Source organism: Erythrobacter insulae (genome assembly GCF_007004095.1).
In the GTDB taxonomy this organism is placed as follows: domain Bacteria; phylum Pseudomonadota; class Alphaproteobacteria; order Sphingomonadales; family Sphingomonadaceae; genus Erythrobacter; species Erythrobacter insulae.
The window spans coordinates 2,400,746-2,458,065 of record NZ_VHJK01000001.1 but is presented as its reverse complement, the minus strand read 5'-3'; the positions used below and the strand labels follow the sequence as shown (position 1 = coordinate 2,458,065).

The 57,320-nt window shown below is 55.5% G+C and carries 55 protein-coding genes and 2 tRNA genes (2 of these 57 running past the window's edge); 27 read left to right on the top strand and 30 right to left on the bottom strand.

Annotated features, from left to right (window positions below; translation table 11 throughout):
* The 4 genes in view from FGU71_RS11515 to FGU71_RS11500 are tightly spaced (at most 34 nt apart) and all read right to left on the bottom strand, a layout consistent with a single transcriptional unit that may run on beyond the window.
* Positions 1–300, bottom strand: partial view of a GFA family protein gene (locus tag FGU71_RS11515; RefSeq protein WP_142788699.1) — the 5' portion only. It extends 183 nt beyond the left edge of the window; the window shows 300 of its 483 coding nt (coding positions 1–300); the start codon lies at positions 298–300; its stop codon lies beyond the left edge, outside the window.
* Entirely contained in the window at positions 264–914 is a 651-nt protein-coding gene (locus FGU71_RS11510) for a 2-hydroxychromene-2-carboxylate isomerase (protein WP_142788698.1), read from the bottom strand. Before FGU71_RS11510 ends, FGU71_RS11515 begins: the two co-directional genes overlap by 37 nt.
* A 34-nt stretch (positions 915–948) precedes the next feature.
* On the bottom strand, positions 949–1,491 hold the full coding sequence (locus FGU71_RS11505; protein WP_142788697.1) for an aspartate-semialdehyde dehydrogenase: 543 nt from the start codon (positions 1,489–1,491) through the stop codon (positions 949–951).
* 5 nt (positions 1,492–1,496) lie between these two features.
* Complete coding sequence (locus tag FGU71_RS11500) at positions 1,497–2,522, bottom strand: aspartate-semialdehyde dehydrogenase (protein ID WP_142788696.1); 1,026 nt, start codon at positions 2,520–2,522, stop codon at positions 1,497–1,499.
* 71 nt (positions 2,523–2,593) lie between these two features.
* Between FGU71_RS11500 and FGU71_RS11495 the strand changes: the two genes are divergently transcribed.
* Positions 2,594–3,460 (top strand): alpha/beta fold hydrolase, encoded by an 867-nt coding sequence (locus FGU71_RS11495; protein ID WP_142788695.1) that lies wholly within the window; start codon positions 2,594–2,596, stop codon positions 3,458–3,460.
* On the opposite strand, the gene FGU71_RS11490 is transcribed toward FGU71_RS11495, so the two are convergent.
* The 11 genes from FGU71_RS11490 to FGU71_RS11440 all read right to left on the bottom strand — a co-directional run bounded on the left by FGU71_RS11490 (position 3,461) and on the right by FGU71_RS11440 (position 11,780).
* Entirely contained in the window at positions 3,461–5,695 is a 2,235-nt protein-coding gene (locus FGU71_RS11490; RefSeq protein WP_142788694.1) for a S9 family peptidase, read from the bottom strand.
* A 147-nt stretch (positions 5,696–5,842) separates the two neighbouring features.
* The gene (rplS, locus tag FGU71_RS11485) at positions 5,843–6,211 is read right to left on the bottom strand and encodes a 50S ribosomal protein L19 (protein WP_142788693.1); all 369 of its coding nucleotides are present in this window, start codon (positions 6,209–6,211) and stop codon (positions 5,843–5,845) included.
* A complete protein-coding gene (gene trmD / locus FGU71_RS11480; RefSeq protein ID WP_142789114.1) occupies positions 6,208–6,957 on the bottom strand; it encodes a tRNA (guanosine(37)-N1)-methyltransferase TrmD in 750 nt (249 codons plus the stop codon). The genes rplS and trmD overlap by 4 nt, the downstream gene beginning before the upstream one ends.
* Positions 6,954–7,181, bottom strand: coding sequence for a hypothetical protein (locus tag FGU71_RS11475; protein WP_142788692.1), 228 nt, complete (start codon positions 7,179–7,181; stop codon positions 6,954–6,956). Before FGU71_RS11475 ends, trmD begins: the two co-directional genes overlap by 4 nt.
* An 86-nt stretch (positions 7,182–7,267) precedes the next feature.
* Complete coding sequence (locus tag FGU71_RS11470; RefSeq protein ID WP_142788691.1) at positions 7,268–8,233, bottom strand: carbon-nitrogen hydrolase family protein; 966 nt, start codon at positions 8,231–8,233, stop codon at positions 7,268–7,270.
* Positions 8,230–8,562, bottom strand: coding sequence for a hypothetical protein (locus FGU71_RS11465; protein WP_142788690.1), 333 nt, complete (start codon positions 8,560–8,562; stop codon positions 8,230–8,232). Before FGU71_RS11465 ends, FGU71_RS11470 begins: the two co-directional genes overlap by 4 nt.
* A gap of 3 nt (positions 8,563–8,565) precedes the next feature.
* Entirely contained in the window at positions 8,566–9,096 is a 531-nt protein-coding gene (rimM, locus tag FGU71_RS11460; RefSeq protein WP_142788689.1) for a ribosome maturation factor RimM, read from the bottom strand.
* A 9-nt stretch (positions 9,097–9,105) separates the two neighbouring features.
* Entirely contained in the window at positions 9,106–9,642 is a 537-nt protein-coding gene (rpsP, locus tag FGU71_RS11455; RefSeq protein ID WP_142788688.1) for a 30S ribosomal protein S16, read from the bottom strand.
* Positions 9,643–9,693: 51 nt separating this feature from the next.
* Positions 9,694–11,151, bottom strand: coding sequence for a signal recognition particle protein (ffh, locus tag FGU71_RS11450; protein WP_142788687.1), 1,458 nt, complete (start codon positions 11,149–11,151; stop codon positions 9,694–9,696).
* A 124-nt stretch (positions 11,152–11,275) separates the two neighbouring features.
* Positions 11,276–11,351 (bottom strand) — tRNA-Ala (locus tag FGU71_RS11445).
* 87 nt (positions 11,352–11,438) lie between these two features.
* The gene (locus FGU71_RS11440; RefSeq protein WP_142788686.1) at positions 11,439–11,780 is read right to left on the bottom strand and encodes a TIGR02300 family protein; all 342 of its coding nucleotides are present in this window, start codon (positions 11,778–11,780) and stop codon (positions 11,439–11,441) included.
* Positions 11,781–11,948: 168 nt separating this feature from the next.
* Between FGU71_RS11440 and aroA the strand changes: the two genes are divergently transcribed.
* From aroA to FGU71_RS11410, 6 genes are all read left to right on the top strand, one after another.
* Positions 11,949–13,268 (top strand): 3-phosphoshikimate 1-carboxyvinyltransferase, encoded by a 1,320-nt coding sequence (gene aroA / locus FGU71_RS11435; protein WP_142788685.1) that lies wholly within the window; start codon positions 11,949–11,951, stop codon positions 13,266–13,268.
* Positions 13,268–13,537: a CBU_0592 family membrane protein gene (locus FGU71_RS11430; RefSeq protein WP_142788684.1), complete on the top strand. Its 270-nt coding sequence runs from the start codon at positions 13,268–13,270 to the stop codon at positions 13,535–13,537. Before aroA ends, FGU71_RS11430 begins: the two co-directional genes overlap by 1 nt.
* A 235-nt stretch (positions 13,538–13,772) precedes the next feature.
* A complete protein-coding gene (locus FGU71_RS11425) occupies positions 13,773–14,393 on the top strand; it encodes a (d)CMP kinase (RefSeq protein ID WP_142788683.1) in 621 nt (206 codons plus the stop codon).
* A gap of 227 nt (positions 14,394–14,620) precedes the next feature.
* A complete protein-coding gene (gene rpsA, locus FGU71_RS11420) occupies positions 14,621–16,330 on the top strand; it encodes a 30S ribosomal protein S1 (protein ID WP_142788682.1) in 1,710 nt (569 codons plus the stop codon).
* A gap of 91 nt (positions 16,331–16,421) precedes the next feature.
* On the top strand, positions 16,422–17,177 hold the full coding sequence (gloB, locus tag FGU71_RS11415) for a hydroxyacylglutathione hydrolase (RefSeq protein WP_142788681.1): 756 nt from the start codon (positions 16,422–16,424) through the stop codon (positions 17,175–17,177).
* Positions 17,178–17,180: 3 nt separating this feature from the next.
* Positions 17,181–18,161, top strand: a complete 981-nt coding sequence (locus FGU71_RS11410; protein WP_142788680.1) for an NADPH:quinone oxidoreductase family protein — start codon at positions 17,181–17,183, stop codon at positions 18,159–18,161.
* 72 nt (positions 18,162–18,233) lie between these two features.
* On the opposite strand, the gene FGU71_RS11405 is transcribed toward FGU71_RS11410, so the two are convergent.
* From FGU71_RS11405 to FGU71_RS11370, 8 genes are all read right to left on the bottom strand, one after another.
* Positions 18,234–18,764, bottom strand: a complete 531-nt coding sequence (locus FGU71_RS11405; RefSeq protein WP_142788679.1) for a F0F1 ATP synthase subunit B family protein — start codon at positions 18,762–18,764, stop codon at positions 18,234–18,236.
* Positions 18,757–19,251: a F0F1 ATP synthase subunit B family protein gene (locus tag FGU71_RS11400; protein WP_142788678.1), complete on the bottom strand. Its 495-nt coding sequence runs from the start codon at positions 19,249–19,251 to the stop codon at positions 18,757–18,759. Before FGU71_RS11400 ends, FGU71_RS11405 begins: the two co-directional genes overlap by 8 nt.
* Positions 19,252–19,339: 88 nt before the next feature.
* Positions 19,340–19,567, bottom strand: a complete 228-nt coding sequence (locus FGU71_RS11395; RefSeq protein ID WP_027442220.1) for a F0F1 ATP synthase subunit C — start codon at positions 19,565–19,567, stop codon at positions 19,340–19,342.
* 49 nt (positions 19,568–19,616) lie between these two features.
* Positions 19,617–20,408 (bottom strand): F0F1 ATP synthase subunit A, encoded by a 792-nt coding sequence (locus tag FGU71_RS11390; protein WP_185960282.1) that lies wholly within the window; start codon positions 20,406–20,408, stop codon positions 19,617–19,619.
* 45 nt (positions 20,409–20,453) lie between these two features.
* Positions 20,454–20,789, bottom strand: coding sequence for an AtpZ/AtpI family protein (locus FGU71_RS11385; RefSeq protein WP_142788677.1), 336 nt, complete (start codon positions 20,787–20,789; stop codon positions 20,454–20,456).
* A 150-nt stretch (positions 20,790–20,939) separates the two neighbouring features.
* Positions 20,940–21,326, bottom strand: coding sequence for a YdbL family protein (locus FGU71_RS11380; RefSeq protein WP_142788676.1), 387 nt, complete (start codon positions 21,324–21,326; stop codon positions 20,940–20,942).
* Between the two features lie 39 nt (positions 21,327–21,365).
* Positions 21,366–21,626, bottom strand: a complete 261-nt coding sequence (locus FGU71_RS14235) for a YnbE family lipoprotein (RefSeq protein ID WP_234035730.1) — start codon at positions 21,624–21,626, stop codon at positions 21,366–21,368.
* The gene (locus tag FGU71_RS11370; protein ID WP_185960281.1) at positions 21,623–24,772 is read right to left on the bottom strand and encodes an intermembrane phospholipid transport protein YdbH family protein; all 3,150 of its coding nucleotides are present in this window, start codon (positions 24,770–24,772) and stop codon (positions 21,623–21,625) included. Before FGU71_RS11370 ends, FGU71_RS14235 begins: the two co-directional genes overlap by 4 nt.
* Before the next feature lie 169 nt (positions 24,773–24,941).
* On the opposite strand from FGU71_RS11370, the gene radC reads away from it, so the two are divergent.
* A complete protein-coding gene (gene radC, locus FGU71_RS11365; RefSeq protein ID WP_142788674.1) occupies positions 24,942–25,688 on the top strand; it encodes a RadC family protein in 747 nt (248 codons plus the stop codon).
* 64 nt (positions 25,689–25,752) lie between these two features.
* On the opposite strand, the gene FGU71_RS11360 is transcribed toward radC, so the two are convergent.
* Complete coding sequence (locus FGU71_RS11360; RefSeq protein ID WP_142788673.1) at positions 25,753–27,963, bottom strand: FAD-dependent oxidoreductase; 2,211 nt, start codon at positions 27,961–27,963, stop codon at positions 25,753–25,755.
* A gap of 140 nt (positions 27,964–28,103) precedes the next feature.
* Here FGU71_RS11360 and purB point away from each other — a divergent pair, with 140 nt between their 5' ends.
* The 8 genes from purB (at position 28,104) to FGU71_RS11320 (ending at position 35,634) form a co-directional block, all read left to right on the top strand.
* On the top strand, positions 28,104–29,414 hold the full coding sequence (purB, locus tag FGU71_RS11355; RefSeq protein WP_142788672.1) for an adenylosuccinate lyase: 1,311 nt from the start codon (positions 28,104–28,106) through the stop codon (positions 29,412–29,414).
* Between the two features lie 72 nt (positions 29,415–29,486).
* Positions 29,487–29,864 carry a LapA family protein gene (locus FGU71_RS11350; RefSeq protein WP_142788671.1) on the top strand — a complete coding sequence of 126 codons (378 nt, stop codon included), beginning with the start codon at positions 29,487–29,489 and terminating at the stop codon, positions 29,862–29,864.
* Positions 29,864–30,538, top strand: coding sequence for an orotidine-5'-phosphate decarboxylase (gene pyrF, locus FGU71_RS11345; protein WP_142788670.1), 675 nt, complete (start codon positions 29,864–29,866; stop codon positions 30,536–30,538). The genes FGU71_RS11350 and pyrF overlap by 1 nt, the downstream gene beginning before the upstream one ends.
* 56 nt (positions 30,539–30,594) lie before the next feature.
* Positions 30,595–31,233: a phosphoribosylanthranilate isomerase gene (locus tag FGU71_RS11340; RefSeq protein ID WP_142788669.1), complete on the top strand. Its 639-nt coding sequence runs from the start codon at positions 30,595–30,597 to the stop codon at positions 31,231–31,233.
* Between the two features lie 21 nt (positions 31,234–31,254).
* Entirely contained in the window at positions 31,255–32,466 is a 1,212-nt protein-coding gene (gene trpB / locus FGU71_RS11335; RefSeq protein ID WP_142788668.1) for a tryptophan synthase subunit beta, read from the top strand.
* Between the two features lie 241 nt (positions 32,467–32,707).
* Entirely contained in the window at positions 32,708–33,490 is a 783-nt protein-coding gene (gene trpA / locus FGU71_RS11330; protein ID WP_142788667.1) for a tryptophan synthase subunit alpha, read from the top strand.
* 13 nt (positions 33,491–33,503) lie between these two features.
* Positions 33,504–34,355, top strand: coding sequence for an acetyl-CoA carboxylase, carboxyltransferase subunit beta (gene accD / locus FGU71_RS11325; RefSeq protein WP_142788666.1), 852 nt, complete (start codon positions 33,504–33,506; stop codon positions 34,353–34,355).
* Between the two features lie 19 nt (positions 34,356–34,374).
* Entirely contained in the window at positions 34,375–35,634 is a 1,260-nt protein-coding gene (locus FGU71_RS11320) for a bifunctional folylpolyglutamate synthase/dihydrofolate synthase (protein ID WP_142788665.1), read from the top strand.
* Here FGU71_RS11320 and FGU71_RS11315 read toward each other — a convergent pair whose 3' ends face one another.
* On the bottom strand, positions 35,635–37,365 hold the full coding sequence (locus FGU71_RS11315; RefSeq protein ID WP_142788664.1) for an AmpG family muropeptide MFS transporter: 1,731 nt from the start codon (positions 37,363–37,365) through the stop codon (positions 35,635–35,637). It abuts the gene before it with no gap.
* Between the two features lie 86 nt (positions 37,366–37,451).
* Between FGU71_RS11315 and FGU71_RS11310 the strand changes: the two genes are divergently transcribed.
* The 4 genes from FGU71_RS11310 to FGU71_RS11295 all read left to right on the top strand — a co-directional run bounded on the left by FGU71_RS11310 (position 37,452) and on the right by FGU71_RS11295 (position 42,523).
* Positions 37,452–38,642, top strand: coding sequence for an aromatic ring-hydroxylating oxygenase subunit alpha (locus FGU71_RS11310; RefSeq protein ID WP_142788663.1), 1,191 nt, complete (start codon positions 37,452–37,454; stop codon positions 38,640–38,642).
* 140 nt (positions 38,643–38,782) lie between these two features.
* Positions 38,783–39,562 carry a pseudouridine synthase gene (locus tag FGU71_RS11305; protein WP_142788662.1) on the top strand — a complete coding sequence of 260 codons (780 nt, stop codon included), beginning with the start codon at positions 38,783–38,785 and terminating at the stop codon, positions 39,560–39,562.
* Positions 39,559–40,098, top strand: a complete 540-nt coding sequence (gene rsmD / locus FGU71_RS11300) for a 16S rRNA (guanine(966)-N(2))-methyltransferase RsmD (RefSeq protein ID WP_142788661.1) — start codon at positions 39,559–39,561, stop codon at positions 40,096–40,098. Before FGU71_RS11305 ends, rsmD begins: the two co-directional genes overlap by 4 nt.
* 118 nt (positions 40,099–40,216) lie before the next feature.
* The gene (locus FGU71_RS11295; RefSeq protein WP_142788660.1) at positions 40,217–42,523 is read left to right on the top strand and encodes an ATP-dependent helicase; all 2,307 of its coding nucleotides are present in this window, start codon (positions 40,217–40,219) and stop codon (positions 42,521–42,523) included.
* Between the two features lie 15 nt (positions 42,524–42,538).
* On the opposite strand, the gene FGU71_RS11290 is transcribed toward FGU71_RS11295, so the two are convergent.
* The 3 genes from FGU71_RS11290 to FGU71_RS11280 form a co-directional block, all read right to left on the bottom strand.
* Entirely contained in the window at positions 42,539–44,377 is a 1,839-nt protein-coding gene (locus tag FGU71_RS11290; RefSeq protein ID WP_185960280.1) for a putative bifunctional diguanylate cyclase/phosphodiesterase, read from the bottom strand.
* A 260-nt stretch (positions 44,378–44,637) separates the two neighbouring features.
* On the bottom strand, positions 44,638–46,053 hold the full coding sequence (locus tag FGU71_RS11285; protein ID WP_142788658.1) for a DEAD/DEAH box helicase: 1,416 nt from the start codon (positions 46,051–46,053) through the stop codon (positions 44,638–44,640).
* Between the two features lie 161 nt (positions 46,054–46,214).
* A complete protein-coding gene (locus FGU71_RS11280) occupies positions 46,215–46,832 on the bottom strand; it encodes a hypothetical protein (RefSeq protein ID WP_142788657.1) in 618 nt (205 codons plus the stop codon).
* Between the two features lie 162 nt (positions 46,833–46,994).
* Between FGU71_RS11280 and FGU71_RS11275 the strand changes: the two genes are divergently transcribed.
* Positions 46,995–48,452 carry an FAD-binding oxidoreductase gene (locus FGU71_RS11275; RefSeq protein ID WP_142788656.1) on the top strand — a complete coding sequence of 486 codons (1,458 nt, stop codon included), beginning with the start codon at positions 46,995–46,997 and terminating at the stop codon, positions 48,450–48,452.
* A gap of 116 nt (positions 48,453–48,568) precedes the next feature.
* Positions 48,569–49,363: a SapC family protein gene (locus tag FGU71_RS11270; protein WP_142788655.1), complete on the top strand. Its 795-nt coding sequence runs from the start codon at positions 48,569–48,571 to the stop codon at positions 49,361–49,363.
* A 120-nt stretch (positions 49,364–49,483) separates the two neighbouring features.
* Here the strand turns inward: FGU71_RS11270 and FGU71_RS11265 are convergent, their stop codons facing one another.
* Positions 49,484–50,482, bottom strand: coding sequence for an N-formylglutamate amidohydrolase (locus tag FGU71_RS11265; RefSeq protein ID WP_142788654.1), 999 nt, complete (start codon positions 50,480–50,482; stop codon positions 49,484–49,486).
* 137 nt (positions 50,483–50,619) lie between these two features.
* Between FGU71_RS11265 and cpdR the strand changes: the two genes are divergently transcribed.
* The 5 genes from cpdR to FGU71_RS11240 all read left to right on the top strand — a co-directional run bounded on the left by cpdR (position 50,620) and on the right by FGU71_RS11240 (position 56,127).
* Positions 50,620–51,009: a cell cycle two-component system response regulator CpdR gene (gene cpdR, locus FGU71_RS11260; protein ID WP_142788653.1), complete on the top strand. Its 390-nt coding sequence runs from the start codon at positions 50,620–50,622 to the stop codon at positions 51,007–51,009.
* A 103-nt stretch (positions 51,010–51,112) separates the two neighbouring features.
* Positions 51,113–51,187, top strand: a tRNA-Val gene (locus FGU71_RS11255).
* Positions 51,188–51,360: 173 nt separating this feature from the next.
* Complete coding sequence (locus FGU71_RS11250; protein ID WP_142788652.1) at positions 51,361–52,581, top strand: NADP-dependent isocitrate dehydrogenase; 1,221 nt, start codon at positions 51,361–51,363, stop codon at positions 52,579–52,581.
* Positions 52,582–52,677: 96 nt separating this feature from the next.
* Positions 52,678–54,327: a GNAT family N-acetyltransferase gene (locus FGU71_RS11245; protein ID WP_142788651.1), complete on the top strand. Its 1,650-nt coding sequence runs from the start codon at positions 52,678–52,680 to the stop codon at positions 54,325–54,327.
* 30 nt (positions 54,328–54,357) lie between these two features.
* Positions 54,358–56,127, top strand: a complete 1,770-nt coding sequence (locus FGU71_RS11240; RefSeq protein WP_142788650.1) for a cation:proton antiporter domain-containing protein — start codon at positions 54,358–54,360, stop codon at positions 56,125–56,127.
* Positions 56,128–56,134: 7 nt separating this feature from the next.
* On the opposite strand, the gene alaS is transcribed toward FGU71_RS11240, so the two are convergent.
* A protein-coding gene (gene alaS / locus FGU71_RS11235) for an alanine--tRNA ligase (protein WP_142788649.1) crosses the window boundary here: on the bottom strand, positions 56,135–57,320 show its 3' portion. The gene runs 1,472 nt beyond the window's last position; the window shows 1,186 of its 2,658 coding nt (coding positions 1,473–2,658); the start codon falls outside the window, past its right edge; its stop codon occupies positions 56,135–56,137.

Genomic DNA, 57,320 nt, shown 5'->3' with positions numbered 1-57,320 from the left:
GGCGTTCACGGCATAGATCCGCGCTTTGCATTTCGCACAGCCGTAAATCGTGGAATGCCCACCGCTTGGCATATCATACTCGCCAGCATCCAGCTCACCCGAGATATTCATATCTGAGATCGCAAAAAGCATGTGTTCGCTAAAGGCTGATCCGGTGCGGCTCTGGCAGTTACCGCAGTGGCAGGCATATGGTTTAAGCCGAAATCCTTCGCGCAAAGTATAACGCACTGCACCGCAAAGGCATTGGCCAGAGAGTTCGCCTTTCACCTCTTGACCAGACCTTTTTGCTCCATGCGCCATTTCGCCATTTCGATGCGGTCCTGCCCGAAAAACGGCTCACCATCGAACACAAGTGTTGGCACGCCCCAATGGCCCGCCGCCTCCAGCGCAGCCTGATTAGCGGCGATTTCATCATCGAGTGCCTTGGTGTCGGCCGCGACAACCGCCTCAAGGTCGGTCATTTTCAATCCCGCCCGCTCGGCAGCGTCAGCAAGGTGATCGCCTTCATCCCAGCCATCGACTTCGCCGGAAAAGATGACGCGGGATACTTCGTCGGCGAATTCAACGCCTTTGCCTGCTCGCTCTGCCGCCTGCCCCAACCTGCCCAATCGATAAATATACGGCTGATCCGCAGCGATCTCGCGCGTCGCGAGGTTCTGCACAATCGGATCCGGCCTTGGCCAGCGGAACGGGATACCCAACATTTGTGCGGATCGCATCGAATCCATCAGGATGTACCGCGGCACATTGGGATTGCCGGAAAACAAAAGCGCGGGATCACGAATGGCGATGGGCCAAACTGTCCGAAGCGCTATTTCCAGATCATAGTCAGCAATCATCGCGCGATAACGCCCAATCGCGAGATAGGAATATGGGGAACGGAAGCTGAAAAAGAGATCGGCTTTAAGTGTCATGGCAGCAGCCTAGCGCGCTCTTTTGGAAAAAGCGCTATCTAAAAAAGCACTGCGTTCCGGCATAAAACATCGATACGGCATCACCCTCAAAGAAACCGCCGATCCGGTCACCGAGCGCAAATTCCTCTCCCAGCGTGCTGTCTTCGATCATCACAAACCCATCAAGGGCTTCGATCTCAGTACGCAGAGTGCCAATGCGATAATCACCGTTCAGCGAGATATTGTCCGCGTCGCTGTCCCAGTTCCACCCGACAAGGCTGCCACCTTGAAAATTGACAGTCAGACCGCCGGGATAGCTGGCAAAGGCCATGGCGCCTGCGCCGCATTCGCCATTCTCACCCTTATCGCCGGGATCGCCCAGGGCTTGCTCAAGCGCGCCCTCGACTTCGTTCTGACCGGCGGCAAAATAAAACGATTCCGTGCCGGCAGTTATGCCGTCGCCTCGCAGAGCCACCTCATCAACCTCGACATAAGGCGTACTGGCCCGCAATTCTGATTGCGAGCTGGGCGGCGGGACATTGCCACTGTCGCAGGCAGCAACCGCCAGCATTGCAATTGAAAGAGCCCATATCCGCATCGCACTTATCCCTTTTTAAGGTGTCGCCGCCCAAGCAGCTCAGCAATTTGAACCGCGTTCAACGCCGCACCTTTACGAAGGTTATCGCTAACGCACCAAAGCGTGATACCGTTTTCGACCGTCGGATCTTCACGTACGCGGCTGACATAGGTGGCGCTGTCACCGGCGCATTCGACCGGCGTCACATAGCCCTCGTCCTCGCGCTTATCGACCAACATAATGCCGGGGGCCTCACGCAATATTTCCTGAGCTTTCTCAGCGGAAAGCTCATTTTCGAACTCTATATTGATCGCCTCGGCATGGCCGACAAAAACGGGCACACGGACGCAGGTAGCGTTCAGTTTGATTTTCGGATCAAGAATTTTCTTGGTCTCGACAACCATCTTCCATTCTTCCTTGGTCGAGCCATCATCGAGGAAGACATCGATATGCGGAATAACGTTAAACGCGATCTGCTTGGTAAAAGTGGAGGGTTCAACCGGATCGCCGACAAAGATTGCACGGCTTTGCTCAAACAGCTCGTCCATGCCTGATTTTCCCGCCCCTGAAACCGATTGATAGGTCGAGACAACAACGCGCTTGATTGTAGCAGCATCATGCAATGGCTTGAGCGCCACGACCAATTGAGCCGTCGAACAATTTGGATTGGCGATTATGTTGCGCTGTGCATATCCGTCAATCGCGTCAGGGTTCACCTCTGGCACGATCAGTGGCACGTCAGGGTCCATGCGGTAAAGCGACGAATTGTCGATGACTACACAGCCAGCTGCTGCGGCTTTGGGCGCATATTCCTTAGCCGGACCGCTACCTGCCGCGAACAAAGCGATATCCCAGCCAGCCCAGTCGAAATGCTCGATATTCTTACATTTCAGCATTTTGCCTGTGTCGCCGAACTCGACCTCACTGCCATGAGAACGGCCGCTGGCGACGGCTGCAATTTCCTCAATCGGAAATTCCCGCTCTGCAAGGATCATCATCATTTCGCGTCCGACATTGCCTGTCGCGCCGACGACTGCCACCCGATAACCCAATTCACATACTCCGTTTGAAACTATTGCAGGCCTCGCTGACGCCACTAGCGTGGATTGGCAAGGGGAAAGAGATGAAATTGGATACACAAAGATGGCGGTCGAATGCCAAGTATTTTGACTTTCAAGGCCATCAGATCGCCTATTGGACAGGCGGAAATCCGAATGCGCGGCCACTTTTGCTGGTCCATGGATTTCCGACATGCTCCTGGGATTGGGCTTTGGTTTGGAATTCGCTCAGCAGCGATCGCAATCTGATCGCATGCGACATGCTGGGCTTTGGTCTGTCTGACAAACCGCGCTCTGGGTACACGATCCACCGCCAGACGGATTTGCAGGAGGCACTGTTGGCTCATCTGGGCATCGACGAATTCGATGCGCTGGTGCACGATTACGGCGTATCTGTCGGCCAAGAATTACTGGCAAGGCAACACGATGGATCAGGAGCGCAAGGTTTTTCACGCGCAATCTTCCTCAATGGCGGAATTTTCCCTGATCAGCACCGCGCCCGGCCAATCCAGAAACTCGGTGTTTCGCGATTAGGTTTTTTGGTCGGCCTGCTTATGAGCCGTAAGAGTTTTGGAAGCAGCTTTTCCGAAGTGTTCGGTCCAGATACACGCCCGAGCGAAGCCGAGCTTGATGAATTTTGGGAATTTATCAGTCACAAGCGCGGCAACCGGATTACGCATAAGCTGCTGCACTATATCGCGGACCGTGTGACGCATAAGGCCCGCTGGGAAACGGCTTTGGTCAACGCACAAAGCAGAATCGGACTGATCAACGGCGCACTAGACCCGGTTTCGGGCAAGCATGCGTATGATAGGTGGTGCGCGACATTGCCAAATGCACGGCACCACCTGATCAAGAACGTCGGCCATTACCCGCAAGTTGAAGCACCTGATGAAGTGGCTGCCAAAGTGCTTGAGTGGCTCGCTGATTGATTATTCCGGAGGGGTAATGCCGTGACTTTCGAGGAAGCGAAAGATTGTATTCCAAAGATGCGGCGAGATATTCTCTCCAGCGACGCGGTGCGTGTAGCCGGGATAGAGCATCATTTCGAAGGGAACATTGCCCTCTTGTAGTACACTGATCAATTCCGATGAGTTTTCGAACACCACATTATCATCGGCCATGCCATGAATCAGCAGCATTGGATCGCTGATCTTGGTCGCATCGGGAATGGCGCTCGCTTTGTCATAGGCTTCCGGCACTTTGCGCGGATCGCCCATAAATCGCTCGGTGTAGTGGGTGTCATACAGCTCCCATTTGGTGACCGGTGCGCCAGAGATGCCCGCTGCATAAAGGCCTGGATCGGCCTGAAGCTGTTTCAGCGTCATATATCCGCCATAGGACCAGCCATACAGCGCGATCTTGTCTCCATCGACGTAATCGAGCGTCTTGAGGAATTCCGCACCGACTTTCTGGTCGCGTACTTCAACACCGCCCATCGCGCGATAAATCGGCTGCTCGAAATCGACTCCGCGATTGGCGGTGCCGCGATTGTCGAGAGCAAAGTAGATGTAGCCTTTGTCGACCACAGCCTGCGCCAGCGCCCCGCCCCAGCCCTTGTCCACAACCTGCGGACCGGGACCGGAATAATGGTAATAGAACACGGGATACTGCTTGCCCGCCGCCATTTCCGGTTTGAGCATCATGTAATGCAAGTCCGTCCCGTCTTCAGCCTTGACCGTGCCATACTCTGGCGCGGTGTGGCCGGCGAGATACGGGGTGTAGGGATGGTCGGCATCAAGAGCGTTTTCCTCAACCCAGGTGAGCCGCTTACCGTCTGTATCGGCAAGATAACTTTGCGCCGGCTGATCGGTCTTCGATCGCGTGACGTAAAGCGTACGGCCCTTGCTATCCATGCTGGCAGAATTCGTGAAGGTCGCGTCTGTCAGCAAAGTCGGGCGCGTTTCCCCGTCAAGGTAAGTGCGGTAAATTTGCTGTGTCAGCACGTCATCCGTGCGCTGGAAAAACAGCTCACGCTTTTCCTCGTTCACACCAACTAGCGAGGTCGCCGGAGAAGACCCACTGGTCAGCTGCGTCCAGTCACTCCCGTTAAATCGGTAGAAATGTCCAAATCCGTCGCGCTCTGACCACCACAGCAGGCTGCCATCTTTCAGGAAACGATAATTATCGCTGAGGTTGATCCAGTAATCCTCGCGTGCGGATTTCTCTGTAAACCAGATCTCGCTTTCGCCCGTAGCCGGATCGACCTTTAGCATATCGAGAACAGTTTGCTCGCGGTTCTGGCGCTGAACATACAAATAATCGTCCGGCCCCCAATTCACGCGCGCAACATAGATGTCTGGGTCAGAGCCCAGATCAACTTTCACGCGGTTCTGACCGTCGGGATCCATCAAGAACAAGTCGACAATCGCATTGTCGCTGCCCGCAACCGGATAGCGTTGATCGAACACCTTTGTGCCTTTCGCTCCGATGGCTGCACGTGTGACGATACCTACCGGGCTTTCATCGGTTCGCTGAACCGCCAAGCGGGTGTCATTGCGATCCCACCAATACCCAGTCAGACGGCCCATTTCTTCCTGAGCAACAAATTCGGCCTCACCCCAGCGGATAGTGTCCGCTTCCTTGGGTGTGATCGGTGCCGCTTCAGAACCGATTTCGCCAACCCAAAGCTGACGATCACGGACAAAAGATACAAATCCGCCACGCGGAGACAATTTCGGATTAAGTTCGCTTTCCTCGGTATCGGTCAAACGCCGAACGTTAGCTTCATTCTGGCCGTCGAGCTTTGCAAAATACAGATCGCCGTCCAACGGCACGAGGACGCCAGATCCGTCGCTTGCCCATTGGTAGCTGATGATGCCTTTAAGGTTTCCGACCCGCGCGCGCTCGCGCTGCATCTTTTCATCTTCGGACAGCTCTCTGCCCGATCCCAACGCCTCGCTATCGACAAGCATAGTCCACTCGCCCGTCGAGACATCAAAGCCCCAGAGATCGTATCGTTCAAGATCATCGCTGCGGTTCCGCAGCAGAGTGAGATACCGGCCATCAGGCGAAAGTTTCGCCTGGCGCGGCGATGTTCCGTTGAGTGAGGGTGAGGCAAAAACCCGTTCAAACGAAAGCTCCTGTGCCTTCGTCATCGCGTGATCATCCGCGAGAGCGGGTGCAGAAACGAGCACAGCGGCAGCAGCAAGCAACGATAAACGCATTTCAAGGATAGCCCCTTTTTGAATTGTTTCATTGCCACACCCCCTCGCAACGCAGCCGGAAATTTGCAAGCCTTGAGCTGGAGTGCCCGAAACGAGAAAGGGCGGCCCGCAATGGACCGCCCTTGGAAATTTACTATGTGTTGAGCCTTACGCTTTTGGAGCGTTATCCCGACGTTCGGCGATACGCGCACGCTTACCGGTGCGGCCACGCAGGTAATACAGTTTCGCACGGCGCACGACACCGCGGCGCACAACTGTAATGCTGTCAACGATCGGAGCATAGATTGGGAAAACGCGCTCTACGCCTTCGCCAAAGCTCATTTTACGGACGGTGAAGTTGCTGTTGATGCTCCGGTTGGAACGGGCGATGCATACGCCTTCGAACATCTGGACACGCTCACGCGTGCCTTCCTTCACCTTCACGCCAACGCGAACAGTGTCGCCGGCGCGGAATTCTGGAATATCTTTGCCAGCTTTGGCAATTTCTTCAGCTTCGATTTGCTGGATCAGGTTCACTGGTCCGTATCCTTATTTTTTCGCCGCGCGCCAGAGGCAGACTGAACCCGAGCGCCCTCATAGCGCTCCCAAAGATCCGGCCTGCGTAACCTAGTGTCGGTTTCAGACTGTAGCTTTCGCCAAGCGTCAACCTTCGCATGATCCCCAGATCGCAGCACTTCGGGGATCGTGCGCCCTTCCCATTCTTGAGGTCGGGTATATTGCGGATATTCGAGAAGCCCGTCTTCGAAGCTTTCCTCGGTCCCGCTAGAAGTCGCGCCCATTACGCCGGGAAGCAGCCGAATGCAAGCATCAAGTATGGCAATCGCCGCCGTTTCACCGCCGGAAAGCACGATGTCGGCGAGGCTGACCTGCTCGATCTGAGGGCGGGCTTCGAACAGGCGTTCGTCGAAGCCTTCAAACCGTCCGCAAAGCAGCGTTAATCCAGGGCCGGCAGCGATTTCTCGAATGCGTTCCTGAGTGATCGGTTTGCCGCGCGGTGTCATGGCAAGAATGGGGGCGTTCGGTTGGCGCTCAATTGCATGATCGACCGCGCGCCCCAGAACATCGCACTTAAGCACCATCCCTGCCCCGCCGCCCGACGGAGGGGAATCGACGTTCTTGTGCTTGTCTAAGGCAAAATCGCGCATCTGGATCGTGTCGCAAGACCAATCACCGCGCGCGAGCGCCTTACCCGCGAGCGATTGGCCAAGCTGGCCGGGGAACATCTCAGGGTAGAGGGTGAGGATTTGCGCGGCGAAGGTCATTTCGCGCGCCAGACCGCAAAGCCAGCCATCGCAAAGCACAAAAGCCATGTTATGATGAACAAGGGATACCCGTAGACTAGCATAACCATCGGCCCCATGTAATCGCTCGTATCCCCGCGTGAGTCACGCAAAGCGACTTCGATAGCCTCCCAAATCCAGAGATAGCCAACCGAAGCGATGACACCGGCAAGACCGGCCAAAAATACCCTTAAGGCACTTGGCATTGCCGTAGCGCGGCTTGCAAGGAGGTGCCCTGCGAAGAAAGCTGTGAGCAAAGCGATTGGGAAAGGTGAAAGAAACAGGACAAGGCTCATGCCTCGTGCCCCGCATTCCAATTCACCCCATCCTTCGCCCGGATATCGACATTAAGCTCAAACACATCGGGCCGCGAATAATGACCGTCGGTGTCGAGGCTCGCCAGTCCCTGTCCTATCATTGACAGATCCAACTCAGCGTGAAGGATTTCCTCGCCCCCACCGGCTTGCGCGATCACCCCCGCATCTGGCGCGATAATCATGGAGCCGCCTCGGTTCAGTTGCTCGCCTCCAATAGCGTTGAACAGAGCGAGCGCATCGTCATTTCCGCCAACCCGCTCAAGCCCGTCGAACAGATCATCGTGGTGCTGCACCAATCCTGCGGCGAGCACAAAGCACCGACCCTCCATCGCGTAGTGCCGCGAAGCCAGCGCATATTCCTCGCGCACGGTCGGCCATGCGGCCACATGCAGCGTCTCGCCCAGATTGTGCATCGCCGCACGCGCCAAGGGCATCCAGTGCTCCCAACAGATGAGATTGCCCGCATTGCCCCATTCGGCCTGATGCACGCCCAGCGTCGAGCCATCACCGCGCATCCAGATCAGGCGCTCGCCATGGGTCGGCACCAGCTTGCGGTGGTCGAGCGGTGCCCCTCCGGGGCGGAACAGCAGTTGGTTGTTGTAAAGGCTCTGCCGCACCCGCTCATGCGCGCCGATGGAGATGCAAGCGCCGCTTTCGTCGGACAGTTCTTGCAAGGGTAGCAGCCGCTCGTCATTCGGCACAATCGCCTGTTCCAGCATGATCGCGTGGAGCGCCTTGGTCCCCGGATGATCCCACAATCCTGCACCCGGCGCTTCGTCAAGCCAGAGCGGATAACCACCCAGAAACGTCTCGCCAAAGGCCACAAACTGCGCGCCGCCCTCGATAGCCTCGCGCGCAAGCCGCGTCGCTTTTTCGATACCGCCAGCAAAATCGAGCGGAATAGGTGCAGCCTGACAAATGGCGACTTGCAGTGAAGTCATTCGAAGTCTTTCGCGGGATCTAGATTTCCACGCGCAGCTTCCCGCCGTTTGCAGAACCAGTAGGTAACTGGGAAACCGACAATGCCAGCAAGCATTAGGCTTCCGATGATGAGAGCCATCAGTAAAATAAATGTCTCGGCTTGCCAATCGCCTTCGATCAGCAAAACAGCAATCGGCAGCAGCATCGGAATGAATGCGCCGCCCAGTGAAGCGATCAGCGCTCGCCTTTGCCACATCATCTTTGGTGCTTGAGTATCGAGGATGAGAGCTAGTCCGAGGGAAAATCCCGCGATTAGCAACAAGCCAAAAATTAGCGATCCAGAAATCATGATTTAATCGTTGGCGAAATCTGCGTTGATCACAAGCTTTGTGTCGTCCCACTCGAGAACCGCATCTCTGGTCATAGGCACCATAAAGGTCTTGGTGCCTTTGGCAGGCGGCGGCTCTTTGCGAATTTCGACAATATCGGTCGCGCCGAAATTTTCGACGGCAATTACCTCGCCCAATGCATCACCTGCATCGGTGACAGCGGCGAGGCCGATCAGATCGGCGTGGTAATACTCGCCGTCTTCCAGCGCAGGCAAAGCGTCTTGCGACACGGTGATCACCGTCCCTCGCATCTTTTCCGCATCGTTGCGTGTCGAGCATTCGGCGAACCGCGCCACCGCGCCGCCTTTATTGTCCGAGCGCACTTTCTTGAGCGTCAGGACCGCGCCTGTATCGCGGACGATGAATGATTTGTGCGCGGACAGCGCCTCGACGCCCTCCCCAAACAATTTGAGGCGAACCTCACCCGAAATACCATGCGCGCCGGAGATCGCGGCAAGTTCCACGGTCCGGCGCGCATCGTCTTTATCGGTCATAAGAAAGGCTTACTCGGCCTTGTCTTCAGCAGCCGCTTCAGCGGGTGCATCTTCGGTTGGTGCTTCGTCAGCGGCACCTTCAACAGCGGCTTCTTCTGCTGGGGTCGCTTCTTCAGTTGCCGGAGCTTCTTCAGCAGGAGTTTCTTCCGCTGGAGCGGCGGCCGCTGCCTTGGCTTCTTCCTCGGCGGCCTTCTTGGCTTCTTCAGCTTCTTTCAGCTTTTCAGCTTTTTCTTCGGCGCGCTCAACCGCCTTTTCACCAGGCTTGCCCTTGTTCGGGTTGTTGCGTGCTTCACGCTCCAAGATGCCCGCTGCGTCCAGAAAGCGCAGAACACGGTCAGATGGCTTTGCCCCAACACCAAGCCAGTATTTCGCACGATCTTCATTCAGCTTGACGCGGTTCTCATCATCCTTCGCGAGCAGCGGGTTGTAGGTGCCGATCTGCTCAAGATACTTGCCGTCACGTGGGGCACGCTCGTCTGACACGACGATGCGATAGTAAGGACGCTTTTTTGCGCCACCGCGCGAAAGCCGGATTGCTACTGCCATTTGAAATTACCTTTCGAGTTTAAATCACTGTATTTGAATTGTTTGTTAGAATTATTTCTTAGTACCGGGACCGCCGAGCCCGGGTAGTCCGCCGGGCATTCCGCCTGGGCCACCAAGGCCGCCCATACCGCCCATACCTCCGCCGGGGCCGCCCATTCCGGGCATACCGCCACCGCCAAACATCGCCGCGAGACCTTTCAGACCGCCCATTTTCTTGATTTGCTTCATCGCACGGCCCATTTCCTGATGCATTTTCAGCAGCTTGTTAACCGTCTGAACATCGGTCCCGCTACCGGCCGCCACGCGTTTTTTACGCTTTGCATTCATCACGCCGGGATGCGCGCGTTCTTTGGCAGTCATCGAACCGATGATCGCATCCATGTGGACCAGCACTTTGTCATCCATGTTGGATGCTTCCATCGCAGCCTTTGCTTTTTTCATGCCCGGCATCATGCCTGCCAGCATCCCGAGACCGCCCATGTTCTGCATCTGCTTCAACTGCATACGCAAATCGTTGAGGTCGAACTTGCCCTTCTCAAAATTCCTGGCGAGCTGTTCAGCTTCCTCTTCTTTGATGGAGGCAGCCGCTTTTTCGACCAGACTGATAACATCGCCCATGCCCAATATGCGATCGGCAACGGATCCGGGACGGAACGCTTCAATCGCGTCAAGTTTTTCGCCGGTGCCAGCGAATTTGATGGGTTTGCCAGTTACGGCGCGCATCGACAGCGCCGCGCCGCCGCGCGCATCGCCATCCATGCGGGTCAGCACGACGCCGGTTAAAGGAACTTCATTGGTGAAGCTTTGTGCGACATTCACCGCATCCTGACCCGTCAGGCTGTCAACAACCAGCAAGACTTCGGTCGGTGCTGAAACCTGCGAGACTGCTTTCATCTCGGCCATCAGGGCTTCATCGACGTGCAGACGTCCTGCGGTATCCAGCAGCAGAACGTCGAAATTCTGGAGCTTGGCGGATTCCATTGCACGCCGGGCAATATCAACCGGTTGCTGGCCGGAAACAATCGGGAGGGTCGAAACATCGACCTGCTTACCGAGCACTTCCAGTTGTTCCTGCGCCGCAGGACGGTTCACATCGAGTGATGCCATCATGGCTTTTTTGCCATGCTTTTCGCGCAGCATTTTGCCAAGTTTGGCGGTAGTCGTTGTTTTACCCGAGCCCTGCAGGCCAACGAGCATAATAACTACGGGCGGCTTGGCGTCGAGCGTAATGCCTTCAACTTCGGCACCGCCAAGCATTTCGACCAGCTCGTCATGAACAATCTTGACGACTTGCTGGCCCGGTTTGACTGATTTCAGAACTTCCTGACCAACAGCCTTTTCCGTCACGGCATCGATGAAACGCCGTGCGACAGGCAGCGCTACATCGGCTTCGAGCAAGGCGATTCTGACTTCGCGCATAGCATCGCGAACGTCCTGCTCCTTAAGCGAGCCGCGGCCTTTGAGTTTGTCAAAGACACCACCTAAGCGGTCGGACAGATTGTCAAACATCGTCTTCAACTCCTCGCCGATCATAACAATCAGCTCTAAACGCGAAAAACGCCGGCGGACGAAACCTCGTCAGCCAGCGCGCGGAGTTCTTTATCAAAGAAGTCCGGCTTAAATCTTGTTTGACTGGTGGAGCCTAGCGGGATCGAACCGCTGACCTCAACACTGCCAGTGTTGCGCTCTCCCAGCTGAGCTAAGGCCCCGTTCCAGTCAATTTGCACGCTTCCATATGGATGCAGCGTGCGGGAAGCGGCCAATATAAGGCCAACTTCCCGTTTGCAACAGCAAAATCAGTTTTCGACGTCGTCTTCGTCGCCTTTGCCCTTGGACACGCCAAGATCATCGTCGCCGCCGAGATCCACATCGTTATCTGGCGAATCTTCTTCGTCGTCGATGTTTTCGATGTCTTTCAGCTCATCATCTTCATCATCGCCGGAGAGATCGCTATCGGCTTCGCCATCCTTCTTTTTGTCATTATCGAACGGGATCGGCTGTTTTGATTTGAGAACGGGCTCAGGAGACCATTCCTCGCCACACTCAATACAGGTTACCGGCTCATCATTACCGAGGTCATAAAAGCGTTCCCCGCATTTGGGGCAGGAACGCTTGGTTCCCCATTCTGGCTTGGCCATTCTCACACAATCCTTAGTCTTGCCCGGATTATCGCCGGGCGCATAATGTCTGTTTTGTTTTGGAACCGAAAAGTTCCGGAATCAAGATAGCGGCGCGCCTTGCCAGAAGCGTGGGTCACTGTCAAAGCAGCGCGTCTTAAACGATGATCTAATCACGGACGAACACAATTGCCAGCCCACACGTTTCAAACTTCCAGGCCACTACGCGGGACCATCCGCGTACCGGGCGATAAATCGATAAGTCATCGCGCCTTGATGTTCTCATCTCTGGCAATCGGTGAAAGCACGATCCATGGCTTGCTCGAAGGCGAAGATGTCCTCGCCACTGCCGCTGCCATGCGACAGCTTGGAGCGGATATCGAGCGCACGGGAGAGGGAGACTGGCGTGTAAATGGCGCGGGTCTGGGCAGTCTGCTTGAGCCCAAGAATGCTTTGGACATGGGTAATTCCGGCACATCCACCCGGCTTCTTATGGGATTATTGGCCAGCCACGGTTTTGCTTCGACTTTCATCGGAGACGCCAGCCTTTCTGGCCGTCCGATGAAGCGTGTCATTGATCCATTAGGCCAAATGGGCGCAAGTTTCGAAGCGTCCACAGGTGGGACCTTACCCCTCATGATGCGCGGTGCCTCGCCTGCGGTTCCAATAACCTATCGCCTTCCTGTCGCCAGCGCGCAGGTCAAAAGTGCGGTCTTGCTCGCAGGGCTGAACACTCCGGGTATCACCCGAGTGATCGAACCGGTTGAGACGCGCGACCATACGGAGCGGATGCTTACAGGCTTTGGCGCAACGCTTGAAATCGGCGAGCACAATGGCGAGCGCTTGATCGCGATCCACGGAGAGGCCGAGCTCAAGCCACAAAATGTAATTGTGCCAGGTGATCCATCGTCGGCCGCGTTCTTCATGGTTGCCGCCCTACTTGTCCCGGGCAGCGATATCGTGATTGAAAACGTCGGAATGAACCGCACGCGCGCAGGGATTGTTTCCGCACTGCGACAAATGGGCGGTAGCATCGAGGAGGTAAATGCGCGCGAGGTCGGCGGCGAACCGGTTGCAGACCTTCACGTGAAGCATTCACCGCTCCAGGGAGTGGATATCGATCCTGCGATTGTCCCCAGCATGGTTGATGAATTTCCCGTCCTGTTCGTAGCGGCGGCATTGGCGCAAGGCACAACCCGTACGACTGGCCTGGACGAGCTGCGTGTCAAAGAAAGCGATCGAATTGCGGCTATGGCCGCCGCGCTAAATCTGGCCGGTGCCGACGTTGAAGAGCACGAAGACGGGCTCACTATTCAGGGCACCGGCGGAGAGCCCCTTAAGGGGACACCAAAGAATGCATTGGTCAAAACAAGTCTGGATCACCGTATTGCCATGAGCATGGCGGTTGCCGGCTTAGTCAGCCGGGACGGAGTGAGCGTTGACGACATCACTCCTATCGCTACCAGCTTTCCGACTTTCATGAATCTTTTGGAAGGGGCCGCGGCCTAATGGAAGGCTTGGACTGGGCAAGCTATATCGGGTTTATTGGCACCGCATGCATTATCGGCGCTTATGCATATTTGACCTATGTTGAGCAGCCAAACCCATTCATTCTTCACAGCACCAATCTGATGGGCGCCGCATTGCTCACTGTCTCGTTAATTGTGCACACAAACTGGCCAAGCCTTGTGCTTGAAGGGTTCTGGGCGGCAATCGCGATCTTTGGCCTACGTAAAGCGTTACGCGCATCGCGGCGACGCAAAACCGAACAAGCATGATCCGTACTGGTTTGAGTCTAGGACGAACACCCGTAATGAGGCGGCGTGTTGCAGCGACAATTTTGATCGGAACCGCTGTGATCGTTACTATGGTTCGCAATCAGGGCGCTACGAATTGGCTAGAGTTAGCCGCCAACATATCAGCCGCACTGATCGCGCTGGTATTTCTCCATTTCCGTTGGCGCGGTAAAGAAAAACAACAGGTCACCCCGAACCAGGCCAAGGACATTTTTTCATGATCATCGCTGTCGACGGCCCAACAGCATCCGGTAAAGGCACAATCGCAAAGCAGTTGGCCTCACATTTCGATATACCGCATTTAGACACAGGTTTGCTGTACCGCGCTGTGGGTCATCAGGTCATCCTTAACGGCGGTGACCCCGACAATGAGCGCGATGCAGTGGCCGCCTGCGATTTTCCCGCAGCGTTGCTTGATGATGCGGTTTTGAGATCTGAAACGACCGGTAGCCTAGCGAGCCGGGTTTCAGTGCACCCCGCTGTCCGCCAGGCGCTGTTTGATCGTCAGCGCTCCTTTGCAACTCAATCCAATGGCGCGGTTTTGGATGGGCGGGACATCGGGACTATCATTGCACCCGATGCTGACGTGAAGTTATTCATCACCGCCAGCGTTCAGGAACGAGCGCGGCGGCGTTGGCTGGAAATGACCGACCGGGGAATCGAAGTGCAATTGACCGAGGTCGAGGCGGACATTGCGAAACGCGATGCCCGCGACATCAATCGCTCGGACGCTCCATTGAAAGCTGCAGTCGATGCATTTGTCATCGACACTACCAGTTTTAATCGCGAAGAAGCGTTTGAAACAGTGCTGGAAACGGTGCAAACCGCCCTCGCCTGAACTGCGGCTTCACCCCGAAAACGCTTGCGTTTGCGGCCTTATTGGCATAGACGCGCGCACGTTGCTGACGTCGGAACGATTGTCAGAACCTTTGCGGCGGCATCCGGCCTCGCAGAGACATTCGGCCCTCTTGCCCTGTTAGCCCAAGCAATCGTGCGTGGGAGACAGTTTAAGACCCCGGAAAAACCGGTGGCCGGTAGCAAAACGTAGACAGGATTTTTTCCTTTATGGCGACTTCGCCCAACCCAACGCGCGACGATTTTGAAGCGCTCCTTAACGAACAACTCGGCGGTGCCGGAGACGGCGGCTTTGAAGGCCGCGTCGTAAAAGGCACCGTAACCTCAATCGAAGCCGGAATGGCTGTGATTGACGTAGGCCTCAAATCCGAAGGCCGCGTAAACCTCAAAGAATTTGCACGCGGTGAAGAAGATCACGGCCTGGAAGTCGGCAGCGAAGTCGAAGTCTATGTCGATCGCGTCGAAAACGCTGATGGCGAAGCCATGCTCAGCCGTGACCGCGCTCGCCGCGAAGCTGCTTGGGACAAGCTTGAAAATGAATTTGGCGAAGGCAAGCGTGTCGAAGGCCGCATCTTTGGCCGCGTTAAAGGTGGCTTCACAGTCGACCTTGACGGCGCCGTTGCCTTCCTTCCCGGCTCGCAGGTCGATATCCGCCCCGTTCGCGACGTTACGCCGCTTATGGACATGCCACAGCCTTTTCAGATCCTCAAAATGGATCGTCGCCGCGGCAACATCGTTGTTTCGCGCCGCGCCGTTCTCGAAGAAACGCGTGCCGAACAGCGCAGTGAACTGATCAGCGATCTGGCCGAAGGTCAGGTTATTGACGGTGTTGTGAAGAACATCACCGATTACGGTGCATTTGTGGATCTGGGCGGCATCGACGGCCTGCTCCACGTAACCGACATGAGCTACAAGCGGGTCAACCACCCGAGCGAGATCATCGAAATCGGTCAGACCGTCACAGTTCAGATCGTGCGCATTAACGCCGATACACAGCGTATCAGCCTAGGCATGAAACAGCTTGAAAGTGATCCATGGGACGGCGTCGCAGCCAAATACCCAATGGGCGCAAAGCTTTCCGGCACTGTCACGAACATCACCGAATACGGCGCATTCGTCGAACTGGAACCGGGCATCGAAGGCCTTGTCCATGTTTCGGAAATGAGCTGGACCAAGAAGAACGTTCACCCTGGCAAAATCGTATCGACTTCGCAGGAAGTCGAAGTGCTGGTCCTCGAAGTCGACAGCGAAAAGCGTCGTATTTCGCTCGGTCTCAAGCAGGCTCAACGCAATCCATGGGACGAATTTGCCGAGAAGTTCCCAGTCGGCGCCGAAGTCACGGGCGAAGTCAAGAACGCTACCGAATTCGGCCTGTTCATCGGCCTCGATGGCGATGTCGATGGCATGGTCCACATGTCGGATATCGCATGGGGTATCTCGGGCGAGGACGCATTGGCGCTTCACCGCAAAGGTGAAGAAGTCAAAGCTGTCGTTCTTGATGTCGATGTTGAAAAAGAACGCATCAGCCTCGGTATGAAGCAGCTTGAGAAAGGCGCACCGACAGAAGCCGGCGCAGCCGCAGCAGGTTCGCTTCGTAAGAACCAGATCGTTACTGTATCGATCCTCGAAGTGCGCGATGGCGGCCTTGAAGTTCAGGTTGGCGACGATGGCGCAACAGGCTTTATCAAACGTTCGGACCTCGGCCGTGATCGTGACGAACAACGTCCAGATCGCTTCCAGGTTGGCGGAAAAGTCGATGCAATGGTTATCGGTTTCGACCGTTCCAAAAAACCAAACTTCTCGATCAAGGCGCGTCAAATCGCTGAAGAGAAAGAAGCCGTGCAGCAGTTCGGTTCATCCGACAGCGGCGCATCGCTTGGCGATATCTTGGGCGAAGCTCTCAAGAAATCAGACGACTAAAACCGAATCTCCTTTGTTGGATACGAAAGGCCCGATTGCTGAAAAGCAGTCGGGCCTTTTTTATTGCGTAAAGTAATCTACACTGCGGCACATGCTAACAGTTCATCAATTCCCATGCCTGTCCGACAATTACGGATTTCTCCTGCACGATCCAGTCAGCGGCGAAACCGCTGCAATCGATACGCCCGATGCGAAAGAATATCTGCGTCAGGCCGATACCAAAGGGTGGACGATAACCCAAATCTGGAACACGCATTGGCACCCCGATCACGCTGGCGGAAACGCTGAGATTGTGGCTGCCACAGGCGCCAAAGTCATCGCACCGGACGAGGTGACAAAACTCTCTCCGATCGACACAAAAGTGGCTCACGGCGACACAGTTTCGCTGGGCGCGGTTACAGCAGACGTCATCGACGTCTCCGGCCACACCAATGGCCACATTGCCTTCCATATCCCTAAAGCCGGAATTGCTTTTGTCGGCGATAGCGTTTTTGCGCTTGGATGCGGACGCATGTTCGAAGGCACCGCACCGCAATTCTGGGCAAGCCTTGAGCGCGTAAAGGCTCTGCCTCCGGCCACAATCCTATATTGCGCACACGAATACACCGCAGCAAATGCGAAATTCGCTCTGCACGCAGACCCTGATAACTCTGCGCTTCGATCCTACGTTGACGAAATCACGGCCAAACGTGAGCGGAAAGAACCCACTGTCCCGACGCAGCTTCACCGTGAGCTTGCCACCAATCCATTCCTAAGGGCTGATGATCCTGCCCTGATGGCAAAGTGGGGCGGCGAAAAGCCACACGAAACCTTCGCCGCTCTGCGTGCTGCCAAGGACAATTTCTAGGCCATGCAGGCTCTCCGAGTGGAACACCTGTCGCGCGACTTGTCCGGGGTCAATTTGACTGATGTACCGGTCCCAGAGCGCCAGAGAGGTGAAGCACTCGTCAAAATTCGCGCTGCATCGCTGAACTACCCCGACCTGTTGATGACCTCAGAGGATTACCAGTTCAAGCCAGAGCCGCCTTTTACGGCGGGCATGGAACTGGCGGGTGAGGTGGTCGATGCGGATAGCGACAGCCCACTGAAGCCCGGCGATTTTGTAATGGGCGGTGCAAAGACAGGAGGATTCGCCGAATATGCAGCGTTTCCTACTGCGAGCCTCCGGCCAATGCCCAAAGGTGTAACCTTCGAAGTAGCCGCAGCGCTCGGAGCGGCTTACAATACAGCCTACACCGCTCTGGTGGAATTAGGCCAATTGCGTGCGGGCCAATGGGTCTTGATCCATGGATCAAGTGGCGGCGTGGGTATGGCAGCCGTTGATTTGGCAATGTCTCTGGGCGCCAAAGTCATTGCCGTAAGCGGCTCAGCTCATAAACTCGCGCGCATTCACAAATTGTATCGCCCCCACTCAATCGTGCTGGCAGAGGGCCAATTTCGCGAGCAAATTGCCGAAATAACGGGCGGTCTTTTGTGCGACCTTGTTTTTGACCCAGTTGGCGGTGACATTTTTGATGAAAGCACGCGCTGCGTCGCGTTTAACGGCAAACTGCTCGTTGTCGGCTTCGCCGGTGGGCGAATTGCCAGCATTCGCACGAACATCCCCCTCATCAAAGGGTTCTCAATTGTCGGCGTTAGAGCTGGCGAATATGCCAGACGCTTTCCTGATCGCGGTGCGCGGATCGCGGCTCACGTCTCGGATCTGGCTGCGAGTGGATCGATAAAGCCTGCAATCGACCGCATCTTACCGCTATCGGATTGGAAAACGGCATTCACTGCAATGGCTCAGCGGCAACTGACAGGAAAAGTTGTCATGCTGCCAGGTGCCTAGTAATTCAAACCGACACGCTACGCAGAAACGCTCTAAGCCACCCGCCATGAAAGACTGGGGCGGCGGCGAAAATCAGATGCCAGCGATCACTTCATCCGCGAGCTTACCGTCCGCCTCAGCGTCATGTTTATTCGCGATAATGTCACCAGCGGCAATCGCGGCTGCGCTGGCAGCACGATTCCGGACATCCCGAACGGCGTCACGCTCTGCCGATGCGATTTTTTCCTCGGCCATTTGCTTGCGACGCTTAACCATCGCTTCGCCATCTGACTTGGCCTTATCGAGAATTGCGACTGCTTCACGCTGGGCGCCTTCGATCATCTTCTCGGCATCTTGCTCAGCCGTTGTGATCTTGGATGCGTATTCATCGCGGAGAGTTTCTGCTTCTGCACGAAGGTTCTTTGCCTCGTCCAATTGCTGTTTAATCTCGGCAATCTTGGAATCGAGACCGCCCGTAATCAGACCGGGCACCTTCTTCCAAAGAAACACCCCGATGAGGACGAGCATCGCCAACGACACCCACTGATAATCCTGAACGCCAAACGCAGCAGGCACAGCCTTACCGTCATCTGCGGATGCAAGGATGGTGAGAATATCAGGCATTTGAAAGAGCCTTTTTAACTGCCGAACGCGCTGTACGCTTGTCCACTTTTTCGCCGGACAGGCGAACGACGATATCTTGCGTAGCCTCGGCTGCGACGCCCTCGATCTCAGCCAATGCGCTTACGCGAGCAGATTCGATCTCCGTCTCGGCATCGGCCAGTTTTGCGTCGATTTTGGTTTGCGCAGTCGCAAGCTTTTTTTCTGTCGCTTTCGCGGCTTTGGCTTTCGCCTCTGCAATCAATGCCTGCGCTGCGGCGCGGTTCTCGTTCTCACGGACCCGCCATGCTTCTTCTTGATCATCCGCTGCATCACGCGCGGCTTGAGCAGCCGCAAGATCATCAGCGATCTGATTATCGCGAAGTTCCACGGTGCCCATAACTTTAGGCACCATACCGCGTCCGATCACGAAAAAGGTGATTCCGAAAAAGATCAGAGTCCAGAATACCTGGCTCGACCAAAATTCGGCAAGTTGGGCTATCTGAGGCATGGGCCGGGTCCGAAGCTTGCTAGAATAAAAGAGATTGGCGGACTGGCTGGCGCACTTGCCAACCAGCCCGCAAATTCATGTAAGTCGTTTATGCGACGAAGATCAGGATCATCGCAACGACGAACGCCAGCAGGCCGAGAAGCTCGGCTGCGGCGAAGCCGATGAAGAGACGGCCCTGTTGACCATCGGCAGCACCAGGATTGCGCAGTGCGCTTTCGAGGAACGAACCGAAGACGTTACCAACGCCGATTGCTGCCATACCGGCACCGATTGCTGCAAGGCCTGCGCCTACGAGCTTGGCTGCTTCTGCTTCCATTATAAAAACTCCTTGAAAATCAAAACTGTGTGAATGGAAAAGGGTAAACTTAGTGAAGATGCTCCGCGTCGTTGATATACAACGAGGTCAACAGAGCGAAAACATATGCCTGAATGCCAGCAACCAGGATTTCGAGCGCGCTGATGGCGATCATCAAAGCGAAACTCGGCACGGCAACGATAACGCTGGTCATCGCGCCTGCATTGAGACCGTCAATCACGAAGCTTGAAAGAACCTTCAAGAGAACGTGACCCGCCATCATGGCTACGAACAAACGCAGCGCGAGGCTGAATGGGCGGATCAAGAACGAGAAGAACTCGATCAAGGCTATCGGCAGCACCATAGGTGCGGGCGTACCGTGCGGCACAAACAGGCTGAAAAACTTGATACCGTGCTTCCAGAAGCCGACGACCAGAACGATCGAGAAGCTGAGCACAGCAAGAACGCCGGTTACCGTGAAGTGGCTGGTGAACGTAAACGGGTGCAGACCGAGCACGCCAATTGGCATCAAACCCAACAGGTTTGCGAATAGGATGAACATGAAAAGGCTAAAGATGTAGGGCACATATTTGCGCCCTTCTTTGCCTACGTTTGCTTCCAGCATGTCATCGATGAAGCCTGTGAAGGTTTCAACCGCCATCTGCCAACGGCCCGGCACAAGCTCACGCTTCATGCCGCCCGCTACGAACACCCATAGAAGGACGACTGTAATAGCCATCCACCAAGAGGAGTTGGTAAACGCGATGTTGAAACCGTCAGCGAGCTCCCAATTTTCCGAGCCCCACCAGGGTTCGATAAGGAACTGCTTCATCGGATCGACTTTTGCCTGATCGGCTGCCACTTTTGGTCGGTCCCTATTAATTAACGCGGTAAAAAGCGCCCCGATTTACGATCCCGCTTCAGGGTCGTCAGGGCGCGTGTCTGCCGCTCGAATGATGTTTCTGAAGGCGACACCTATTCCGAGAAACAGGCCAACCAACAGTCCCCAGGGCAAGGTTCCGACCAGCGCATCAAACGCCCAGCCAATCACCATGCCTCCGAAAATCCCACCTAATAAATCCGCCAGTACCCGGTTGCCGCTGCGATAATTCGCATCAGCCCCTTTGACCTTTGGCTTGGTACGCTCTTCTTCTCGCTCGTTTGCGGCTTTTAACCGCGCTTCGAGCGCATCGATCCGCGCATCCTCGGCTATGGGTTCTCGTGCGGGCTTTTCTTCGCTCATGCTAGCTTCCTGTTTGGGGCAACCAGGCACATGCTCAAAAGTGCCCGCCGAGGGCGCCGCTCCCTTAGAAGGGGGGCAATTTCAAGTCAACAGTAGCAATGGTGTATTTGTCGCACAAATGCTTGCGAAGGTCCGCTTGTGCCGCCGTCCTTATGGGCAGCGTGGATCACGCAGCGGCGCAGCATCAGTGCGCGTTTGCCATGTTCCATCAGGGGCCTGATACTTTTCACCAGGGGCTGTTCGCGCAATCGCCTGACACCCAGCGGTCAACGCATAGGCTTCCAGAGTGGCTTTGTTTTCCTGTGACTTGCGTGAATACACAGCGCGCCGTTTGATGTTGATATCATTCACCAGATCGCGAAGTTGCGGGGTCGCATCGCCCACGATGCCAAGATAGCCATCGGGTTTCTCACCAATCTGGCCGGAGGCGCGTGCTGCAGCGTAGGCTGGATCTCTCTGCGCCTGCGCGGGCAGCGCGGTTGCGATTGCTGCGAGACCGGCCGCTGCGGCCAGAACATATTTGCGAATTGTCGTCATTCTAACTCAACCTCTCAAACAGAACGTCTGATCTGTGGATCAAAAAATATCTGCATTCTCGTCAATTGTGTTGGCGGCATCCTCGGCCAACCGGTAAATTACTTCTTGCCGGATATTGATGTTCAGCTCGATCACAATCGGCTCATCGGGAGCGGCAACATTTATGCAACCTCCCAAACCTGCGGCGGCGAACAAGCCCATGGCGGCTTTCCCGATAACCCTTCGTGTGGTCTCGTGTCTGCCCTGAACACCCAAACGCGCCTCAGACTGCCCATTTCCGGTCAATTTCGTCTCCTTCATAAATCCTCGTCGCTTTCTACAGGTTGAACGGGCGTTTCATCACCGCGTCTGAGATTAAGTGCGGGCGTATCCTGCACATTTTCGCTGGGACCGGGCGCGCTGGGCTGCGGTTCGACAAATGGATTTGCGGGGGAAAATCGCTGGCCCTCGACATCAAACAATCCGCGATCAACAGGATTCCCGAGGTAGTCCGGGTCAAAAAATGACTGAACCATGGTCGCAAGCTGATAAAAGTTCTCAGACCGAACATTGACGTTGAACCGGATGGGAAGTTTCGAGAGCTGCCTCGTGAACAGGTTTTGATTGGCCCCTGCCCCTTGTCTAACCCCGTCAATTTTGAAGCTTGTGATGATTTCACCGGCAAGGCTGCCATCCAACCCGATGCTCATTTGCGTGTAATCTAATGATTTGAGCGATTGAAAAGCGAAGTTCGTAATCGCGCCCATGTCTTCGTATGTCAGCTCACCGATATACGATACATTGCCGCCCGGTGCCCTCGAAAGCAACAAACCGGCCCCAATGGTGCCATTGCCCTGATCATCGAACAAAATAGGCACCGCTCCATCGAACGTACCCGTCGCGCTTAGATTGCTAAGCTCCATTTGCGCGATAAATGTCTCGGCATCCAAGCCGACGATTTCGAGCACATACAGCTGACTGCCCGGCGTGCCATATCGGATGTCAACCGGGCGAAGGATCAACTCGCCGCCCATAAACGGCCACCGCGCATCCTCGACAGATATCAATTCGCCGTTGGTCAAAGAATATTGCACGCGTCCCGCCAATACCTCGATCCCGGGGTTCATGGAGCCTATCTCGAGCGTTTGAGCAGGTGCTGTGGTCAAATTTATCAGATCCGTGAAGCGTATTTCCCCGCGCAATCCATCTATGGGGCCAAAGGCCGCAGCCAGGTCCAGTTCTTCGGTACCGAACGTACCTTCACTCGTGATTGAATCCTCGCTCCAGCGTATCCTGCCCTCGCCAGATACGGTGCCATTGGCATTGGCGATCACGCCCTTGACGAGATTGCTCAGATCCTCGGGCCGAAGGCGGTCATCGAATATCACACCGGGCACATCGATCGTTGCAACCCCGATCCCCTGCCCCAGATCATGAATAAGATTAATTCGCGTAATCAATCGGCCTGATCCAGAATGGGTTAGATCGGCGTGTGCTTTCAACTCATTGCCCAAAAGGCTCATCATCGCAGCGCGGCCAGTCAGCGGTTCGAATCGCGCTTCACCCTCGATCCTTTCGGACAATTCAAACGCTCCATCTTCAATGACCAAAGCATTATCGCGGTAAGCCCAGAGACCAGATGCCTCAGAAAGATCGAGAGGTACGAAATCCAGCGCCGCGTTTGCACCGCTAAAGGTTCCGCCAAGCGTATCAAAGTTTCCTTCAATGCTGCTGGAATGCAGCTGCATTGAGCTTTCCTCCGCGCCCAAAACAACGCGCGCATCCTGCAACGCGAAAGAGCCCGGATACGCAATTGCGATTGCGCCAGCCGAAAGTTCGGTAGGGGAACCGGCCAAAACGCCAGTAAACTGGACGTCCCGCGCGGCAGCGTTGACGGTTAGAGTATCGGTAAACCGTATCATCGGGGCCCCTTGTTCGGGGCAAACGGAAATCGCACTGCCTTCGATCGCGAGATCATAGACATTCAAGCCCCCAAAACGCAGATCAAGACATTGACGGCCCAGGATCAGACCCGAGGTGTTATTCCATTCCCCTTCAATCGGAATTTCAAGTGCTGTGATGCTTCCCCCGGGAATAGCGCCGCCTACCACAGCAGCGCCGCCAAATGTGACGTTGCCGTCCTGCCTCTGCGTCACTTGTAGCCGGGGAATACTTATCCGGTCAGATCCTTGAGCAAACTCGGCCATCGCGATGCGAAGCGCCAACGATCCGCCCCTCGATTGTTCCATTCTCCCGTTCACCCGGGGAAGCCCCCTTCCGCCCGTTACAAAATTGCCGCTAAGCCTGGCACCTGCATCACTGCGTATCCAACTTACCCGCGAAAGAGCCAAAAGGGTTTCGCCGCTGCCGCTTTGTAATCGGCCTTCGGGAATTACGAATGTGGTTGCGTCTTCGGTCTGTCTCAAAGTGAATGCCGCGGCCAAATTGGCATCGGATGAAGCCTGTGTGAAATTCCGCTGAAATTTCGCAATCAGCGGCGCCAGCAAGGTCTCGGCAGAACCGGCTTTCGCTTCTTCGATCATCGCGTTAGCACCGCCGGCAAGGTTTAGCCCGCGGCCCGTCACGTTTGCATCCCAATCACTGCGCGCAAAACCGGGTTCCGAACGGAACGCCCCATCGAGGCGGGCTTCGTCAAAATTGCCATAATCCGTCCGGATCTGATCAGCTAGCAGATCGTGGCGAAGGTTTAAGCCGCCTTCATCCCAGCTAAAAACCACATCACCGGACAGCATCGCGGCACCGCCGTTTGCAAAGTCCAATGCATCAGCGGCCAATGTCACCGTCCCGCCCGCACCTGACAGATCTTGTGTCAGCGCAAGGTCCGCGCTCGCATCAAACGTCTTCAACGTGCCCCCTTGGCAATCAAGCCCCCGCAAGCGCAGCGGACCAACAAACGATGGGACGCCATCTTTTGTGGTAACATCTCCGTACGCGGTGGCTGTTTCTACATTGCAGCCAGCCACGCCAGCATTGGGAGCGGTTATCGCCAGTTTACCGTTAAAGCCGTCATCCAGCCGCCCGCTACCAGTGAACTTAGCGCCAACCGCACCAAAATCGCTTTCAACCAAAGCGCGCCCATCGCGCAGAACGACGTCGAACTGCGGCAAAGCCGGGGGTTCTTCACTATCGCTGAAAAGCACAGGATCAAGCGAGCCGAGGCTGAATTCGCCGCCGCGAAATGTCGCGTAAAGCCGCGGTTTCACGATCTCTATTTGCCCAACGGCCGGCCCCGCCAGGCCATATTCAAGATTGACTACGACTTCTTCAATCAACAGGTCGGGCCGATTGGGGTTTCCTACGATTAGGTTCCGCAGCAGCTGTTTTTGCGGGGTTATTGAAACAATCTCATAGGTGGCCGGCAGGCCCAGCCTATCCAATTCTTCCTGAATGATGTTGCCCGCAATTCTCTCGCGCGAGATCCACGTTGCTACAAAACCTGCACCCATCAAAATCAAAATCAGCGCAAGTGCTCTCCACCGCCGCTTTCGGGGCAGGGAAATCCGATGAGGCCGAGCCGGTTTGATCGTATCATTCGCGCTTGCCATGGCGCTGGCACACTTGCGCGTATCGCTGCGTAAAGGCAATGAAGTAAAAGGATAATCTCTGGGGGACAAATTGGCCGACGCCACTGAGAGTTTTGATTTTGGGAAAGAGCCATCTGGAGCGGCTCGACCGGCTTCGGATTCAGGCAAGCTTGCAGGCATTGGTCACCGCGCGAGACTTCGCGAGCGGCTGTTGACCGGTGGGTACGATGCCCTCGCCGATTACGAAGTGCTGGAATACCTCTTGTTCGCAGCCATCAAACAGGGCGATACGAAACCGATTGCAAAGGCGCTGATCAAACAGTTTGGCAGCCTCGCAGGCGTGCTTAATGCCGACCCTAAAGCGTTACAGCGCGTCAAAGGAGTGGGAGAAACCAGTTCAGCTGCACTGAAAGCGGTATCAATCGCAACCCGGCGGATGGCGCGCAGTGAAGTGATCAAAAAGCCGGTTCTTTCCAGCTGGGATGCGCTGATCGACTATCTTGCAATCGATATGGCGCATCTCACTGTTGAACGCGTCCGGGTTCTGTACCTCGATACAAGAAATCGGTTGATCGATGATCACCATGTGGGAGATGGCTCGATTGACGAAGCCGCAATCCATCCTCGCGAAGTTATTCGTAGAGCAATGGACGTTGGCGCAACGGCGTTGATTCTGGTCCACAATCACCCGAGCGGAAGCCCCGAGCCGAGCCGCGCAGATATTCAAATAACCAAGAAAATCGCTGAAGCCGGAAGGCTATTGGGTGTTACCCTTCACGATCATGTCATCATCGGGCGCGAGGGCCATGTCAGCCTTCGTGCAAAAGGCTTGATCTGAAGATCGCTGGCGTGACCCCAACATGCTCAAATGCGGACCCCGTCCGATGGCAATTTGCCAAACCTTAAACCTGTTTTTCCGTGATCAGACGCACGCCGGAATGGTGGGCGAAAAAACTCCAGATCCAATTGATCGTCACAGTCACTCGATTTCTCATCCCGGTAAGGAACCCGAGATGCACAACTCCCCAAAGCCACCACGCGATGTTCCCGGATAATTTGTACATACCAAAATCGGCGACTGCCGATTTACGCCCAATGGTCGCCAGACTGCCTTGATGTTTGTAGACGAAGGGGCCGGGGCATTGTTTGTTTAGCAATTCTGCCTCAACAACCTGCGAGACATAAATGCCGCCTTGCTTTGCCGCAGGTGCAAGCCCTGGCACCATATTTCCGCCCCACCCATTGCTGTTCGCGGTGTCCCCAATCGCGAATACATCATCGAGCACGCCATCGGGGCCATGCACTCTCAAGTGATCATTAACAGGCACCCTGCCCGCCCGATCACTCTCCGTCCCGAGCCATTTCGCCGCTGGTGAAGCCTTGACCCCGGCAGCCCAGAGAACGGTCTCGGTCTCGATTGTCGAAGCATCATCGATCCGCACTTGTTCATTGGCAATATGGGTCACACGCCCGCCAGTTCGAATTTCAACACCCAGGTTTTCGAGCGATTCTGAAGCTTTGAGCGATAACTCCGCAGAAAAGGCTGGCAGAATTCTGTCGCCAGATTGTACAAGGATGACCTGAGCGGTGGCGGGATCAACTGTTCTGAATTCTCTCGCTACGCTCACCTTCGCGAGTTCGGCGATTGCACCTGCCAATTCCACGCCTGTTGGTCCGCCGCCGACGATGACAAAGGTTAGCAAACGTCTGATCTTGTTCTGATCTTCGGTCGCTTCTGCTTGCTCGAATGCATTCAGGATCGAAGCCCGCACCGCCACTCCATCCTCTATCGTCTTGAGCCCGGGAGCCAATGCGCTCCACTCCTCATTTCCGAAATAGCTGTGGGTTGCTCCCGTCGCCAGAACCAGCCGGTCATAGCCAAGCTCGCGTTTCTCACCTGACACCGCGCCATGCGTGATGGTCTTGGTCTTTGAATCAATTTCCCGGACCTCACCCTTGATAACCCGAACATTGCCGTCGGCGCGAAACAGGCTTCGAATTGGAGTGGCGATATCTGCCGGGTTCAAAGTCGCGGTCGCAACTTGATACAGCAGCGGTTGGAAAAGGTGATAATTGCGTTTGTCTATCAATGTAATACGCACCGGTAGACGTTTAAGCCGCTCAACGGCTGCAAGCCCGCCAAAACCTGCGCCGACAACGACAATGTGCGGCCAATCACCGGGAATCTCGGAATAATCGCGGTCAAACAGGATGTTTTTCTCCATCCAGGCCCAAATGGCTGAGTCGAACGATAGCCGTCCGGCCCCGCGCGATTCGTAAATACCAAGCAGCAGAAACGGGAACAGCGTGACATTCGGATGCGCGCCAGCGATCATTGTGAAGCCGATTACAAGTACCAGTGCATAAGATACGATGCTCGCCGCAAATCCCGTCAGGAACAATGCGGCAAAGGCAATCGCAAGCCACGCTGGAATTCCCACAAAAACACTCGTCGGGAGCCACGTCGCCAAACCTATCGAAGGCTCAAATACATCAGCGTAAGCGAGCAGCGCGATCGTCAACCAGATCCGAATAGCCATCATCGCAGCCGGCCCGATTTCCGCTCGCGACCAATCGCCAAGTTTGATCAAGGGCCGCGCCAAAGGCAACGCGCTGTGCTTCAATCCAGAAGCCAATACCCGATCAAACGAGAAAGCCGCCGGGCCGCTGATAACGTACCAAGCGAGAATTGAGATAACCATCAGGTTCGTAGTCGTCGGAATATACACCGCTTGGCTGATGACGGTAAGAGCAGCCATCGCAAGAGCCGCGGGACGGGTAAAGAAGCCAGCCAGAAACAAAAGCGGCCCGACAAGCTCGATTGAAAGCCCAATGATCGCCGCATTCGACGCAGACATCCAGCTTACAGGGTACTCATTCGCCGCCAGATAAAGCGCGGTGTCCCAATCACTCAGCTTGACCAGCCCAGACCGCAAGAACCAGACTGCCACGAAAAACCGAACCGCAATGTCTGTGAATGGCCAGAACAGTTCCGCGCCGCCAGAATACCACTTGGCCCAGCGTCTCAATGTCACTCTGACAAAAGGCGGCAATCGCTCTTCCTGCAAGAGCTCTCGCCCGGCTTGTTGAGCCGTTTCTCCAGTTTCCGACATGCCCGTACCCTCCTGAGAATAGGTTCGCCTCGTTTGAGGAACTGGTTACAGCCTGTGCGGCCCCCCTTGCCAAGAGCGCCTATGGGCAATAGCCGCGCCTCACACCCTATCGTATTTGTGAATCGCCGAGGAAGTTCACCATGGTTCCGCGTTATGCCCGTCCCGAAATGTCTGCTCTTTGGGAGCCAGAGGCGAAATTTCGCATCTGGTTCGAGATTGAAGCGCATGCCACGCAAAAACTTGGCGAGATGGGCGTGGTGCCGGAAAGCGCCGGACAGGCACTTTGGGACTGGTGGGCAACCAATCCGAAAATCGATGTCGAAGCGATTGACGCGATTGAGGCTGTGACCAAGCACGATGTGATTGCATTCCTGACATGGGTTGCAGAGCAAGTGGGTGACGAAGCCCGCTTTATGCATCAGGGCATGACTTCTTCGGATGTGCTGGACACGACGCTTTCGGTGCAACTGGCACGCGCGACCGATATCCTGATGGCCGATCTCGACGCGCTGCTCGCCGCAATCAAGAAGCGCGCGGAAGAGCACAAATACACGCCGACCATCGGGCGCAGTCACGGCATCCATGCCGAACCTGTCACTTTCGGGCTCAAGCTCGCGCAGGCTTATGCAGAATTTGATCGCTGCCGCGACCGTCTGATCGCTGCGCGCAAGGAAATCGCCACGTGCGCGGTCTCCGGCGCGGTTGGCACCTTCGCCAATATCGACCCCGAAGTCGAAGCCTATGTCGCTGAACAACTCGGCCTCGAAATCGAACCGGTCAGCACGCAAGTGATCCCGCGTGATCGCCACGCGATGTATTTTTCAACGCTGGCGGTGATCGCCGGGTCGATTGAGCGTCTGGCAGTCGAAGTGCGCCATTTGCAGCGTACCGAAGTGCTGGAAGCCGAAGAGTATTTCTCGCCCGGGCAGAAAGGATCGTCAGCGATGCCGCACAAGCGCAACCCGATCCTGACAGAAAACCTGACGGGTCAGGCACGCATGATCCGTGCATATGCCCTTCCTGCGCTGGAAAACGTGGCGCTTTGGCACGAACGGGATATTTCACATTCTTCGGTCGAACGATTCATCGGGCCGGATTCGACCATAACGCTCGATTTTGCACTCGCACGCCTGACCGGCGTGGTCGAAAAACTGCTTATCTATCCTGAGCGAATGCAGGCGAACCTCGATGCGATGGGCGGCCTCGTGCATTCTCAGCGTGTGCTGTTGGCGTTGACGCAAGCTGGGGTCAGCCGCGAGGACGCATATCGCCTGGTACAGCGCAACGCGATGAAAGTCTGGGAATCGAACGGTGCGCTTTCGCTTTTGGACCTGTTAAAGAGTGATGACGAAGTTACTGCCGCGCTCTCCGCCAGCGAGCTGGAGGAGAAGTTTGATCTCGCCTATCACTTCAAACATGTCGACACGATCTTTGCGCGGGTCTTTGGCTGAAACTAGACTCAAGCCGCAAATGGCTTAGGCTTCCACGCTGACGGCTGAAAACAATTAGGAGGGACGCTGCTGATGCAGATCGTTCGAACAATAATCTGGGTACTGATCCTGTTTGCCATTTTGGCTTTCTCGTTCTTCAACTGGCAACCGGTTGAAGTGACGCTGTGGGATAATCTGGTGCTTGAAACCAAAGTTCCGGCGCTCGTGATTATCGCGTTCTTGCTTGGACTGATGCCGATGTGGCTGTTCCATCGCAGCGTTACCTGGAGCCTCAATCGACGCATCCGCAGTCTTGAAAATTCGGTCAAATCCAGCGCATTGGCGCGGCGGCATGAGCCGCCAGTTGATGGGTCGCCCCCCAAACCCGCCCCGGTGACTGTGGACAAGCCAGTGGAAAGCACGGCAAAGCCTGGGGATATTCTGGCTCCGTCCGATGGAGCAGATGGCTGATGAGCAACCCCGTCTTCCTTGCGCTGGACCTCCCGCAAATCGAACCGGCAAAGGCGCTGCTTGAAAAAGTGAAAGCGCATATTGGTGGGGTCAAACTGGGACTTGAGTTCTTCTGCGCGCATGGCGGACACGGCGTTCACGAAATCGCGCGTCTGGGTTTACCGATTTTCCTCGACCTGAAATTTCACGATATTCCCAACACGGTCGCAGGGGCAATGCAGGCTATCCACGTTTATGAGCCTGCCATCGTAACCGTCCATGCAAGCGGCGGACGCGCCATGATGGAAGATGCCAAAGCCGCCGCAGCCGAGGGCTGCAAAGTCGTCGCGGTTACGGCTCTCACCAGTCTTGATGAAAATGACCTAAAGCGGGCCGGTATCGGCGGGACAACGCATGATCACGTCATGCGCCTGGCAGATTTGGCGCAAGACGCGGGACTGGATGGAATCGTATGTTCAGGTCACGAAGTCGGCGAAGTGCGCAAACGCTGGAAAGATGGTTATTTCGTGGTGCCAGGCCTGCGACCAGCAGGTAACATGGTCGGTGATCAAAAGCGTGTCGTTACGCCGCGCAAAGCGCGCGACGATGGTGCCAGCGTGCTGGTAATCGGGCGACCAATCAGCCGAGCGGATGATCCTGAGGCGGCTGCGAGAGCAATTGAAGCAACGCTGTAATAACGGTCAAAAAAGACCCTTTCATCATGGCCGCCAACATGGTTAGAGCCTAAGCCATGAGCCAATCTACCCAAATCAAGATCTGCGGGCTTTCGACGCCCGAAACGCTTAGCGCGGCAATTGGTGCGGGCGCAACACACGTTGGGCTGGTGCATTTCGAGCCTAGCCCTCGCCATCTATCGCTTGAAGATGCAGCACGGCTGCGCGCTATGGTGCCAGGGGGCGTGAAGGTTGTTTTACTTACCGTGAATGCAGACGTTGCGACGACCGGAAAAGCGATTGAGCTGGTCAAACCTGACGTAATCCAGTTCCACGGCAATGAAACGCCGGAATGGATCAAGGTTGTGCGCGAAAAGACCAAAGTTGAGGCATGGAAAGCGCTTGGCGTGAAAGACGCACAAACGCTGGCGAATTCCGCACGTTTCGAAGGCGCTGTGGATCGTCTGCTATTCGATGCGCCGGCGAAGGGACTTCCCGGCGGTAATGGCGAGACATTCCGCTGGGACGTGCTGAAAGGTTTTGACCACCGCATACCTTGGGGTCTCGCAGGCGGATTGACGCCGGACAATGTTGCCGATGCGATCCGTGAGACGGGAACCGATATGGTCGATGCTTCGTCTGGTTTAGAAAGCGCGCCGGGCGTGAAGGACGTGGACAAAATCGCTGCCTTCTGCAAAGCCGCGTTCGAAGCATAACCCCCGAAAAGCTGGCCTTTTATGAACTCACCTAACTCTTTCCGTACGCAACCCGATGAACGCGGGCACTTTGGCGATTTTGGCGGACGCTATGTGGCGGAAACGCTGATGCCGCTCATCCTCGAGCTTGAGCGAGAATACCGCGCGGCGCAGGCCGACCCCGCATTTGCGGCAGAGTTTGACGATCTGATGAAGCATTACGTCGGTCGCCCATCTCCGCTCTATTATGCCGAGCGGCTGACCGAAGCGCTTGGCGGCGCACAGGTGTGGTTCAAACGTGATGAGCTCAATCACACCGGCGCGCACAAGATCAACAATTGCATCGGGCAGATCCTGCTGGCTCGTCGCATGGGTAAGACGCGCATCATCGCGGAAACCGGCGCGGGCCAGCACGGCGTTGCGACCGCCACGGTCTGCGCGAGGTTCGGCCTGCCTTGCGTCATTTACATGGGCGCAGAGGACGTAAAGCGGCAATCGCCCAATGTTTTCCGTATGAAACTGCTCGGCGCGGAAGTCGTCCCCGTCACCAGCGGCGGCGCTACGCTCAAAGACGCCATGAACGAGGGGCTGCGCGATTGGGTCGCGAATGTGCACGACACGTTCTACATCATCGGCACGGCGGCTGGCCCGCATCCCTATCCCGAAATGGTCCGCAATTTCCAAAGCGTGATCGGCACCGAAGCGCGCGCGCAAATGCTTGATCGTGTGGGCCGACTGCCAGACCTGCTGATCGCCTGTATCGGCGGCGGATCGAATGCGCTTGGCCTGTTCCACCCGTTCCTCGATGACGCTGACGTGAAGATGCTCGGCGTCGAAGCGGCGGGGCACGGCCTTGATGGCGATGAACACGCGGCAAGCCTGCTGGGCGGCGCACCCGGCGTGCTCCACGGAAACAAAACCTACCTGCTGCAAGACGAGGACGGCCAGATCACCGAAGGCCACTCGATCAGCGCCGGGCTAGATTACCCCGGCATCGGCCCCGAACACGCATGGCTGAAAGAAAGCGGGCGGGTCGAATATACTGCCGTGACCGATGACGAGGCGCTCGACGGGTTCCAGCTGCTCTGCCGCACTGAGGGGATCATCCCCGCGCTCGAACCGTCACACGCCATCGCCGCCGTTTCCAAGCGCGCCAAGCAGATGGGCGAGGACGAGATCATCCTGATGAATCTGTGCGGACGCGGGGATAAGGACATTTTCACCGTTGCTGAGAAGCTTGGGGTGGAGATTTGAAACGCCATGACCTTGGCCCGATAGTCGGTGCAAAACCATCCTTCCTAGAACGGATTGCGAGGCGATTTAGCCTGAAACGCGGGCTGACAATGTTTCTGATATCGATCCCTATTTTGCCTTTTTACGCTGTGCTTCGGGAGGGTGACATCTTCGCTTACTTATCGCCCGAAGCGTGGCTTTTTACCGCACTTTTCGCACCGATCGTGTTTCTGATCGGATACATTACAGAAAACATTGGCATATGACCCGCATCCAATCCGCCTTTTCCAAGCCCCACCCCGCTTTCGTCGCATTCATCACCGCTGGCGATGGCGATACGGCTGCCAATCTCGACGCGCTTGTTGCAGGCGGCGCTGATGTGATCGAACTGGGTATGCCCTTTACCGATCCGATGGCCGATGGCCCCGCGATCCAAGCGGCAAATTTGCGCAGCCTCGGCGCGGGGACTACCACCGCCAATGTGCTGCAAATCGCCTATGATTTCCGCGCGCGCCACCCTGATATTCCGCTGGTCCTGATGGGCTATGCCAACCCGATGATCCGGCGCGGGCCGGAATGGTTTGCGAATGCGGCCAAGGGCGCCGGCGTCGACGGCGTAATCTGCGTCGACATTCCGCCAGAGGAAGACGATGCGCTCGGCCCTGCTTTGCGCGCCCAAGGCATTGCGCCGATCCGCCTCGCCACGCCAACCACCGATGCCGCGCGCCTGCCCGCTGTTCTCGAAGGATCGCAAGGCTTCGTCTATTACGTCTCGGTCGCAGGGATCACCGGCAAACAGCAAGCCGCAACCGCCTCCATCGAAGAGAACGTCGCGCGTATCAAACGATCCACCGATCTGCCCGTCGCAGTCGGCTTTGGCGTGCGCACGCCGGAACAAGCCGCCGAGATCGCCAAGGTTGCCGACGGCGTCGTCGTCGGATCAGCCTTCATCGATCTGGTCGAGAAATTTGGCCAAGAGGCCCCGGCCAAGCTACAAGAGCTGACAACAGCAATGGTCGCCGCCATCAAAGATGCGCGCACCTAAGGGATAAAACGCAATGAACTGGTTCACCCGTGTCCGCAATTCGCTGGGCTTTGGCGAGGAAAAAAACACCTCGGAAAAAGACCTCTGGATTAAATGCAAATCCTGTCAGGAAATGCTGTTTGTCCAGGAATTTGAGGACAATCTGAGCGTCTGTCCACGCTGCGAGCATCACGGCAGAATCAGTGCGGATACCCGCCTCGCGCTGCTGCTCGATCATGGTTTTGACCTGCTGCCGCAGCCGCAGGTCACAGAAGACCCGCTAAAGTTCAAAGATTCGAAGAAATACACCGACCGTTTAAAGGATGCCCGGGCCAAGAACCCGCATGATGATGCATTCAGCGTTGGATCAGGCACGATAGATGGCCGTCCGGCTGTTATCGGGGTGCAGGATTTTTCGTTCATGGGCGGATCGATGGGCATGGCAGTAGGCATGGCGTTCTGCGCGGGTGCCGAGCGCGCTTTGACCCGAAAATGTCCCTACATTGTCGTCACCGCAGCAGGCGGAGCTCGGATGCAAGAAGGCATATTGAGCCTTATGCAAATGCCGCGCGCAACCGTAATGACGCGCCGCCTCAAGAATGCTGGCCTGCCGTATATCGTTGTGCTGACCGATCCAACGACCGGCGGTGTGACGGCGAGTTATGCCATGCTGGGCGATGTCCATATCGCAGAACCGGGCGCCTTGATCGGCTTTGCCGGACAACGCGTTATTCAAGACACGATCCGCGAACAACTGCCCGAGGGTTTCCAGCGGGCTGAGTATCTGCATAAGCACGGCATGGTCGATATGGTTGTTCACCGCCGCGAATTGAAAGACACGCTGGGCACAGTGATCGACTATCTTCAACCTCAAGCTGCCGCCTGAACCAGCGAATTCTCAAGTTATGAGAGATATGGGATCATCGGACGATCCGCGCGTTCAGGCGCAGCTGGACCGGTTGAGCGGGTTGAGTATTCAGCGCGATACGCTTGGGCTGGACGCGATCGAGACGCTGCTTTCGCGGCTTGGCGATCCGCACAAACACCTGCCGCCTGTCTTCCACGTCGCAGGAACTAACGGCAAAGGGTCGACTTGCGCCTTTCTGCGCGCGATGTTGGAGGCGCAGGGTTACCGCGTCCACGTCACGACTTCCCCGCATCTGGTGCGTTATAATGAACGGTTCCGTGTTGCTGGCAAGCTGATCGAAGATGCTCGGTTAGCAAAGCTGCTTGAAGACGTGTTCGACGCCGCCGAGGGGCTCGGTTGCAGTTTTTTCGAGATCACAATCGCAGCGGCCTTCATGGAATTCGCTCGTGTTCCTGCCGATGTATGCGTGGTCGAAGTCGGCCTTGGCGGAAGGCTGGATGCGACCAATGTGATGCAATCTGATGTGCTGGCCGCCTGCGGCATTGCGGCGCTCGGTATCGACCATGAGAAGTTCCTGCTTGCGCCAGAAGAAGGCGTGCCGAAAGACCCAATGGCACGGATCGCTTTTGAGAAGGCGGGGATTGCAAAAGGCGGTGTGCCGCTGGTCGCGATGATGCCCGATTATTGCCCGGAAGCGGTCCATGCAATTCGGCAAATCGCGCTTGATCGGGCTGTTCCTCTGGTCGAACTAACAATCCAACAATTGATCGAATTCCCTCCCGAAAACTGTTCTTTGTCTGGCAAGCATCAGTCGGCCAATGCCGCCCTCGCCGCGGCGATGGTTCGCTCGCAAACCAAAGTATCGGTGTCTGAGGCATCTATCGCAGCAGGGATCGGTTCGGCACAATGGCCTGCCCGTATGCAGCGGCTGTGTAACGGCCCGCTAACCGGCAAACGCCAAGTGCTACTTGATGGCGGGCACAATCGCAGCGCAGGCGATGCGGTTGCCGGAGAACTGGATGGCACTCCGGTTCACCTCATCATCGGAATGCTGGACAACAAAGATCCCGGATCTCTGGTAGAGCCATTGTCCGACATCATAAAGAGCATCACCGCCGTACCAGTCCCCGGCCACGATGCGCACCCAGCGAGCGCATTTGGAGCAGGCGCGAAAAGCGCTGCGGATCTCTCTGAAGCGATGGCAATGCTCCCTGACGACAATATTCTCGTGCTCATCGCAGGCTCGCTTTACCTCGCGGGTCAAGCGTTGAAGCTCAATGATGAGATCCCCGACTGATCACTCCGCCGGCTGAACAACTGGATCAGGCGCCACGACCCCGGAATTCGCCCCTGCCCGCGACTGACGGAACCATTCCGCAAGACACAATGCCACCGCGATAAAGCCGATCAGAGTCGTGAGAATGAAAACATCATAATAGCCCTGATCCTCAATCATTTCACCCAAAGCGCCGCGGCCCAACGTCCCGACTAGCAAGGTAAGCGAGGACAGCAGCGCATATTGAACCGCGCTGAAATTCTTGTTCACGATGGACGATAACCACGCGATATACGCAGCGCCTGCAATGCCAATGGCGAGGTTTTCAAAAAAGATCGTGAATGTGAGTTTCGCCAAGGACGGACTGCCGATCACAGGCACTTGTGTGATCAGCCATGAAAAACCGATCGCATCGCTTACCGCCTGCATATTGGCCCCGCCTGCCGCAAGGTCCGCATACAAAAGATTGGTAAGGGCGGCGAGCAAAGCGCCCAGCGTCAACGTCAACATCCTGCCCATCATAGACAGCATGAAGCCGCCAATCGCGAGGCCGAGAATGATCGCGCCAACACCAAAAAATTTGGATGCAAAAGCGACTTCGTCTTTGGTGTAGTTCAGCTCCCCGAGATAGAATGGATAAGCAAAGCTGCCCCAGATCGCGTCGCAAATTCGATAGGTGAGCACCAGCGAGAGAATCAGGACCAAAGACCAGCCTATCCGGCCCACAAACTCCACCAAAGGAAGCACAAGAGCGCGATAGAGGTGGTCCATGGCAAAACCGCTGCCGCTGGGAATTGGTTGATCCTGTTCAAGCAGATGTTTGCCCTGTTTCTTTTGACTGGCGAGCCATCCGGCGATCAATGCTGGCACAACCACCGTAGCAACAATGATCCATGGCCCCCAGTTCAAGGTAAACTCGGTAGGGTTCGGGCGGTTCTCCGGTGCGTAAAAAAGCGACATATACATGAAGGTCAAAACGACACCGATGGCCGCCGCCCAAAGGGCGCCGACAATTATAAGCGCCTTGGCCCGAATGCCCGGTTCCAGTTCGCCTTTCTTGCGTAGAGCCACAAACAGCTCATCGACAATTGCGGGCTGGCCCTCGGCCAATTTCTTGCTGTCACTGTCGGGCGCGAACAGGCCGATGAAACCTATGCCAAGCAGGATTGCCCCCATCAGCATATAAGTCTGCGGCCAACCGATACGCGCAGCAATAATCAAACCCAATGCGCCGCCGACCAGAGCCGCCAACCGGTATCCCATTTGATACACAGTCGAGAGGATATCGATCGTCGCTTTCTCATCTGCGACATCAATCCGCCAGGCATTGATCGCGATATCCTGCGTTGCGCTGGCAATTGCGCCAATCCCCGCCAGCAAACTGAACCAGCCGATTGTTTCATTGCTGGGATTGCTAAGCGCAAGAGCGACCAGAATTGCCCCGAGGAGCAATTGTGAAGGAACAATCCACTGTTTCCGTTTTCCCAGCATACGCATGCCGGGAATGTTCACTTTGTCGATCAACGGCGACCACAGGAACTGAAACGCATAGGCAAGACCGATAAGCGAAAAGACCCCCATAGTCTCCAAATCGACTTCGGCATCGCTAAGCCACGCGAACAATGTGCCAAGAAACAGCGCAAATGGGAGGCCGCTGGCAAATCCGAACAGCGCCATAAAGCCGGTCTTGCGCTGCCCCATTGAACGAAGAACTTCGCCCCATCCCGGTTTTGTCGCCTTGGCGTCAGCCATAATTTTGCGCGTCCTTCTCGTCAGACTTGTCGTTCGAAACCAATTAAGCGACACTAGCCGCGGACGAGAGGAATAGGAACGCTGCTATGAACGCTCCCACAACGCCATCAACAGCTTTGGTTGAGAACGGCACACCTTTGCTGCGCGCAACCGATGGTCAACGCGCTTTGGCAGAGGCAATCCGGAGCAATCAGCCGCGCGTTACCAAAGGGACGCAAACCGTCCCTGCAAGCCGGTATACCGATCCCGCCCATTTTGAAGCCGAGAAAACCGCGCTGTTCGATCGCATGCCTCAGGTTTTATGCCCGTCTGCATTGCTGCCCGAACCCGGTATGGCGGTCCCGCATGATGCGACAGGCCGTCCGCTTCTGATTACCCGCGATAAAAAGGGCGTCTCGCATGTGTTCCTAAACGTTTGCCAGCATCGCGGAACGCGATTGGTCGAGGGCGAAGACGTGCAATGTGCCGCGCGTCTGGTGTGCCCGTATCATGCGTGGACGTATAAACTGGACGGAACCCTCACCGGGCTCCCCCGCCCTGAAACATTCCCGGACCTTGATAAAAGCCAATATGGGCTGAAACAGCTGCCATCGCATGAGGCCGGCGGATTGATTTGGTTTGCGCCTCACGATGACGCTGATTTCACCGAGGCCGAAACTCTCGGCGCTGATTTTAAAGCGTTCGGGATGGACACCAGTCATATGTTCCGCCGGAAAATACACACGGTCAAAGGCAACTGGAAGCTGATTATGGATGCTTTCCTGGAAAGCTATCATGTCCTGCGTCTCCATGCCGATACGATAGGGCCGTTTTTCAAAGACGGTATCACTGCCGGAGACGAGATTGGACCGCATATGCGCTCTGCAGTCGGACGGCTGGAAGATATGGAAAAAATCGATTTTTCCGACATGGCTGCGATGCGCCGGGTGGTCACGTTTGCCTATCAGCTCTTGCCAGCCACGATTATCGTGCCCAGCCCCGATTATGTGAATGTCATGGTGCTGATGCCCCAATCCCATAATATCACACTGGTTGAGGACTTTATGCTCATTCCCGAAGCACCGGCGACTGATAAAGCCCGCGATCATTGGGAGCGCAGCTGGGCGTTGTTAGATGGCGGAGTATTTGCCTCGGAAGATTTCCGTGCAGCAGAGCTTGGCCAAGAAGGTCTGGAAAGCGGGGCAGTGAGCGAAATCACCTTGGGTACGCTAGAAGGCGGGATCGCTCGGTTCGATGCGATCGTCGCATCTGCGATAGCCAATGAGCAGAATTCTTGAAGCCGCTCTAGGCAAGCGATTTGGCGCTGAGCTCGCGCTGCCCCGACGTGTTGAGAATCGCTTGGATCGAAATGCTCTCTTCCGCTTTGCTCGGTAAGATCGTTGCGCATTGACTGCGGAAGGCCTAATCGCTCGGCGTTATGCCAACAAATCCGAAACAATCCGAAGACCGGCCCGAAGGTGACCGTATTGCCAAACTTTTGGCGCGCGCTGGCGTTGCCAGTCGCCGGGAAATTGAACGAATGATCGCGGATAAACGCATCACACTTCACGGCAAGCCAGTGGAAACGCCTGCGACATTCCTGACATCTCTTCGGGGTGTTAGTGTCGATGGTAATCCGGTTGCCGGACCAGAGCCGACCACGATGTATCTGTTCAACAAGCCCACGGGCCTGATCACTGCAGAACGCGATATGGCCGGACGCCCAACGATTTACTCTGCGCTGACCAATGCTCTTCCCAAAGATGCCCCGCGTGTGATGCCGATCGGCAGGCTCGATCTTAATACCGAGGGCCTGTTGCTGCTAACCAATGATGGCGGGCTGAAACGTCAAATGGAACTACCCTCGACCGGTATCCCCCGGACATACCGGGCCCGTTCGTTTGGCGAGGTAACTCAGGAACAGCTCGAATCTCTGATCGAAGGCATAGAAATTGACGGGATTCGCTATGGTCCGATCAACGCCAATATGGAGCGGTCTTCAGGACGCAACATCTGGATTGAAATGACGATCACAGAAGGCAAGAACCGCGAAGTTCGCCGCGTCCTCGAACATCTTGGCCTGAAAGTGAACAGGTTGATCCGTACTGCGTATGGTCCGTTCCAGCTTGCCGATTTGCCTCGCGGGCAGGCCGCCCGCGTTCGCAAAGGTGACCTTGATCGCTTCGTGAGCGCAATGAAACGCGGCCAGGTGACATGAGGGTCATTGCCGGAGAATGGCGCGGGCGAAAGCTGTCCGCGCCCAAGGGCGATGCAACCCGTCCAACAGCGGATCGCACACGCGAGACGCTCTTTTCGATGCTCAACAGCCGGTTGGGCGGCTTTGAAGAGCTGCGCATCGCAGACCTTTTCGCGGGATCCGGTGCGCTGGGTCTGGAAGCATTGTCGCGGGGAGCAGCGCACTGCCTGTTTGTCGAAAATGACCGCGCAGCTGTCGATGTAATTCGCGCAAATATCACCGCGCTTGATGCTCGCGCTCGGTCAAGCGTGGAGGCGACATCGGTCATGCATCTGCGTCCTGCACGCGGGCCTTATGACCTTATCCTGCTGGACCCGCCTTATCATACAGGTGCAGGCTCGGTTGCGCTGGATCGTCTCAAACGGCTCGACTGGATCGGACCGGCTACGTGGATCGCGGTTGAAACCGCGTTTAACGAGGATGTAAAAGTCGATGGCCTCACCATCGAAAACGAACGCCGGATCGGCAAAGGAAAGCTCACCCTTTTGCGGCTTTGAAGCGGCTCTTGAGACAGTCTTGCTACCTATTGGACCTGGTTCCCGAAAGTGGGCATAGCAATTGGCTTCCCCCCCTTGCAGGACAATGCATTGTTCTCTACCTGTTCACCCCTTCACTATGACCGATATTGCCCCCTCCTCGCCCAGCGATGACGCTTCTATTCCCGCCTATGCCGCGCGATTGAATGCGCCGCAGCGCGACGCCGTTCTGACAACCGAAGGCCCCGTTCTGATGCTCGCCGGCGCGGGCACGGGCAAGACCGCTGCGCTGACTGCGCGGCTCGCGCATCTGGTTGCGACCCGGCGGGCGTGGCCCAGTCAAATCCTGTGCGTGACCTTTACCAATAAGGCCGCGCGCGAGATGCGGGAGCGCGTTGCAGGTCATTTGGGCGTCAATTCCGAGGGGATTCCGTGGCTCGGTACGTTCCATTCAATCTGCGCTAAAATGCTCCGTCGTCACGCGGAACTGGTTGGTCTGCAAAGCAATTACACCATAATCGACACCGACGATCAGCTACGCTTGCTCAAGCAGCAAATTGTCGATGCCGGCGAAGATGTGAAACGGTGGACTCCGCGCCAATTGGCTGGATTGGTCGATCGCTGGAAAAACCGGGGGCTTAATCCATCTGATATCGACGCGGGCGAGAACGAGGCGTTCGCCAATGGCAGAGGCCGTGAATTTTATCAGCTGTATCAAGACCGCTTGAAGGCGCTCAACGCCTGCGATTTTGGCGATCTAATGCTGCATATGCTCAATATCTTCCGCACCCACACCGATCTGCTCGCGGAATATCAGCAGCGCTACAAGTACATTCTGGTAGACGAATATCAGGATACAAATGCGGTTCAGTATCTTTGGCTGCGCCTGCTTGCGCAAAGCCATAAAAACATCTGCGTCGTCGGCGATGATGATCAGTCGATCTATTCATGGCGTGGCGCAGAAGTCGCCAATATCCTTAGGTTTGAAAAGGATTTTCCGGGCGCCCATGTTGTTCGTCTGGAGCAAAACTATCGCTCCACGCCGCAGATTTTGGGGGCAGCATCAGGTTTGATCCGCGCCAATTCCAATCGCCACGAGAAAACCCTGTGGACCGAAGCAAATGGCGGCGACAAAGTCCGAGTTATTGGGGTTTGGGATGCCCCTGAAGAGGCGCGGAGAGTCGGCGAAGAAATTGAGCGATTGGAAGCGGAAGGTGCGAGCCTCGATTCCATCGCAATTCTGGTGCGCGCGCAATACCAGACCCGCGAATTCGAGGATCGCTTTATCCAGATCGGGATCAATTACCGGATTATCGGAGGGTTCCGGTTTTATGAACGGGCGGAAATCCGGGATGCACTCGCCTATTTGCGCATTGTTGCCCAACCTCAGGACGACCTCGCGTTTGAGCGCATCTATAATCAACCGAAACGCGGGCTCGGCGCAAAAACTCTTGAGAAGATGCATCAACATGCACGGCGCCAGGGAATGCCACTTGCGGCGGCTTCATTAGAGCTTGCCGATAGCGATGAACTGCCCGCGCGCGCGGCAAACACAATTGGCGGCCTGATGCGCCATTTCCTTGCCTGGCGGGAAGCAGCGGAAACAATAAGCCCTTCGGACCTTCTGAGGCTTGTTCTGGATGAATCCGGCTATAACGACATGCTTGCCAATGATCGCACGCCTGAAAGCGCTGGACGTGCAGAAAACCTGTCTGAACTCGCCCGCGCGATGGAAGAGTATGAAACGCTCGGCGATTTTCTTGAGCATGTCAGCCTGGTGATGGACAATGATCGCGGCGACCAAGAAGAAACGGTCACGATCATGACGATACACGCGGCCAAGGGACTGGAGTTTGACAATCTGTTCTGCGTTGGCTGGGAAGAAGGCGTCTTCCCCTCGCAAAGGGCAATTGACGAAGGCGGGTTGGCCAGTCTCGAAGAGGAACGCCGTCTGGCCTATGTCGCGATCACTCGGGCAAAGCGGCGCTGTACGATTTTGCATGCTGCCAATCGGCGGATTTATGGCCAATGGGTTAGCTCGATCCCTTCACGCTTTATCGAAGAATTGCCTGAAGAATTCATCGATCAGGAAACGACGATGACCGGTGGCGCTTCGATGTGGCGCGCGAATTGGAGCGAGAATGAAGACCCATTCGCTCACGTGGCAAAAGACCGGCCGGACCGTGCTCAATCGCGGGGGCCCGGTTGGCAGCGCGCTATTTCCAGCGGTTATGAAACCGCCCAGACACGGCTGCGTGAGCCCGGCCGATCAGCGGCGAGTTTTGCAGCCAAACCACGGAGCGACATTGCAATCGGCGCGATGGTTCAACACGATAAATTTGGAACCGGCTGCGTTACCAATCAAGAAGGCAACAAGCTGGAAATCGAGTTTGAAGAACACGGCGTCAAGCGCGTCATCGACAGCTTTGTAAAAGTCGTCGGCTGATCTGCTGGAAACGGATTAAATCGTTTCGATCGCCGGGTTTCTCATTCGGTCCCGATCGTAAGAATCGGCACCGGCGGATCTTCTCGCCAATTCGAGTAGGTCATGCGCGTTCATTGGCCTTCCGAATAAATAACCTTGGACCGATTGCACCCCGATCCGTCGGGCCATCAACAGATCGATTTCGTCCTCGATCCCTTCTAACAAACAATGGACGCCCAGTGTCCGTGCCATTCCCGCCAATGACGAGAGCACTTTTTCAGTCATGGGATCGCCTGGGTTTTCAAGGAACGAACGGTCTACCTTTAGCTTGGTGATTGGAAGCGAGCGCAAGTAGCTGAAGTTTGAATAACCCGTTCCAAAATCATCCAACGCTATTGAAAAGCCGGCATCTTTCAAGCTCGTGAGATTGGCAATCGCCTTTTCTGTGTCGGCCATCATCGCTGTTTCGGTCACTTCGAATTCGACCCGCTCCGGATCAACTTTCAGGCTTCGAGCCAGATCGATAATCCGGTCTATTGTTGGTTTAGAGATGATGTCATGGCTTGAAAGGTTCAGCGAAATAGGGAGCGGCACTGGCCACTCACGTATCTCACGAAACGCCTTTTCGATGATCGTCAGGCTGATATCAGTGATCAATCCGCTCTCTTCGGCGATCGTAATAAAACGGCCCGGCTCAATCGGGCCGATCGTCTCACTGTTCCACCGTGCCAATACCTCGGCTCTGACCACATTTTCCGTATGCAGATTCATCTGCGGCTGGAAGACCAGATGAATTTCTTTTTCCAAATCGGCCCGCCGCAATGCGTGTTCTATCTGCGAACGCTCTTCCGAAGCCTTGGCCAGCTCTTCGTTGAAGGCGACTGCCTGATTTCGGCCATGCTTCTTGGCAAACATCAATGCAAAATCAGCTTGGCTAATCTGCTCTGTAAGGCTCAACGCCGGATCAAGCGATTTGTAACCGATAGAGGCAGAGATTCGGATGTGGCGGTCATCTACGATGTATGGCGCAGACAGTGATTGAAGAAGCAATTCACACCGTTGCTTTATTTCATCCGAGCAAGCATCCGAATCGATGAGAATGTTGAATTCATCACCGCCCATACGACCCACGAAGACATCATCGTCACAAAAATCCCGCAAGCGCGATGCGACCTCTTTCAACAAGCCATCTCCGGTAAGATGCCCATGAATGTCATTGACGGATTTAAAGCCATCGAGGTCAAGCAAGATCAACCAGCTTGTTGTCGGCCCCGCCCTGTGCATGAGCGGCTTTCGCAGCCTTCCCATTGTTTCGCGTAGTTTCGCAAAGAAGGCCCTCCGGTTCGGAAGGTCTGTAAGACTGTCCGACAATGATTCTTCGGCAAGCCTCGCGCTCAACCGCCTAGCATCGGCAAGTTCGCTCTCAACCTCTCCTTTGGATTCAGAAATTCCGCGGATTGCAGATCTTATCAGATTGGAGATCGCGAGAGCAGCAATAGCTGCTCCGACCGAGACGAAAGCGTAGACTGTGAATGTCTCGAGATCGAGCCTGGTCGCAAAGCTCAGAAACCCGAGCATCGCGGCAGCCAGTGAAAACAAAGACTGCTTGAGATCAATGCTCGCCAAAGCGAACGCGATTGCGATGATCACAAAGTAGACCATCTTTGCTTGGTCAAAACCGAAATTCAGAGCGATGACGATGTTTGCGATGACCAATAAGTTCATCACCGAAAGCAACAGTGATACTTGCGAAGCTGGTTCAGGCTTGCGCATGAACCAGACGCCGAAGATGCCGACCCCACCAGCGATTCCAGCCGCAGTGACCATTGCTACCCGCTCGAACCCCGAGAAAAACACGAGATGGGTCGGAAACATGACGATGTAATACAAGGCGAAAGCCGCGAAATACCCGCGCAAAACGGGACGGAGAATCTCCTGGACCGTCGCCGATGCTGCGTTCGTTGATATTCGGCTGCCAAAAAGCATGCCATTCCTCGCTTAAATTGCTGAGGAATTTCGATAAACGATCAGTATTAAATGAGTGTAATCAGAGAATTGATACAATCTTTACCACAATTCGCGCCCTTAGGACGGATCAACGTCTGGAAAAGCAAGGCGCTGCGTATCGGGTCCGCTTAACCTTTAAATCCGACATCTAGGAAACTGGGCTTTGGCCCGTTCCATTCGCCCGGAGCGACGGGGGTATCATCCTGATCACGTCGGCGACTGCGGCCTTTCGGCTTTGGCGCAAATTCATCATTATCGCTTGAAACGTCTTCGCGAGGTTTGCGTTCGCGCTTTACTTTCTGCGGCGTTTCTTTGCTGTCTTCGCTCGCGTGATCTGGCTTTTTGCGGCGGCTGCGCTGGGCCGGTTCATCTTTCGGCTTAGGTTCTTCAGAACGCTTGCCAGTATCAGATTTCAGTTCGACCCGGACATCGTCTTTTCCAAAGACAGGGATCGGGCTCTCTGTCAGTTTTTCAACATTATCAATTGCTTCGGCATCAGCTTTTGTGACGAATGTAAATGCGCGGCCTTTGGCGCCAGCGCGGCCCGTCCGCCCGATGCGATGGACATAATCGTCCGGATGCCACGGCGTATCGAAGTTAAAGACGTGCGAGACGCCTTTAATATCCAGCCCGCGAGCCGCGACATCGGATGCAACCAGGATGTTGATCTCACCCGACTTGAAGCGCTCAAGCTCCTTTTGCCGCGTTGACTGGTCGATGTCTCCGTGGATTTCACCGCTCTTGAAACCGCTGCGTTGTAGATGCTGGTTCAGTTCACGCACTGTCGTTTTCTTGTTCGAAAATACGATTGCGGTTTCGACGTGATCGTTGTTGAGCAACCATTCGAGCGTGTCCCGCTTTTTGCGTTGATCCACGTTGATCTTGAAAGCCGTAATATCTTTATTCGTGGTTGCGGCCCGCGCGGTCTGAATCCGTTTCGGGTTGTTCATGAACTTCTTTGACAACTTTTCAATCGGCGCCGGCATTGTCGCCGAAAACAGCATGGTCTGCCGCGTATCCGGTAGCTTGTCACAAATGAACTCAATGTCAGGAATAAAGCCCATGTCGAGCATCCTGTCGGCTTCATCAATCACCAACAGCTCACAACCGTTCAGCAAGATTTTGCCGCGTTCAAAAAGATCCATCAACCGGCCCGGCGTCGCAATCAGAACATCGACACCTTCGTTCAGGGTCTTGAGCTGATCGCCCATTTGCACACCACCGATAAGCAGCGCCATTTTGAGGTCATGGTTCTTACCATATTTTTCGAAATTCTCGGCTACCTGCGCAGCCAATTCACGCGTTGGCTCAAGGATTAACGACCGCGGCATCAATGCGCGGCGGCGGCCCGATGCCATCACATCAATCATTGGCAAGACAAAACTCGCTGTCTTGCCAGTCCCGGTTTGCGCGATACCGATGAGATCTTTCATCATCAGAATGGTCGGAATGGCTTCAGCCTGAATCGGCGTTGGTTCAGTGTAGCCAGCGTCATCGACGGCTTTGAGCAATTCGGGCGAAAGGCCGAGATCGGCGAAAGTCATGCGTTTAATAATGTCCGGATAGCGCGGCGATATCGCCGTCGGTGTTGTCTAAACGCTCAAGAGATGAAACAGCCCTGCGCTTAGAGTGAGGCGTTTGCGCAAAAAAGCACGAAAAGTCAAGAAATCGGCAAGCTCTGGCTCCGTGACCAGATTGCCGATCGCTACTTTTCTATGGCCACGAGTTGCCGCATCCGTTCAACCTCGCATTTTGCACCGCTGCGCGATTGCAATTTGTCCCGGTCTACACACAGTTTTCCGTCAGCATTCTGTTCGACATAAAAACCCGAATAGAAATCTCTTGCGCGGCAGGCCTTCTCGAGATTGACCGAGACGATCTTTGCGTCCCGCATAAACAGCAGCAGACGGTTCCCGCTACCTGTCTGGACGCCGGCAATGCTTGTGACGGGTACGCATTTGTTCATCCGACGCTCTTCGTACTGCGTCCTTAAACTTTGCTGCGGTAATTGCGCCATGAGACTGTTGCGGTTTTGCGAGCGCGCGGGAGACACCCTTAGGATTACGCGGCTTTCAATCCGGACCTGACGAACGATCTGGCCGCCTCTAAACGTATCTAGGGGTGCCACATTGGTTCGTTGCGCAGGGCCACGTTGGGAAGCAGGGATGCCTTTTGGAGACCCGTTACCATCAGCAACGGTTTCTGCTGGCACGCGAGCCGGAGTTTCGGAAACCAACGCAGTGCCTGCCACCAATTCGCCACTTTGCCCCAAAAACGGGAGCAACATCGCTAATGGCGTTGCAAGAGCAAGCAGGCTCGGCATGGCTGGGAGTATCTCCTTGTTCCCGTCAAATTGATCGGGGCAATATCCTTTGCGATCGGGAAGCACACCTATCGCAAAGGCTTGAACCTTGCCTTAACTGATGTTCATACGAACGGCATACCGCATTGTAATATGCCTGCCTGTGGCACAGAGAACACAATTATGACGATCAATCAGAACCAGAAAGCATTTCTCGGCGCAGCCCGCGAATTGCTTGGCGAAAAGGGTCTCACCTGCGATGAAGATGACCTTATCCCTTGGACCACCGACTGGCGGGGGCGATATTCAGGCAGCGCAATCGCCCTAGCATCGCCTGCATCAACTGATGAAGTTGCAGCCCTTGTGAAACTTTGCGCGGATTATTCGATCCCGATCGTTCCGCAGGGGGGAAACAGCGGAATGGCCGGCGGCGCAACGCCCGACGATAGCGGAACGTCTATTCTGCTCTCGCTTAGGCGGATGAATGCAATTCTGAGCCTCGATGCAGAGGCCGGCCAGTGCGTCTGTCAGGCCGGCGTTATCCTGCAAACCCTGCACGAAGCGGCAGAAAAACTGGACCAGCGGTTTCCGCTAACACTTGGCGGCAAAGGCTCTGCAACTATTGGCGGCCTTGTGTCGACGAATGCGGGCGGCACGCAGGTTCTCCGGCACGGGACAATGCGCTCTCAGGTTCTTGGTCTCGAGGCGGTTCTTGCTGATGGGAGCATTTTTAATGGGCTGACTGCGCTAAAAAAAGACAATCGCGGGTTTGACCTCAAACAATTGCTGATCGGATCAGAAGGTACAATTGGCATCGTTACGGCTGTTAATCTGCGCCTCCTCCCGGCCGCGTCAGGCCGAGCAACCGCTTGGATCGGGCTTCCCTCCATCACAGGCGCACGCACGTTACTCCGGTATGTCGAGCGGGCGATGGGAGAATCTCTTGAGGGTTTCGAGGTCGTGCCCGATCATTGCCTCGAAAGCGTTCTTGATCACTTGGCTGATGCTCGCCCCCCGCTTGCGCAGGGTCATAAATGGAACGCGTTGATCGAATGTATGAGCGCAGATAGCGACAGTGCTGCCCTTCGCGAAAAACTTGAAGGTGTGCTGGCCGGTGCAATGGAGGCAGGCTTGCTTGAAGATGCGGTGATCGCGTCAAACGAATATCAATCTGAGACATTTTGGAATTTGCGCGATTCCATCTCTGCTGCGGAGCGCGCTTTGGGGCCAGCGATGCAGCATGATATTTCGGTGCCAGTCGAGCAAATGCCCGAATTCATTCTGGCCGCTATTCCGCAGATAGAGAATACTTTCCCCGGAACGCGCGGGGTCGCATTTGGTCATTTGGGCGACGGAAATGTCCACTTTCACGTTCTCGCTCCTCAAGACGCAGTTCCCGGCGAATGGGAAGAAAGTACGGGCAAACAGATAAGTTCACATGTCTATGATCTCGTCACGCAATGGGGAGGTTCGATCAGCGCCGAACACGGGATTGGTCAGATGAAGGTTGGTGATTTCGGAAGGCTCGGCGATCCCGTAGCCCTCGGTATGATCCGAAGCGTCAAAGCCGCTCTGGACCCGAAAGGCTTGATGAATCCGGGAAAGCTTGTGCCGCTAATCGAAGCCAGCGAAAGCGGTTGACCGCGCGCCGCTTGCACCGGCGGCCCGAACATCCTAAAGCGCCATCCTCATGGCCCAATCGAGCAGTCGACGGCCTCAGTCATTTTCATCACTCATAGACTTTCCGGAGACGATCCATGGCCAGCGCGCCGCAGCCGCAACTTCCGCTGTTTTACAAAGACCTACTTCCGCTCAACAGCCGTGATCACGGTGACTGGAAAGTAAGCCCGTTCGAAAACGTAGACTTCCTTGGTGAGACCCACGCGATTCCGCTGACTGTCGATGAATTCGTCGATGCGCAGCGCGATTATCCGATCGTGTTCACAGCAGGCGACAATCCTCTGCCAATCGCCTTGATGGGCCTTAACGAAGGCGTAAACACCTTCATGGATGACAATGGCAAGATGGTCGCGGACGTTTACGTTCCGGCCTATATCCGCCGCTATCCCTTCATCCTCGCCAAACTTCAGCAGGAAAGCGATGATATGTCGCTTTGCTTCGATCCAAGTGCGGGTGTTGTCGGCAAAGAAAAAGATGGTCAGGCGTTGTTCGACGGAAAAGATCCGACCGAATACACCAACAATGTCCTCGATTTCTGCAAGAAATTCGAAGAAGCCGGCCAACGCACAAAGGCTTTTCTTGAGGAACTCAAGAAGCTCGACATTTTGATGGATGGCGAAATTGCGATCACCCGCAGCGATGCACCGGACACGCCTTTCGTCTATCGCGGGTTCCGCATGGTTGACGAGAAGAAACTGCGGGAACTTCCAACTGAAACCGTCGAAACGCTGAACAAGAATGGTATGGGCATGTTGATCCACGCTCACCTTTTCTCTTTGAACCTGATGCGCAAGATTTTTGAACGCCAATCAGCTCAAGGCAAGGTTCCTACACCGACAAACACCAACGGTGCAGCACCAGCGGTCAACTAAATCGCTCTGAACAGAGCGGTTTTGTTCTCAGACATTTACTGCGGAGCGTCCCTTAAAGGCGCTCCGCCGTTTTTAATTATGCACCAGATTAATTTGCGAACTTGACCGATTGAGTAAAAGTCACTCGGCCGCTTGCTTCATCTGGCCTGGACAGCCCAAGTTCGCGGTTTCAGCACCCAATACGCGAACCAGGCCGGCCAGCATCTGCGCCAGCGGAGCGAGCGCAGCGGTTGGCTCGTCCAGATTTTCATCCAAATAGCTTGATCGGCAAATTTCGACTTGGATCGCATGCAATCCGCGGGTCGGTGAAGCATGCCTGTCAAGAACATAACCACCTGAATAGGGCCGGTTATGCGCCACGACAAAGCCATTCTGGTCAAGATAACTGAAAGCGCGCGCGATGACGCTGTGTTCGCAAGATGCGCCAAAGCGGTCGCCAAGTACGATTTGCGGCGCACGATCCTGTCCTGCCTGACGCCTCAAAGGCGGCATTGAATGCAGATCAATCAGTAAAGCAGCGCCCCATTCCGCTCGGATCCGCAACAGTTCGCTGGATAGAAATTCGTGATAGGGCCGATGGATCCGGTCAATCCGCCGATCCAGTTCATCACGCGGCAGTTTCTGCCGCCAAATCTCGCCAAATCCGGGCAAGCGGCGCGGCACCAAACCCAGACCGCTACGCGCACGCCGATTCGTGCCAGTCAGAACTGGCTCCGGTTTTGTGGTGCGGCGGCCCGGGCCATTAATCATCTCCCAATCGACATCGTCATGAGCCCGATTAAGGTCCAACATGGCGCGCGGTGCATTCGCCACGAGCAGGCCGGTGCCGGTCGCTTTCGCTATCTCAACGCCGAGCAGATCGACAAAGCGATCTTCCAATCGCAATTGGCTCAGCTCGGCATCGCGCATTTGCGCAAGGGTTTCAGCGGGATAAACACGCCCGGCATGCGGAACCGCAATTAGAATTGGAAGCGGCATCGATTGCGGCGCGACGTGAATAAATGCGGGGCCATGCAGGTCATCCATAACCGCCCCGCCCTTCACGCTCAGCAATTTACCCTCGCTATATGCAGAAGGCGGCGTCAGGTTGGATTCAAAAGGCAATTTTGGAGGTGACATCGGCAATAATTGCTGCCTGCTTTCGGTGATGGTGTCAAAGCCTTAGAACCATACCCGTTGTCAGAATTCGTCTCAATTTTGACCAACTAGCAAGAGTGATAAGATTTCTTAAGCTCATCTGTGTATTGGCAAGCGTTATGACATCGAATCCCGCACCGCGAATCCTTTTGGCCGAAGACGAAGAGGCGATGCGTTCCTATTTGGAGCGTGCGCTTACCAATGCTGGATACGAGGTCAGCACGGTTGACCGCGGAACCGATGCTATCCCTCTGCTGGAAAAAGAGCAGTTTGACCTGTTGCTATCAGATATCGTGATGCCAGAAATGGACGGGATCGAATTGGCGCAGCGATGTGCGGAGATATCTCCACGGACGAAGGTGATGTTCATAACCGGCTTTGCCGCAGTGTCGCTGCGCGCCAGCCGAGAGCAACCGCATGCAAAAGTGCTTTCGAAACCGTTTCACCTGCGCGATCTCGTGCTAGAGGTTGAGCGTGTGTTTGAAGACCAGCGCGAAGCGACCCTTTGAACGCAAAGTTTTGGAAACCGAGCGCGCTTAGGCCTTGCGCCTTTAATTAGGGCGCGTTAATGGGCCGCTCCCGTTTTCGAAAAGAACGGGCATTTGATGGTGCGGGCGCATAGCTCAGGGGTAGAGCACTGTATTGACATTGCAGGGGTCGGAAGTTCAAATCTTCCTGTGCCCACCATCAAAACGATTTGAGCTGAAAGCGTCGCATTTGCGGCGCTTTTTGCGTTTTTACGGCTTGAAAACCTGCGCGCCTGTCTTGAATGCCAGCGCACCTCTGCTAGAGCGCGTGCGAGGGATCAATACAGACATCCTATCGCACACTTGTAGCCCAGAAGGGATGAGGCGTTAGCCATGCAAAAAATCAAAGTACAAAATCCGGTCGTAGAGCTTGACGGCGACGAAATGACAAAAATCATTTGGCAGTGGATCCGCGAACGCTTGATCCTGCCATATCTTGATGTGGACTTGAGATACTATGATCTTTCGATCGAAAAACGCGACGAGACCGATGACCAGATCACGATCGATGCTGCGAATGCGATCAAAGAGCACGGCGTCGGCGTTAAATGCGCCACCATTACTCCTGATGAAGCGCGTGTCGAAGAATTCGGTCTGAAGAAAATGTGGCGCTCGCCTAACGGCACGATCCGTAATATTCTGGGCGGGGTCGTTTTCCGGGAGCCTATCGTGATCGACAACGTTCCGCGCCTCGTGCCGGGCTGGACCGATCCGATTGTTGTGGGCCGCCATGCATTCGGCGACCAATATCGCGCAACCGACACTCTCATTCCGGGCGCAGGAAAATTGCGGCTCGTATTCGAAGGGGAAGACGGACAGAAAATTGATCTCGATGTCTTCGAGTTCGAAACACCCGGCGTGGCGATGGCCATGTACAACCTTGACGATTCAATCCGCGCTTTTGCTCGTGCGTCGATGAATTATGGCCTTGACCGGAAATGGCCTGTGTATCTTTCGACCAAGAACACTATCATGAAAAAATATGATGGTCGGTTCAAAGATCTCTTCCAAGAAATTTACGAAGCCGAATTTGCCGATAAATTTGACGCGGCCGGCATCACTTATGAACACCGTTTGATTGACGACATGGTCGCGTCAGCTCTGAAATGGAGCGGCAAGTTTGTGTGGGCCTGCAAAAACTATGACGGCGACGTCCAGTCCGACACCGTCGCACAGGGTTTTGGCTCGCTTGGCCTGATGACGTCTGTTTTGATGACGCCAGATGGTAAAACCGTCGAGGCCGAGGCAGCCCACGGCACCGTTACACGCCATTACCGCCAGCATCAGGAAGGCAAAGCAACGTCGACCAACCCGATTGCATCAATTTTCGCGTGGACGCGCGGGTTGATGTACCGAGGCAAGTTTGACGGGACACCTGATGTCGTAAAATTCGCCGAAACCCTGGAAAGGGTCTGCATCGAGACAGTCGAAAAGGGACAGATGACAAAAGATCTCGCACTGCTCATCGGTCCGGGCCAGAACTGGCAAACGACCGAACAGTTTTTTGAGTCGATCGTTCAGAACCTTGAGAAAGAGATGCAAAACTGGAGCTAATCCATCAGGAACCCTTGCTTCCATCTCACGTAGGATAAGGGCGGCCGTTCTAGAGAACGTGCCGCCCTATTCGTATTCATTCAGGAATAAAGCCGTATGACCGAACCTCGCCGCAGAGCACGCCTTGAAATCCGTCAGGCCAAGCTGAAGGATGTGCGCGCCATCGGCGATCTTGTTCGCCGGGCTTATGCCGATCTGCCGGCCTATACGCAGGGCGAAATCCGCGGTCAGATCAACAATTACGCTGACGGCTGTTTTATAGCCAAGCTCGACGGTAAAATCGTCGGCTATTGCGCATCCATGCGGCTCGACGAGATTGTCGCACTGGCCGATCATTCTTGGGACGAGGTCACCGGCAACGGTTTTGGATCCCGTCACGATCCCACAGGCGATTGGCTTTACGGATACGAAATGTGCGTGGACCCCGGCGTACGCGGCACCCGGCTGGGCCGTAGGCTGTATGAGGAACGCCGCGCTCTAGCCGAGCGCCTCGATCTAAAAGGCATCGTCTTTGGCGGACGCATGCCCGGCCTTGCAAAGGCGATGCGGCGCAAAACCAACCGCGCCGATACACCTGAGGAATATCTGCAAAAGGTCATCGACACCAAAATCCACGATCCGGTCTTGCGCTTTCAGCTGGCTAACGGGTTCGAGCCGCACGGCATTCTGCACAACTATCTGCCCGAAGATAAGCAATCCAAAGCCAACGCAGTGCGAATGATCTGGCGCAACCCGTATGTCGACATCGACTCTCCGCCGAAACACCGCCTTCCCCGTGATGTCGAAGGTGTTCGAATTGCGACCTGTCAATTGCAGGCGCGCGCCGTCACCGGCTTCGATGAATTTATGAAACACATCGAATATTTCGTTGATGTTGCTGCTGATTATGAGAGCGACTTTATCGTTTTCCCCGAGCTTTTCACACTTATGCTTCTGAGTGCTGAAGAGAAAGAGCAAAGCCCGCTGGAATCAATCGAACTGCTCAGCAAATATACGCCGCGCATTCGTCAGCGCCTCTCCGAAATGGCGCTCTCCTATAACATCAACATCATCGGTGGATCGCACCCGACTCGGATGCCGGATGGGGACATTCATAACGTCGCGTATGTATGCCTGCGCGATGGATCCGTGCACGCGCAGGAGAAAATTCACCCGACTCCCAACGAGGCCTATTGGTGGAACATCAAAGGCGGAGACAGTATCGACGCGATCCCGACGGATTGCGGTCCAATCGGTATACTGATCTGTTACGATAGCGAATTTCCCGAGCTGGCCCGAAGGCTGGTTGACGAGGGTGCCCGCATTATCTTTGTACCATTCTGTACCGACAGCCGTCAGGGTTACATGCGCGTGCGCTACTGCGCACAGGCACGAGCGATTGAGAACCAATGCTATGTCGTGATGAGCGGCAATGTAGGGAACCTACCCAATGTCGCCAACATGGACATTCAATATGCGCAAAGCTGTATCCTGACGCCATGTGACTTCCCATTTGCCCGAGATGGCATCGCTGCGGAAGCCAGCGAAAATGTCGAGACGCTGACTATCAGTGATGTCAATTTGGCTGATCTGAGTTGGGCCCGCGCAGAGGGAACGGTTCAAAACCTGCATGACCGACGTTTTGATCTCTACCGCATCGAATGGGACAAGCGCGTCGGCAACATTTCGGATCCTTTGGGCCTGCCCATTGAAGATCACGAAGGTGCCGCAAAACCAATCGGTCCCCCAACCGCAGGTGGCGGATGACATGACCGGCAGAGCCGAGTAGACGACCGTATGGCAGGCGAACTCACTATGTCCCCGGTAATGCAGGACGCTCTCGTAATTCTGGGCGCGGCTGGCATTGTTATCCCGGTTTTTACCCGTTTCCGCATCACGCCAATCATCGGATTTATTCTGATCGGGGTTCTGGTTGGTCCGTTTGGCCTGGGTGCGCTTGTTGAAGATGTCCCGTGGCTTGAATATATCACGATATCCGATCCTGAGCGACTGGCGCCGTTTGCAGATTTCGGAATAATACTTCTCCTGTTCGCTATCGGCTTGGAACTTTCGTTCAACCGGCTTTGGCAAATGCGGAAATTGGTGTTTGGCCTTGGTTCGCTAGAGCTGTTGATTATCGGCTCGGCATCTGCCGCTTTCTTCGGCTATTACAGCGGCATGGGAACAACCGCAGCGCTTGCGCTTGGGTTTGCCCTCGCTTTTTCATCGACCGCAATTGTGCTGCCAATATCTGGGACAAAATCACCAGTAGGGCGCGCGGCGCTTTCGATGCTGTTGTTTGAAGATATTATGATTGTGCCGATCATCTTTATCCTCGGCGCGCTTGCACCCAACGCCGCCAACGAAGGATGGTCCGGTCTGACCGACACCTTGTTTCAAGGCGGTCTTGTCATCTTGCTTTTGCTTGTTCTTGGTCGCTTTGCCCTTCCCCGCTTGTTTTCGCAGGCTGCCCGAACCAAAAGCCCCGAGCTCTTTTTGGCCGCATCTCTGCTTGTCGTGATCGGAGCCAGTCTGGCCACGGCGGCAACCGGCCTCTCTCCAATTGTCGGCGCTTTGATCGCCGGTCTCCTGATCGCAGAGACCGAATATCACGGTGAAGTCGAGAGCATCATGGAACCGTTTAAGGGCCTCGCGCTTGGCGTATTTCTGATCACAATCGGCATGAGCATCAATGTGATGACCATAATCGGCGATTGGGCCAATGTCGCCGCTGCTGTGTTCGGAGTGCTCATTTTCAAAGCGATAATCACCGGCTCTTTGCTGAAAATGATGGGCGCACGGCGCAGTACCGCGGCTGAGACTGGCGTATTGATGGCAAGCCCGAGCGAAACCACGTTGATCGTACTTGCCGCCGCCACCAGCGCGCTTGTCATCGATGTTGAAACGGCTCAATTCTGGCAAATCGTTACCGCTATTGGCCTTACTGTTACTCCTCTATTGGCCAAGCTTGGCCGGGTCATCGCACGGCGAGTTGAGGCATCCCCGGAACTTCCCGAGGAAGATCATTTTGATCATCGCACTATCATCATCGGCGGAGGCCGCGTTGGCCGTTTGATCGCCGACATGCTGAAATGCCATGATCAACCCTACGTCCTGCTCGATTCCGATCCAGATATGATTGATCGCGCCAAACGCGACGGATACCGGGCTACGTTTGGCGATGCCGCGCGCGGTGATGCGCTGACACGGCTGGGTATCGAACGCTCACCGGCTTTGGTTTTGACAATGGACGAGCCCGTTCTTGCGCAGAGGCTGGTGGCCAAATTGCGAAGTACGTATCCTGATCTTTTGATCGTGGCGCGCGCACGCGACACCGATCATGCTGCGCAGCTCTATCGTGCAGGTGCGAGCCATGCTGTCCCCGAAAATCTTGAGAGTTCGCTTCAGCTTTCCGAAGCGGTGCTTGTCGATATTGGTGTGGCCATGGGCCCGGTCATCGCCTCGATCCATGAAAAGCGAGACGAGTATCGCGAACGATTGGAACGTGATGGCGGGCTATCCGAGAAACCTAAATTGAGGACATCCACGGCAACACTGGACGCCTGATTCGGCCTCAACCAGCGATTAGTGCCTTAATCGCAGTGATCGCGTCCTTGCCTTTCGAACCGTCTGGACCGCCACCTTGAGCCATATCTGGCCGGCCACCGCCGCCTTTGCCGCCTAATGCCTCTACGCCGGCACGAACAAAATCGACAGCGCTGTGCTGACCTAGCAGGTCTTCGGTCACAGCCGCCGCGATGCTCGCCTTGCCTTCGTTGACTGCCACAATCACGGCCACGCCCGAACCAAGACGTGTCTTCGCTTCGTCAAGCAGCGGGCGCAGCTCCTTGGGGCTGAGTCCTTCGATGACCTGACCGCTGAACTTAAGACCGCCAACTTGCTCATCTGTAGCGTCAGAATTCGCTGCAGCGCCTCCGCCTCCCAAAGCGAGAGCCTTCTTCGCCTCAGACAGTTCTTTCTCCAACCGCTTGCGTTCCTCAAGCAAAGCGCTGATCCGCGCAGGAACCTCCTCAGGCGTTGCGCGGATTGCTCCGGCTGCCGCCTTCAAGGCATCCTCACGATCAACGAGCCAAGCTCGCGCAGCTTCCCCTGTCAGGGCTTCAATCCGGCGGACACCCGATGAAACCGCGCTCTCTGAGATTATCCGGAACACACCGATATCGCCGGTCGCCTTGACGTGGGTTCCGCCGCACAATTCGACAGAGTAGCTCTTCCCTTTGCCGCCAGCGCGGCCCATCGACAGAACTCGAACCTCGTCGCCGTATTTCTCCCCGAAAAGCGCCAATGCCCCCGCCTCTACGGCATCGTCCGGGCTCATCAGACGGGTAGAAACCGGCTCATTCGCGCGGATCTCCGCATTCACCTCGGCTTCAATCGCGGAAATATCTTCTTCGGTCAGGCCTTTAGGATGGGAAAAATCGAACCGCAGACGGTCCTCCGCCACAAGGGAACCCTTTTGAGTAACATGATCACCCAAACGATTGCGAAGGGCCGCATGAACAAGGTGGGTCGCCGAGTGATTCGCCCGGATTTGCGCCCGCCGCTCGGCATCGACCTCTAACTGTATGTTTTCACCAACGGCCACGTGCCCTGCACGAATCGTCGCATGATGCGCGTGCAGGCGGCCAAGTGGCTTGCTTGTGTCATTGACGACCGCAGCGAAACCCTCAGGTTTCGAAATCGTGCCGGAATCGCCAGTCTGACCGCCGCTTTCGCCGTAGAAAGGTGTTTGGTTGGTT

Coding starts and splice junctions, on each gene's coding strand:
- FGU71_RS11385 (WP_142788677.1), bottom strand. CDS start 20,789: ATGAGCGAAGAAAAGCCCGCACGAGAACCCATAGCCGAGGATGCGCGG.
- purB (WP_142788672.1), top strand. CDS start 28,104: ATGGTTCCGCGTTATGCCCGTCCCGAAATGTCTGCTCTTTGGGAGCCA.
- rimM (WP_142788689.1), bottom strand. CDS start 9,096: ATGACCGATAAAGACGATGCGCGCCGGACCGTGGAACTTGCCGCGATC.
- FGU71_RS11360 (WP_142788673.1), bottom strand. CDS start 27,963: ATGTCGGAAACTGGAGAAACGGCTCAACAAGCCGGGCGAGAGCTCTTG.
- ffh (WP_142788687.1), bottom strand. CDS start 11,151: ATGTTTGACAATCTGTCCGACCGCTTAGGTGGTGTCTTTGACAAACTC.
- FGU71_RS11440 (WP_142788686.1), bottom strand. CDS start 11,780: ATGGCCAAGCCAGAATGGGGAACCAAGCGTTCCTGCCCCAAATGCGGG.
- FGU71_RS11275 (WP_142788656.1), top strand. CDS start 46,995: ATGACGATCAATCAGAACCAGAAAGCATTTCTCGGCGCAGCCCGCGAA.
- gloB (WP_142788681.1), top strand. CDS start 16,422: ATGCTAACAGTTCATCAATTCCCATGCCTGTCCGACAATTACGGATTT.
- trpA (WP_142788667.1), top strand. CDS start 32,708: ATGACCCGCATCCAATCCGCCTTTTCCAAGCCCCACCCCGCTTTCGTC.
- FGU71_RS11490 (WP_142788694.1), bottom strand. CDS start 5,695: ATGCGTTTATCGTTGCTTGCTGCTGCCGCTGTGCTCGTTTCTGCACCC.
- rpsA (WP_142788682.1), top strand. CDS start 14,621: ATGGCGACTTCGCCCAACCCAACGCGCGACGATTTTGAAGCGCTCCTT.
- FGU71_RS11315 (WP_142788664.1), bottom strand. CDS start 37,365: ATGGCTGACGCCAAGGCGACAAAACCGGGATGGGGCGAAGTTCTTCGT.
- FGU71_RS11410 (WP_142788680.1), top strand. CDS start 17,181: ATGCAGGCTCTCCGAGTGGAACACCTGTCGCGCGACTTGTCCGGGGTC.
- FGU71_RS11285 (WP_142788658.1), bottom strand. CDS start 46,053: ATGACTTTCGCCGATCTCGGCCTTTCGCCCGAATTGCTCAAAGCCGTC.
- FGU71_RS11350 (WP_142788671.1), top strand. CDS start 29,487: ATGCAGATCGTTCGAACAATAATCTGGGTACTGATCCTGTTTGCCATT.
- FGU71_RS11400 (WP_142788678.1), bottom strand. CDS start 19,251: ATGCCTCAGATAGCCCAACTTGCCGAATTTTGGTCGAGCCAGGTATTC.
- FGU71_RS11380 (WP_142788676.1), bottom strand. CDS start 21,326: ATGACGACAATTCGCAAATATGTTCTGGCCGCAGCGGCCGGTCTCGCA.
- FGU71_RS11295 (WP_142788660.1), top strand. CDS start 40,217: ATGACCGATATTGCCCCCTCCTCGCCCAGCGATGACGCTTCTATTCCC.
- cpdR (WP_142788653.1), top strand. CDS start 50,620: ATGACATCGAATCCCGCACCGCGAATCCTTTTGGCCGAAGACGAAGAG.
- FGU71_RS11265 (WP_142788654.1), bottom strand. CDS start 50,482: ATGTCACCTCCAAAATTGCCTTTTGAATCCAACCTGACGCCGCCTTCT.
- FGU71_RS11475 (WP_142788692.1), bottom strand. CDS start 7,181: ATGCCAAGTGCCTTAAGGGTATTTTTGGCCGGTCTTGCCGGTGTCATC.
- FGU71_RS11290 (WP_185960280.1), bottom strand. CDS start 44,377: ATGTTTCCGACCCATCTCGTGTTTTTCTCGGGGTTCGAGCGGGTAGCA.
- trpB (WP_142788668.1), top strand. CDS start 31,255: ATGAACTCACCTAACTCTTTCCGTACGCAACCCGATGAACGCGGGCAC.
- FGU71_RS11395 (WP_027442220.1), bottom strand. CDS start 19,567: ATGGAAGCAGAAGCAGCCAAGCTCGTAGGCGCAGGCCTTGCAGCAATC.
- FGU71_RS11310 (WP_142788663.1), top strand. CDS start 37,452: ATGAACGCTCCCACAACGCCATCAACAGCTTTGGTTGAGAACGGCACA.
- FGU71_RS11340 (WP_142788669.1), top strand. CDS start 30,595: ATGAGCCAATCTACCCAAATCAAGATCTGCGGGCTTTCGACGCCCGAA.
- FGU71_RS11305 (WP_142788662.1), top strand. CDS start 38,783: ATGCCAACAAATCCGAAACAATCCGAAGACCGGCCCGAAGGTGACCGT.
- trmD (WP_142789114.1), bottom strand. CDS start 6,957: ATGACCTTCGCCGCGCAAATCCTCACCCTCTACCCTGAGATGTTCCCC.
- FGU71_RS11270 (WP_142788655.1), top strand. CDS start 48,569: ATGGCCAGCGCGCCGCAGCCGCAACTTCCGCTGTTTTACAAAGACCTA.
- FGU71_RS11465 (WP_142788690.1), bottom strand. CDS start 8,562: ATGATTTCTGGATCGCTAATTTTTGGCTTGTTGCTAATCGCGGGATTT.
- FGU71_RS11510 (WP_142788698.1), bottom strand. CDS start 914: ATGACACTTAAAGCCGATCTCTTTTTCAGCTTCCGTTCCCCATATTCC.
- FGU71_RS11370 (WP_185960281.1), bottom strand. CDS start 24,772: ATGGGTGCAGGTTTTGTAGCAACGTGGATCTCGCGCGAGAGAATTGCG.
- pyrF (WP_142788670.1), top strand. CDS start 29,864: ATGAGCAACCCCGTCTTCCTTGCGCTGGACCTCCCGCAAATCGAACCG.
- FGU71_RS11250 (WP_142788652.1), top strand. CDS start 51,361: ATGCAAAAAATCAAAGTACAAAATCCGGTCGTAGAGCTTGACGGCGAC.
- rpsP (WP_142788688.1), bottom strand. CDS start 9,642: ATGGCAGTAGCAATCCGGCTTTCGCGCGGTGGCGCAAAAAAGCGTCCT.
- FGU71_RS14235 (WP_234035730.1), bottom strand. CDS start 21,626: ATGAAGGAGACGAAATTGACCGGAAATGGGCAGTCTGAGGCGCGTTTG.
- accD (WP_142788666.1), top strand. CDS start 33,504: ATGAACTGGTTCACCCGTGTCCGCAATTCGCTGGGCTTTGGCGAGGAA.
- FGU71_RS11495 (WP_142788695.1), top strand. CDS start 2,594: ATGAAATTGGATACACAAAGATGGCGGTCGAATGCCAAGTATTTTGAC.
- FGU71_RS11245 (WP_142788651.1), top strand. CDS start 52,678: ATGACCGAACCTCGCCGCAGAGCACGCCTTGAAATCCGTCAGGCCAAG.
- FGU71_RS11280 (WP_142788657.1), bottom strand. CDS start 46,832: ATGCCGAGCCTGCTTGCTCTTGCAACGCCATTAGCGATGTTGCTCCCG.
- FGU71_RS11240 (WP_142788650.1), top strand. CDS start 54,358: ATGGCAGGCGAACTCACTATGTCCCCGGTAATGCAGGACGCTCTCGTA.
- rsmD (WP_142788661.1), top strand. CDS start 39,559: ATGAGGGTCATTGCCGGAGAATGGCGCGGGCGAAAGCTGTCCGCGCCC.
- FGU71_RS11470 (WP_142788691.1), bottom strand. CDS start 8,233: ATGACTTCACTGCAAGTCGCCATTTGTCAGGCTGCACCTATTCCGCTC.
- FGU71_RS11430 (WP_142788684.1), top strand. CDS start 13,268: ATGGAAGGCTTGGACTGGGCAAGCTATATCGGGTTTATTGGCACCGCA.
- FGU71_RS11505 (WP_142788697.1), bottom strand. CDS start 1,491: ATGCGGATATGGGCTCTTTCAATTGCAATGCTGGCGGTTGCTGCCTGC.
- FGU71_RS11405 (WP_142788679.1), bottom strand. CDS start 18,764: ATGCCTGATATTCTCACCATCCTTGCATCCGCAGATGACGGTAAGGCT.
- FGU71_RS11320 (WP_142788665.1), top strand. CDS start 34,375: ATGAGAGATATGGGATCATCGGACGATCCGCGCGTTCAGGCGCAGCTG.
- FGU71_RS11425 (WP_142788683.1), top strand. CDS start 13,773: ATGATCATCGCTGTCGACGGCCCAACAGCATCCGGTAAAGGCACAATC.